The organism is Celeribacter baekdonensis B30 (assembly GCF_000299875.1).
In the GTDB taxonomy this organism is placed as follows: domain Bacteria; phylum Pseudomonadota; class Alphaproteobacteria; order Rhodobacterales; family Rhodobacteraceae; genus Celeribacter; species Celeribacter baekdonensis_A.
This window is the reverse complement of the sequence record NZ_AMRK01000013.1, coordinates 1-56,616: the sequence shown is the minus strand read 5'-3', so window position 1 is coordinate 56,616 and position 56,616 is coordinate 1. Positions and strand designations below refer to the sequence as shown.

The 56,616-nt window shown below is 60.4% G+C and carries 50 protein-coding genes and 8 pseudogenes (1 of these 58 only partly in view); 24 read left to right on the top strand and 34 right to left on the bottom strand.

All coding sequences use genetic code 11. The features are described 5' to 3' along the window. The 6 genes in view from B30_RS17925 to lnt are tightly spaced (at most 28 nt apart) and all read left to right on the top strand, a layout consistent with a single transcriptional unit that may run on beyond the window. Positions 1-217, top strand: partial view of an SCO family protein gene (locus tag B30_RS17925; RefSeq protein WP_009573595.1) — the 3' end only. It extends 410 nt beyond the left edge of the window; 217 of the gene's 627 nt are visible here — the last part of the coding sequence; its start codon lies beyond the left edge, outside the window; its stop codon occupies positions 215-217. Continuing rightward, positions 214-1,587 (top strand): M23 family metallopeptidase, encoded by a 1,374-nt coding sequence (locus tag B30_RS17920; RefSeq protein ID WP_009573594.1) that lies wholly within the window; start codon positions 214-216, stop codon positions 1,585-1,587. The genes B30_RS17925 and B30_RS17920 overlap by 4 nt, the downstream gene beginning before the upstream one ends. Before the next feature lie 3 nt (positions 1,588-1,590). Next, positions 1,591-2,046: a DUF411 domain-containing protein gene (locus B30_RS17915; RefSeq protein WP_009573593.1), complete on the top strand. Its 456-nt coding sequence runs from the start codon at positions 1,591-1,593 to the stop codon at positions 2,044-2,046. Positions 2,047-2,058: 12 nt separating this feature from the next. Continuing rightward, positions 2,059-2,841: a ZIP family metal transporter gene (locus B30_RS17910; RefSeq protein ID WP_009573592.1), complete on the top strand. Its 783-nt coding sequence runs from the start codon at positions 2,059-2,061 to the stop codon at positions 2,839-2,841. Between the two features lie 28 nt (positions 2,842-2,869). Beyond that, positions 2,870-3,328 (top strand): signal peptidase II, encoded by a 459-nt coding sequence (gene lspA / locus B30_RS17905; protein ID WP_009573591.1) that lies wholly within the window; start codon positions 2,870-2,872, stop codon positions 3,326-3,328. After that, positions 3,295-4,872 carry an apolipoprotein N-acyltransferase gene (gene lnt / locus B30_RS17900; RefSeq protein WP_009573590.1) on the top strand — a complete coding sequence of 526 codons (1,578 nt, stop codon included), beginning with the start codon at positions 3,295-3,297 and terminating at the stop codon, positions 4,870-4,872. The genes lspA and lnt overlap by 34 nt, the downstream gene beginning before the upstream one ends. A gap of 9 nt (positions 4,873-4,881) precedes the next feature. Here the strand turns inward: lnt and B30_RS17895 are convergent. Both B30_RS17895 and B30_RS17890 read right to left on the bottom strand, forming a co-directional pair. Continuing rightward, a pseudogene (locus B30_RS17895) lies at positions 4,882-5,394 on the bottom strand (L,D-transpeptidase family protein). A gap of 63 nt (positions 5,395-5,457) precedes the next feature. Then, the gene (locus B30_RS17890; RefSeq protein WP_009573588.1) at positions 5,458-7,812 is read right to left on the bottom strand and encodes a heavy metal translocating P-type ATPase; all 2,355 of its coding nucleotides are present in this window, start codon (positions 7,810-7,812) and stop codon (positions 5,458-5,460) included. 182 nt (positions 7,813-7,994) lie between these two features. Here B30_RS17890 and B30_RS17885 point away from each other — a divergent pair, with 182 nt between their 5' ends. Further along, positions 7,995-8,279, top strand: a complete 285-nt coding sequence (locus B30_RS17885) for a hypothetical protein (protein ID WP_009573587.1) — start codon at positions 7,995-7,997, stop codon at positions 8,277-8,279. A 47-nt stretch (positions 8,280-8,326) separates the two neighbouring features. Here the strand turns inward: B30_RS17885 and B30_RS17880 are convergent, their stop codons facing one another. From B30_RS17880 to mntR, 7 genes are all read right to left on the bottom strand, one after another. Continuing rightward, positions 8,327-8,989: a L,D-transpeptidase gene (locus B30_RS17880; protein WP_009573586.1), complete on the bottom strand. Its 663-nt coding sequence runs from the start codon at positions 8,987-8,989 to the stop codon at positions 8,327-8,329. Between the two features lie 291 nt (positions 8,990-9,280). Beyond that, complete coding sequence (locus B30_RS17875; protein ID WP_332835024.1) at positions 9,281-9,832, bottom strand: cytochrome c; 552 nt, start codon at positions 9,830-9,832, stop codon at positions 9,281-9,283. Then, the gene (locus B30_RS17870) at positions 9,795-10,289 is read right to left on the bottom strand and encodes a DUF411 domain-containing protein (protein WP_009573584.1); all 495 of its coding nucleotides are present in this window, start codon (positions 10,287-10,289) and stop codon (positions 9,795-9,797) included. The genes B30_RS17875 and B30_RS17870 overlap by 38 nt, the downstream gene beginning before the upstream one ends. Then, entirely contained in the window at positions 10,289-11,218 is a 930-nt protein-coding gene (locus B30_RS17865; protein ID WP_009573583.1) for a WD40/YVTN/BNR-like repeat-containing protein, read from the bottom strand. The genes B30_RS17870 and B30_RS17865 overlap by 1 nt, the downstream gene beginning before the upstream one ends. A 17-nt stretch (positions 11,219-11,235) precedes the next feature. Further along, a complete protein-coding gene (locus tag B30_RS17860; protein WP_040402904.1) occupies positions 11,236-12,681 on the bottom strand; it encodes a multicopper oxidase family protein in 1,446 nt (481 codons plus the stop codon). A 136-nt stretch (positions 12,682-12,817) separates the two neighbouring features. Further along, the gene (locus B30_RS17855; RefSeq protein ID WP_009573581.1) at positions 12,818-13,162 is read right to left on the bottom strand and encodes a hypothetical protein; all 345 of its coding nucleotides are present in this window, start codon (positions 13,160-13,162) and stop codon (positions 12,818-12,820) included. A 124-nt stretch (positions 13,163-13,286) separates the two neighbouring features. Continuing rightward, positions 13,287-13,739: a manganese-binding transcriptional regulator MntR gene (gene mntR, locus B30_RS17850; protein WP_009573580.1), complete on the bottom strand. Its 453-nt coding sequence runs from the start codon at positions 13,737-13,739 to the stop codon at positions 13,287-13,289. Between the two features lie 116 nt (positions 13,740-13,855). On the opposite strand from mntR, the gene B30_RS17845 reads away from it, so the two are divergent. Continuing rightward, entirely contained in the window at positions 13,856-15,064 is a 1,209-nt protein-coding gene (locus B30_RS17845; protein ID WP_009573579.1) for a multicopper oxidase domain-containing protein, read from the top strand. Next, positions 15,061-16,242 (top strand): metal transporter, encoded by a 1,182-nt coding sequence (locus tag B30_RS17840; RefSeq protein WP_009573578.1) that lies wholly within the window; start codon positions 15,061-15,063, stop codon positions 16,240-16,242. Before B30_RS17845 ends, B30_RS17840 begins: the two co-directional genes overlap by 4 nt. A 327-nt stretch (positions 16,243-16,569) precedes the next feature. Here B30_RS17840 and B30_RS17835 read toward each other — a convergent pair whose 3' ends face one another. The 4 genes from B30_RS17835 to B30_RS17820 all read right to left on the bottom strand — a co-directional run bounded on the left by B30_RS17835 (position 16,570) and on the right by B30_RS17820 (position 21,141). Then, on the bottom strand, positions 16,570-17,649 hold the full coding sequence (locus tag B30_RS17835) for a hypothetical protein (RefSeq protein ID WP_040402902.1): 1,080 nt from the start codon (positions 17,647-17,649) through the stop codon (positions 16,570-16,572). Positions 17,650-17,835: 186 nt separating this feature from the next. Beyond that, entirely contained in the window at positions 17,836-18,624 is a 789-nt protein-coding gene (locus B30_RS17830) for a TniQ family protein (protein ID WP_009573576.1), read from the bottom strand. Continuing rightward, positions 18,624-19,547 carry a TniB family NTP-binding protein gene (locus tag B30_RS17825; RefSeq protein WP_232616943.1) on the bottom strand — a complete coding sequence of 308 codons (924 nt, stop codon included), beginning with the start codon at positions 19,545-19,547 and terminating at the stop codon, positions 18,624-18,626. Before B30_RS17825 ends, B30_RS17830 begins: the two co-directional genes overlap by 1 nt. Next, entirely contained in the window at positions 19,507-21,141 is a 1,635-nt protein-coding gene (locus B30_RS17820) for a Mu transposase C-terminal domain-containing protein (protein WP_009573574.1), read from the bottom strand. The genes B30_RS17825 and B30_RS17820 overlap by 41 nt, the downstream gene beginning before the upstream one ends. A gap of 110 nt (positions 21,142-21,251) precedes the next feature. On the opposite strand from B30_RS17820, the pseudogene B30_RS17815 reads away from it, so the two are divergent. The 3 genes and pseudogenes from B30_RS17815 to B30_RS22570 form a co-directional block, all read left to right on the top strand. Then, a pseudogene (locus B30_RS17815) lies at positions 21,252-21,917 on the top strand (acyl-CoA dehydrogenase family protein); the annotation flags it as partial. Then, complete coding sequence (locus tag B30_RS17810) at positions 21,914-23,104, top strand: CaiB/BaiF CoA transferase family protein (protein ID WP_009573572.1); 1,191 nt, start codon at positions 21,914-21,916, stop codon at positions 23,102-23,104. The pseudogene B30_RS17815 and the gene B30_RS17810, both read left to right, overlap by 4 nt. Positions 23,105-23,166: 62 nt before the next feature. After that, positions 23,167-23,388: pseudogene (locus B30_RS22570) on the top strand (IS3 family transposase); the annotation flags it as partial. Here B30_RS22570 and B30_RS17805 read toward each other — a convergent pair. The 12 genes and pseudogenes from B30_RS17805 to B30_RS17750 all read right to left on the bottom strand — a co-directional run bounded on the left by B30_RS17805 (position 23,313) and on the right by B30_RS17750 (position 35,238). Next, a pseudogene (locus B30_RS17805) lies at positions 23,313-24,674 on the bottom strand (ISKra4 family transposase). The pseudogenes B30_RS22570 and B30_RS17805 sit on opposite strands and share 76 nt — an antisense overlap. 330 nt (positions 24,675-25,004) lie before the next feature. Next, positions 25,005-25,994 (bottom strand): aldo/keto reductase, encoded by a 990-nt coding sequence (locus B30_RS17800; protein WP_009573570.1) that lies wholly within the window; start codon positions 25,992-25,994, stop codon positions 25,005-25,007. Between the two features lie 72 nt (positions 25,995-26,066). Next, positions 26,067-27,458, bottom strand: coding sequence for an NAD-dependent succinate-semialdehyde dehydrogenase (locus B30_RS17795; protein WP_009573569.1), 1,392 nt, complete (start codon positions 27,456-27,458; stop codon positions 26,067-26,069). A gap of 95 nt (positions 27,459-27,553) precedes the next feature. Further along, positions 27,554-28,648: an alkene reductase gene (locus tag B30_RS17790; protein WP_009573568.1), complete on the bottom strand. Its 1,095-nt coding sequence runs from the start codon at positions 28,646-28,648 to the stop codon at positions 27,554-27,556. Between the two features lie 189 nt (positions 28,649-28,837). Then, complete coding sequence (locus B30_RS17785; RefSeq protein WP_009573567.1) at positions 28,838-29,824, bottom strand: aldo/keto reductase; 987 nt, start codon at positions 29,822-29,824, stop codon at positions 28,838-28,840. Beyond that, a complete protein-coding gene (locus tag B30_RS17780) occupies positions 29,821-30,753 on the bottom strand; it encodes a glutathione S-transferase family protein (RefSeq protein WP_009573566.1) in 933 nt (310 codons plus the stop codon). The genes B30_RS17785 and B30_RS17780 overlap by 4 nt, the downstream gene beginning before the upstream one ends. Positions 30,754-30,763: 10 nt before the next feature. Continuing rightward, on the bottom strand, positions 30,764-31,441 hold the full coding sequence (locus B30_RS17775) for a type 1 glutamine amidotransferase domain-containing protein (RefSeq protein ID WP_009573565.1): 678 nt from the start codon (positions 31,439-31,441) through the stop codon (positions 30,764-30,766). 9 nt (positions 31,442-31,450) lie between these two features. Continuing rightward, on the bottom strand, positions 31,451-32,488 hold the full coding sequence (locus B30_RS17770; protein WP_009573564.1) for an NADP-dependent oxidoreductase: 1,038 nt from the start codon (positions 32,486-32,488) through the stop codon (positions 31,451-31,453). 12 nt (positions 32,489-32,500) lie between these two features. Continuing rightward, positions 32,501-33,658, bottom strand: coding sequence for an iron-containing alcohol dehydrogenase (locus B30_RS17765; RefSeq protein ID WP_009573563.1), 1,158 nt, complete (start codon positions 33,656-33,658; stop codon positions 32,501-32,503). Between the two features lie 4 nt (positions 33,659-33,662). Further along, on the bottom strand, positions 33,663-34,079 hold the full coding sequence (locus B30_RS17760) for an organic hydroperoxide resistance protein (protein WP_009573562.1): 417 nt from the start codon (positions 34,077-34,079) through the stop codon (positions 33,663-33,665). Between the two features lie 55 nt (positions 34,080-34,134). Further along, on the bottom strand, positions 34,135-34,722 hold the full coding sequence (locus B30_RS17755; RefSeq protein ID WP_009573561.1) for a TetR/AcrR family transcriptional regulator: 588 nt from the start codon (positions 34,720-34,722) through the stop codon (positions 34,135-34,137). 186 nt (positions 34,723-34,908) lie between these two features. Further along, positions 34,909-35,238: an ArsR/SmtB family transcription factor gene (locus B30_RS17750; protein WP_009573560.1), complete on the bottom strand. Its 330-nt coding sequence runs from the start codon at positions 35,236-35,238 to the stop codon at positions 34,909-34,911. 87 nt (positions 35,239-35,325) lie between these two features. On the opposite strand from B30_RS17750, the gene B30_RS17745 reads away from it, so the two are divergent. Continuing rightward, positions 35,326-36,522: an MFS transporter gene (locus B30_RS17745; protein WP_009573559.1), complete on the top strand. Its 1,197-nt coding sequence runs from the start codon at positions 35,326-35,328 to the stop codon at positions 36,520-36,522. Positions 36,523-36,567: 45 nt separating this feature from the next. On the opposite strand, the gene B30_RS17740 is transcribed toward B30_RS17745, so the two are convergent. The 3 genes and pseudogenes from B30_RS17740 to B30_RS17730 form a co-directional block, all read right to left on the bottom strand. Beyond that, positions 36,568-36,855 carry a hypothetical protein gene (locus tag B30_RS17740; RefSeq protein WP_009573558.1) on the bottom strand — a complete coding sequence of 96 codons (288 nt, stop codon included), beginning with the start codon at positions 36,853-36,855 and terminating at the stop codon, positions 36,568-36,570. A 346-nt stretch (positions 36,856-37,201) separates the two neighbouring features. Then, positions 37,202-37,606 (bottom strand): annotated as a pseudogene (locus B30_RS17735) (transposase); the annotation flags it as partial. A gap of 107 nt (positions 37,607-37,713) precedes the next feature. Then, positions 37,714-38,280: a recombinase family protein gene (locus tag B30_RS17730; protein WP_009573556.1), complete on the bottom strand. Its 567-nt coding sequence runs from the start codon at positions 38,278-38,280 to the stop codon at positions 37,714-37,716. A gap of 140 nt (positions 38,281-38,420) precedes the next feature. On the opposite strand from B30_RS17730, the gene B30_RS17725 reads away from it, so the two are divergent. The 4 genes from B30_RS17725 (at position 38,421) to B30_RS22565 (ending at position 43,217) form a co-directional block, all read left to right on the top strand. Beyond that, a complete protein-coding gene (locus B30_RS17725) occupies positions 38,421-41,372 on the top strand; it encodes a Tn3 family transposase (RefSeq protein ID WP_009573555.1) in 2,952 nt (983 codons plus the stop codon). A 154-nt stretch (positions 41,373-41,526) separates the two neighbouring features. After that, complete coding sequence (locus B30_RS17720) at positions 41,527-41,919, top strand: hypothetical protein (RefSeq protein ID WP_157789838.1); 393 nt, start codon at positions 41,527-41,529, stop codon at positions 41,917-41,919. Continuing rightward, positions 41,879-42,694, top strand: a complete 816-nt coding sequence (locus B30_RS17715; protein ID WP_009573553.1) for a sugar phosphate isomerase/epimerase family protein — start codon at positions 41,879-41,881, stop codon at positions 42,692-42,694. Before B30_RS17720 ends, B30_RS17715 begins: the two co-directional genes overlap by 41 nt. Positions 42,695-42,761: 67 nt before the next feature. Further along, entirely contained in the window at positions 42,762-43,217 is a 456-nt protein-coding gene (locus B30_RS22565; protein WP_009573552.1) for an IS5/IS1182 family transposase, read from the top strand. 557 nt (positions 43,218-43,774) lie between these two features. Here the strand turns inward: B30_RS22565 and phnE are convergent. Genes phnE through phnC form a run of 3 tightly spaced genes read right to left on the bottom strand, consistent with a single transcriptional unit; the run spans position 43,775 to position 46,290 of the window. Further along, a complete protein-coding gene (gene phnE / locus B30_RS17705) occupies positions 43,775-44,599 on the bottom strand; it encodes a phosphonate ABC transporter, permease protein PhnE (RefSeq protein WP_009573551.1) in 825 nt (274 codons plus the stop codon). A 24-nt stretch (positions 44,600-44,623) separates the two neighbouring features. Beyond that, entirely contained in the window at positions 44,624-45,499 is an 876-nt protein-coding gene (gene phnD / locus B30_RS17700; protein WP_009573550.1) for a phosphate/phosphite/phosphonate ABC transporter substrate-binding protein, read from the bottom strand. Between the two features lie 23 nt (positions 45,500-45,522). Next, positions 45,523-46,290 (bottom strand): phosphonate ABC transporter ATP-binding protein, encoded by a 768-nt coding sequence (gene phnC, locus B30_RS17695; RefSeq protein ID WP_198430635.1) that lies wholly within the window; start codon positions 46,288-46,290, stop codon positions 45,523-45,525. A gap of 134 nt (positions 46,291-46,424) precedes the next feature. Here phnC and B30_RS17690 point away from each other — a divergent pair, with 134 nt between their 5' ends. Further along, the gene (locus tag B30_RS17690) at positions 46,425-47,420 is read left to right on the top strand and encodes an NAD(P)-dependent oxidoreductase (protein WP_009573548.1); all 996 of its coding nucleotides are present in this window, start codon (positions 46,425-46,427) and stop codon (positions 47,418-47,420) included. Continuing rightward, positions 47,417-48,283, top strand: a complete 867-nt coding sequence (locus tag B30_RS17685; protein ID WP_009573532.1) for a LysR family transcriptional regulator — start codon at positions 47,417-47,419, stop codon at positions 48,281-48,283. The genes B30_RS17690 and B30_RS17685 overlap by 4 nt, the downstream gene beginning before the upstream one ends. 98 nt (positions 48,284-48,381) lie before the next feature. Here the strand turns inward: B30_RS17685 and B30_RS21850 are convergent. Next, positions 48,382-48,561 (bottom strand): annotated as a pseudogene (locus tag B30_RS21850) (DDE-type integrase/transposase/recombinase); the annotation flags it as partial. A gap of 249 nt (positions 48,562-48,810) precedes the next feature. Here B30_RS21850 and B30_RS17680 point away from each other — a divergent pair. Genes B30_RS17680 through B30_RS22820 form a run of 4 tightly spaced genes read left to right on the top strand, consistent with a single transcriptional unit; the run spans position 48,811 to position 51,560 of the window. Further along, positions 48,811-49,044, top strand: a complete 234-nt coding sequence (locus B30_RS17680) for a hypothetical protein (RefSeq protein ID WP_009573530.1) — start codon at positions 48,811-48,813, stop codon at positions 49,042-49,044. Then, a complete protein-coding gene (locus B30_RS17675; RefSeq protein WP_009573529.1) occupies positions 49,041-50,411 on the top strand; it encodes a Mu transposase C-terminal domain-containing protein in 1,371 nt (456 codons plus the stop codon). The genes B30_RS17680 and B30_RS17675 overlap by 4 nt, the downstream gene beginning before the upstream one ends. A gap of 16 nt (positions 50,412-50,427) precedes the next feature. Then, the gene (locus B30_RS17670; RefSeq protein ID WP_009573528.1) at positions 50,428-51,294 is read left to right on the top strand and encodes a TniB family NTP-binding protein; all 867 of its coding nucleotides are present in this window, start codon (positions 50,428-50,430) and stop codon (positions 51,292-51,294) included. Beyond that, positions 51,291-51,560 carry a TniQ family protein gene (locus B30_RS22820; RefSeq protein WP_040402893.1) on the top strand — a complete coding sequence of 90 codons (270 nt, stop codon included), beginning with the start codon at positions 51,291-51,293 and terminating at the stop codon, positions 51,558-51,560. The genes B30_RS17670 and B30_RS22820 overlap by 4 nt, the downstream gene beginning before the upstream one ends. Positions 51,561-51,584: 24 nt before the next feature. Here B30_RS22820 and B30_RS17660 read toward each other — a convergent pair. Then, positions 51,585-54,377, bottom strand: a pseudogene (locus B30_RS17660) (Tn3 family transposase); the annotation flags it as partial. On the opposite strand from B30_RS17660, the pseudogene B30_RS22560 reads away from it, so the two are divergent. Further along, positions 54,365-54,619, top strand: a pseudogene (locus B30_RS22560) (hypothetical protein); the annotation flags it as partial. The pseudogenes B30_RS17660 and B30_RS22560 overlap by 13 nt on opposite strands. Positions 54,620-54,992: 373 nt before the next feature. Here B30_RS22560 and B30_RS17655 read toward each other — a convergent pair. After that, positions 54,993-56,616: HAD-IC family P-type ATPase (locus tag B30_RS17655; protein WP_009573526.1), on the bottom strand; the 1,624-nt coding region annotated here is incomplete at its 5' end.

The following is a 56,616-nucleotide window of genomic DNA, read 5'->3' as shown; positions in this document are numbered from 1 at the left end:
GGAAGAGCAGATAGCGCGCGTCGCGGACGGCTTCCGCGCCACCTACGAGCGAGTACCGGCGGAGAGCGGCGATTACACGATGAACCACACCGCGAGCGTCTTCCTGTTCGCAGCCTCTGGGCGATTCGTCACCATGATCGACTATCACGAGCCCAAAGAATTCGCGGTGCCGAAGATCCGCCGCGCGCTGGAAGAAGAAATGGAGGGGGCGACATGAGGCTCAGAACTTTGGCGGCTTGTGTCGCAATTGCGGGGACGGTTTCGGGAGCGGCTATCGCCATCTCTGATTCCATGTCGAAAGAACCCGTGCCGCCGGAACTTGCCCAGGCAGGTAGCTGGATGCCCCAAGGTCCTGAAGCCCCCCAGAACGTTGACATCCCCGTGACGCTGCCCGCGGCGGCATGGGCAGACGATGCACCCGACCTCAGCCCGCTGCCCCTTCTGCAGGCCGCGTTTGCCGACAGGCCGGTGCAAGCGATCGAGCCACCCCTGTCGACGTGGTCGCGCGACATTGCTCCGGGCGAAACGCTCGATTTCTTGCTGTCAGAGGCCGGTCTTGCGGCACCTGACAGAGCCGAAGTTGCCCTCGCGCTTGGCGCGGAATACGATCTGCGACGGCTGCGGCCGGGGCACTCGGTCACTGTTGCTTCGACCATGGACGGCAGCCCCCGCACCGTCTCAGTCGCCGTCGAGGACGGGGTTCGGATCGAGGTGGTTTTCGGCGAGCAGTTGTCCACACAGGTCGTGGCTCCGGATCCGGAGATCGTAACCCTTGCCGGCGAAGCCGTGATCGACAGCTCGATCTTCGCGGCACTCGACGAAGCCGGCATACCCGCCCGTTTTTCCGTGGACCTTGCGCAGATGCTGGGTGGGACCGTGGATTTCCGCCGCGAGATGGCCGGCGGCGAAACACTAAGGCTTCTCTGGCGTGAGGCGCGGGTCGGCGAGGACAGGATCGGACAGCCCGAACTCGCCTTCGCCGCACTGGACATCGGCGGTTCGCTCTACGAGATCGTATGGCCTGACGACGGCAGCGGTCAGGCGACGATCTACGTCGATGGCGAGGTGCTGCGCGTCTTCGCACAGCCGGTCGAGGGTGCGCGCCTCAGCTCGGTGTTCGGGCGCCGCACGCATCCGGTCTTTGGCAACGTCCGGATGCACACCGGCGTCGATTTTGCAGCGGCACGTGGGACACCGGTTCAATCGACGGCACCGGGGCGGGTTAGTTTCATTGGCTGGCGCGGTGGCTATGGCCGTGTGGTCGAAATCTCGCACGGCTCCGACACCATGACGCGCTACGCGCATCTGAGCGCCGTGCCGGAAGACCTGGCACAAGGCCAACGCGTTGCGGCGGGAGATGTGATCGGCCGCGTCGGCGCGACTGGCACGGCGACAGGTCCGAACCTGCACTACGAAGTCCTCGTGGATGGGCGCCCGACTGACCCCCTCACTGACGACCGGCTCGCCGAAGCAGCCGAGAGCGAAGCGGATGATACCGCCGCGCTCTCGCGTCTGGCCGAGGCGCGCGCGCTTCTGAATGAAAACCTCGGCAGCGAGATTGCCGAAACGACAACCGAAAGGCTCTGACCCATGAAACGCATGACCCAAGCTCTGGCAATCACCCTCGCCCTGTTACCAGCGGCCCAGGTTCTCGCAGAGGCAACGGCGATCGAGGTCCGCAAGACGAACGGTTGCGGCTGTTGCCTGTCTTGGATGAACCATCTCGAAGAGAACGGGTTTGTGCCGACCGGCCAGGACATGTTCGGCGGGCTTCTCGTGCGCTTCAAGCTAGACAACGGCGTGCCGCAGCGCATGGTCTCCTGCCACACCGCGCTCATTGACGGCTACGTGATCGAGGGCCATGTACCGGCCGCTGACATCCGCCGCCTTCTCGAGGAGCGCCCGGACGCCGTCGGCCTCGCTGTTCCGGGGATGCCCTATGGCTCGCCCGGCATGGGGCCAGAAGACGACCGCGAGGCCTATGATGTCTTCCTCATCCGCAAGGACGGGTCGACGGAAGTCTTTTCGAGCTACGCCGAAGGATAATCTGGCCCGCCCATGGAAAATCTGTCTCCGATAATGCTTGGCTTTCTCGGAAGTCTCGCCGCCGGTTCGCTCACGGCAGTCGGAGCAGTTCCCGTGCTGTTTGGGCGCATCCCGTCCCGGGCCACGCGCGATCTGTCGCTCGGCTTCGCCGCCGGTGTCATGCTGTCAGCCTCGTTCTTTTCGCTGATCATCCCGGCATTGAATGCGGCAGAGCCAATGTTCGAGAACGGCGCGATGCCTGCGGCCATCGTGTGCGTCTCGATCCTTCTGGGAATGGGGGCTGTCGCCCTGATGAACGAAAAGCTGCCGCACGAGCACTTCAAGACAGGACGCGAAGGGCCCGAAGCGGCGTCTTTGCGGCGGGTCTGGCTGTTCATCATCGCAATCACGATCCACAACTTCCCCGAAGGCCTTGCGGTTGGGGTCGGCTTCGGATCCGGAGGTATGGAGGGCGGTCTGCCTCTTGCTGTCGGAATCGGGCTTCAGAATGCGCCCGAAGGATTGGCCGTCGCTGTATCTCTGCTGGGCGAGGGATATCCGAAGCTGCGCGCCTGGGGCATCGCGGCGCTGACGGGCATGGTCGAGCCGATTGGCGGCCTGCTCGGGGCCGGGATCATCACACTGTCGGAACCGCTGCTTCCATGGGGTCTGGCCTTTGCCGCGGGCGCAATGCTCTACGTTATCAGCCACGAAATCATCCCCGAAACCCATCGCAGCGGCCATCAGAACAGGGCGACGCTCGGTCTCGCAGTCGGGCTCGTTCTAATGCTGTTCCTTGATGTCTGGTTGGGATGAGGCAATGTCACTAAACAAGGTATCTCCGATGATCGGCGTCTTCGCAGCACTTGCTGCGTTCGCGATCGATCAGATCACCAAAGCCATTGTCGTTGCGAATGCCGTCACTTTAAGCGCCGGGATTCCTGTGTTTCCGGGATTCAACCTCGTCTTTTATCGTAATGACGGCGTGACTTTCGGGATGTTGGGCGGCGCGCCGTGGTGGAGCCTCATCGCTCTCGCTCTTGCCATCTGTGTTTGGCTAGGGGTTATGCTGTTTCGCGCCGAAAATGCGGTCGAAACACTTGCCTATGGCGCGATCATTGGCGGAGCCCTGGGCAATGTCATCGATCGTGTGCGGTATCGGGCTGTAACAGACTTTCTCGATTTCTACATTGGCACAACACATTGGCCTGCCTTCAACTTGGCCGATGTATTTGTCGTCAGTGGCGTGGGGCTCTTGCTCGCCGCGCCATGGATCAGCGCGCGGCGTTCGATCAAGTCGTGAAGCCGGAAATTCTGAACCGCATCGCTCTGCGCCACCGTTTTCTTTCGCGGGTGACGCTTGGTTTCGTCGCCGGGGCGCTGACCGTTCTGACTTTCCCGCCTTTCTCGATTCTCCTACTCGTTCCCGTTGCCTATTCCGCGTTGTTTGTCGGTCTTCGCGGTCTCTCCTTCGGGCGTGCTTTTCTCGTCGGCTGGGCGTTCGGACTCGGCCAGTTCGGTTTCGGGATTTCATGGATCGCGGAGAGTTTCTACGTCGAGGCCGAGCGGTTTGGGGCGATGGCGATCCCGGCCGTCGCGGGATTGTCCGCAGGTCTCGCGATTTTCCCAGCCATTGCCGCTGTGCTCTTCGCCGAAATCGCGCGGCGCGGAGCCCTGGGCAATCTCCTGGCCTGCCTCCTGTTCGCGACCTTCTGGACCGTGGCCGAGTGGTTGCGAGGTCACGTTCTGACAGGTTTTCCGTGGATCCTCGCCAGCTACGCTCTGGTCGATTACGCCGCGTTGCGCCAGCCCGCCGCCTGGGTCGGAAGCTATGGACTAAGCTTTCTCACCGTGTTCGTCGCGGCACTTCCCGTCGCGGCTGTCATGGCGTCCGGGCGGCAACGACTGACCATCTCGCTCATGGCGCTGGCCGGCATCGCGACGATGTGGGCCGTCGGCACACTTCGCCTCCAGTCGGATACAGAACAGCCACCCGGTGTGGAGCTGCGCATCGTCCAGGGCAACGTTCCCCAAGAGGAGAAATGGGCGCCCGAGAACCGCGAGGCAACCTTCGCGCGTTATCTTGAGCTTTCAACCCGGCGCGGCGATTTCGACGTTCTTCTCTGGCCGGAAACCGCCTTTCCGGGTTTCCTCGATGAGGATACGGAGGCACGGGCCCGCATTGCCGCAGCGCTACCAGACGGCAGAGTGCTGCTTACCGGTGTGCCGGACCGTGTACCGAGCGAGGATGGCACCCGATATTTCAACACGGTCCAGGCATTTGACGAGACCGGCGAGATCCTGACCGGATACGCGAAACACCATCTCGTGCCCTTCGGCGAATATGTGCCATTCCGCGGCTGGTTGCCCATCGAGCGGCTCACGGCGGGTCTGGGCGATTTTACGCCCGGACCGGGCCCGAGAACGCTTGCGCTTCCGGGTGTGCCGCTGGTCGCCGTGGCGATCTGCTATGAGATCATCTTCCCAGGGCATGTGGTCGACGACCTGTTCCGGCCGGACTGGATTTTCAACGCGACAAACGATGCCTGGTTTGGCACCAGCATCGGACCCGAGCAGCATCTGGCTTCCGCACGTATGCGCGCCGTAGAGGAAGGCCTTCCAGTCATCCGAGCCGCGAATACGGGCATCTCTGCGGTCATCGACGCGAGCGGAGAGATCGTTGCGCGGCTCGATACCGGCGAAACGGGCATCATCGACGCTAGCCTGCCCTCCGCGCGACCGCCGACACTCTACGCGAGCTTCGGGGACTGGATGCTGTTGGCGCTCATCTTGGCTTCGTGGAGCTGGGCAATGGCGCCAATGCGACGGCTCACTACCGCCGCATGAGAAAGACCGTCATGCAAAGATGTGGATAGGTGTCCCGTCCTTCACCATTGCATAGATGTCCTCGATCTCCCGATCCGTGACCGCGATGCAGCCAGCTGTCCAGTCGCGGACATTTGTCGGGTCGATGCCGGGGCGTGGGCCACCATGGATGAAGATGTCGCCGCCGGGGGAAAGGCCCTGCGCTTCGGCAAAGGCGATGTCGGCCTCGTTCGGATAAGAGATGCCAATCGAAAGATGGTAGGTGCTGTTGGGGTTTCGCCTGTCGATTGTGTAAACTCCTTCCGGAGTCCGGCCATCCCCTTCGAATTGTTTGTGACCCTCAGGAGCGAAACCCAGCCCGACCGGATAGGTTTGCAAGACGCGATCGGCTCCGTCGAGAACAAGCAAGCGCTGTCCCTTTTAAAGCCGAACACGGGTGACTTCGGGTCCGTCATAGCTGCGGAACTTGCTGGCACACCCGGACAGAAACGCTACCAACCCGCCCAACAGGACGGCGCGGCGGGGAAATCGGATGGTCTTCACTGCTCGATGCCTCTTTGGTGAGGTCTGATATGGACATCACGTTACCTTGCAAATGCTGCGTGATCAATGTCCGTGGGCAAGCGCGGCCTTTGCCATCTGTGGGCCAACCTGCTCACCGCCGGACGGCGGCGCCTTGGCCTCTTGGCTGTTCAGCAGGCGCAGGGCATTGGCCACCACCAGCAATGACACTCCTACGTCGGCTGCAATCGCGCCCCACATCGATGCCAGTCCGAACGCGGTAGCGACAACGAAAACGCCCTTGGTCGCCAAGGAAATACCGATGTTCTGATGAATGATCGACATTGTCCGGCGCGAATGACCGATCAGCCAAGGCACCTTGCCGAGATCGTCGGTCATCAGGGCTATATCCGCCGTCTCGATTGCCGCGTCCGAACCAACGGCACCCATTGCGATGGCGTAATGCGCGCGCGCCATGGCCGGGGCGTCGTTGACCCCGTCGCCGATCATGGCCACCATGTCATGCGTTTCGACCAGTTCTTCGATGGCAGTCACCTTGTCTTCGGGCAGAAGCTCGGCACGGACCTCGTCGATGCCGACCTCGGCTGCAACAGCGTGCGCTGTCCGCTCGTTATCACCGGTCAGCATGACGATGGTCTTCACACCCTGCGCGTGGAGCTGCGCCACGATGCCTTTGGCATCCGGGCGGATACGGTCGCGCAATTCCAAGATGCCGGTGACACCGGTGTCGTCGCCCACGGCAACAAGGGTGCTGCCAGCCCCTTCGATGCGGTCGCGCAAATCCTTCGGAATGGCGTCGCCGAAACCCTTCTCCGCGGCAAACCGGTCCGACCCCAGCCAGATCGACCGGCCGTCTGTGCGTCCTTCAAGTCCCCTGCCCGGAACGGTTCGGGTATCTTCCGCGGCGGATACCTTGATGCCGTCGGCTTCTGCCCGCGCAAGAATGGCGCGCGCCAAGGGATGCGAGGAACGTGCCTCCAGCCCAGCGGCGAGGGTCATCAGATCTTGCGCCGAAGCCCCGCCCAGCGGATGCACCGCCGCCACTTCGGGCTCGCCCATTGTGATTGTGCCGGTCTTGTCCATGGCCAGCGCGGTGGTCCGACCCGGTGCCTCGACATAGGCACCACCCTTGATGAGTACGCCCGCCCGCGCCGAAGCGGTGAGCGCCGCGACGATGGAGACAGGAGTCGAGATGACCAGAGCGCATGGGCAGGCGATCACCAGCAGCACGAGTGCATTGTAGAACCAATAATCCCAGGCTCCACCGAAAATGAGCGGCGGCAGCAGGGCAATTGCGATGGCGAGCGCCATGACGATAGGCGTGTAGATGCAGGCGAACTTCGCCACCCACTGCTCCACCGGCGCGCGGCGGGCATGGGCGTCACCGACCATGCGGATGATCTTGGCCAACACGGTATCCGAGGCGGCCTTCGTGGCGCGCACCGTCAGTGTGCCTTCGCCGTTGATCGTACCGGCATAGACTTCGTCGCCCCGTTCCTTTGGGACCAGCGCACTCTCTCCGGTGATTGGCGCCTGATCGACGGCCCCTGCCCCATCGACAACCTCACCATCCAATGGGATGCGGTCTCCGCCGCGCACGACGAAACGTGCGTTGATAGCAACCGCAGAAGCCGGAACGTCCGCTTCTGAGCCGTCATCATTAAGAACTCTTGCCGTCGGCGGCGCCAGGTCGAGCAGAGCTGAAACCGCATTCCTCGCACGCCCGACGCTCCAGCTTTCGAGGTAGAGCGAGAGCGAGAAGAAGAACGCGACTGTCGCCGCCTCGAAAAATTCGCCAAGCCCGATGGCACCGGCCACGGCGACCACCATGAGCAGGTTCATGTCGGGCGACAGCCGCTGAGCGGACGACCATGCCTTGGGTGCCACGAGCCAGACACCGAACAGGATCGCAACCGCGAACAGCCCTGCCTCGACCAGTGGCATCGGCGCTTCGCCGTGACCCGCGAAGAGGCCGAGCGCCCCGCCCATGCCGGTCTCGATGATGTGCCACAGAAATCCCGCGGCCCAGAAGCCTCCACTGAGCGCCGTAAACAGCCGCTGTCTTGCAAGATGGGCCGCCTGGTCGACCGACGCGTTCTCGGCATCCCAGGGCTTGGCGGTCATGCCGGTGCTTGCCACCAGTTCTGCAATTTCGCCGTCCGATACACTGCTGGCGCTGTCGAGAATAGTCATCCGTCCATTGATCACGTCGAACGCGAGATGCTCGGCTCCACCGATCTTCGGACCGACCACCTTGTTCAGGATTGCTACCTCCTCGGCACAATCGAGGCCGGATACCTGAAAACTGCGCCCGCCCGATGGCGCGGGCGTCGTCGGAACGATGTCGCCGCACGTTCCGGCGCCCCCGCAGCAGCTGCCGCCGCTTGTCTGGGCATCTTCGGCGTGATCGTGGTCGTGACGATGGGTGTCGGACGGCATGAATGGACCTCTGGATTCGGGTGCTTTACCATGACATAACCCCTACAGTAGCTAGAGCTTCAAGAGCAAAATACGGTGGTATTTCAGTTTGCTTTATTGCTAGAGGATGCGGCGACCGGCTCCATCACGCCTTGAGGCATGAAAAGCCGATGCAAAGAAAAACAGACACGAAAGGAAGCTTGATGCGGGTTTTGATGCTGAAGCAAAAAATAATTGTTGCAGTGGCGCTGTCTCTTACGGCCGGGTGCGCAATCCAGCCGACTGGACCGGGCGACTCGGCAGACCGGCGGGGCAACGTTCCCGAAGCCGTGATTGCAATGGCTGCCCCGAATCAGGATGTTTCAACCGCGCGCTTGGTGCCCGAGGACGGGTGCTACTGGTACGAACACAGCGGCCCCGTTGAAACGACCTTGCTGCCGCTGCGCACGGCGAACGGCAACCCTATCTGCGTCGCGCGGGAAGTGTGACGACGACCCGCACGTCACATCAATGCGCTGAGAGTTAATTACCTCATTCAACTTCTCGCGGTAACGCTAGCCTCAGCCGAATAAAGATGTGCTATCGATCCGATCTCGACGTTCGGATAAAGCTCGTTGATGTGTGCCATAACCATCCGCACGCAACCCGAACTCGCACGACCGCCGATGCTTCTCGGATAGGGTGTGCCTTGTATCCGAAGATAGGTGTCGCGATCACCGACATAGAGATAGAGCGCCCGTGACCCGAGAGCGTTTTCCGGCCCTGGTTCCATCCCATCGGCCCATTGTGCGTTCACGGGATCGCGTTCGATCATGTTTTGTGTTGGCGTCCAGTGCGGCCACCTGACCTTGCGCTTGATGTTATAAACACCCGGCTCGTAGAGGTTGCCCCGCGCGATCGCCACGCCGTAGCGCATCGCGGTTCCACCCTCCTCAATGTGGTAGAGATACCGCGCGACCGCATCGACATGGATGTCTCCCGGCACGAGGCCGTCCTTCGCGTCCACACGCTGAGGCAAGAAACGTGGGTGTAGTCCCCAAGGGTTTGACGTGGCCGGATCGAAGCCGGGCGGGCTGACTTGCGCGTCCCATTCAGCCTTCTGAGCCTCGGTGGGCCAGCTATCGGCAAACACAGGGTTGGCCACAGTCGCCGAAAAGAGCGCTGTTGTCGTTTGAATAAAGTGTCGTCTTGTCAGCATGTCGTACCCTTTCGGTTCCCACCGGCAATCAATGGCAAGAACGATATAGATTCTCGTCGACTAGATAGGACTTCTAGTGGCTAGAGGTTCAAGGGTAAATTTTCGTGAACGCATGCACGCGACCCTGGTAGCACATGCTTGCCTTGCGGGCGGGTTAACGGCCAACCAGGTCAGGTCCGAATTAGCGTGGTAAAGCGGGAGTCAGGGGGCGGAGTAGGACAGATTTGCCGAATTGATCCCCCGGTGGATCGGTTTTGGTCGAAAGATACTATCCTGACACCCTGTCGATCTTCACCCGCCCGTGTCATTGGCCGAAACTTCGGCTTGGAACTCACGTTGTCGCTCAGGCCAGGTGCTCTTGATGTAGACGAGGATAGCCGCGATCTCTGCGTCTGTCAGATCCTCTCCGAAGGCCGGCATGTCGCTCTCGTATCCCGGCACGACGGCCCCGACCCCGCCTTTAGTGATCTGAAAAAGCATGCGGTCTGAATGGTGCCAAGTGTGGCCTGAGTCATCATGCGGCGGGGCCGGCATTCTTCCTGTGTCAAGACGACGACGCCAATCGGGCTGACCCTCGAGGCTGGCACCATGGCAACTGGCGCAGTTGTCCGCATAAAGCTGTTGCCCTGCCATGACCTGGGATGCGAGCACGGGCTCTCCCAAAAACGTCAGTCCCTCGACACGCGGGTCAACCGGTTCCGATTGGGCCAGCACCACAACGCCGGTGGTCGCGAGCGCGGACACTAGGGCAGCGAGGTGCACTGACCGCCTGACCGCACACTTCGCCGATCGATCTTTCGGCCCTTTATTCATCGGCATAAATTGAAATTCCGTCTGGGCCAAAGGCGTAGGTCCTTAGCGTGCCTGACTTGACCGCAGCCATGCCCGGCGCGTTCGCGGGCATTCCCGGCAAGGTGATACCCGTTATCGCCGGACGGGTTTCCAGCAGCCGATCGATGATGTCGACGGGGACGAGACCGCTGACATAGTAGCCGTCGATCTCGGCCAGGTGGCAGCCGATGCCCTGGGCGGGCACACCGACTTCGACCGAGCGTTTGTCGAAGTCGCGGTCATCCACACGCGTAACGGTAAAGCCGTGTTCTTCGAGATAATCCCCATAGGCATCACAGCAGCCGCAGCCCGGATCGCGCCAGATGGTGATCTGCCTTTCGTTGCCCGCCAAATCGGACGCCATATCGCCTGTCGCTTGCGCCCAGGCCGATGTGGACAGGCCCACCATTCCGACAATGCCGCTGCCAATCAGGCCAAGCGCGTTTCTTCTCTGCATCATTTTCTCCATCATTGTTCTCCTGTTTCGATCCAAGTTGCGCCGCCGTCACGGCTGATTTTCAAGATGCCGCCCAACAGGGCAGCGATGTAGGTCTCGTCTCTTGGATGAACCGCAACAGCGGTCGCAGCTTTGCTGGCCCGCTTTTGCCAGATGACTCCGCCGTCCTGCGATGCCCAGAGGCCCGAGGGCAGCGCGGCGTACATCACTTCCGGCGCCGAGGGGGCACTGGCCAGCGACAGGATCGGTTCACCTCCAGGCAATGGCGCTTCGGACGGTGGGGCTTCACCCGCAACCAATGCGTCCATCGCGTTGCCTGGCTGCACGTCCTGCCAGCGACAAAAGCAATCGGGCACCCGCGTTAGGCCAACTTCGGTGCCCGCATAGATCCAGATCCCGCCCATGCCGGTTTCAAGCTCGACCGAAGCCAGAGCAAGAGGATCGCGCTCTGCGTCGTCGAGCCAGGGGCGGTCCATGGCGAGCGACCAGGTTGCACCGGCGTCTTCGCTCTTCCACAACCCGTCGCCGCGAAGCGAGGCATAGATCATGTCCGGGTTCCGCGAGGCGATAGCAACGGCAGTGATTTCTCCGTCAGGCAGCCTAGCTTCAAAGATACGCCACGAAGCGCCCCCGTCTTCGGAAATGCTGACACCGCCCTCGGCCAGCCCCGCAACCACAAGTCCGGGCCGGTCGCGATGGGTCGCCAGCGACAGCACTTTTCCGGGTGTCTCTGCCGCGGTCCAAGTCCGGCCGCCATTATCACTGACGAACAGCCCTCCTCTCGCCAGCAGGATGGTATCACCATCAAAGGCAAGTGCCGCTGGATCACCATCGCTCGCCGCGAGTGCGAACCCCGGCAACATCGAAGCGACGCCGATACTGAGTGCCGCGGTGAGTACCTTGCGCCGGTCTGGCCGAAATTCAATCTCAATCGACTTCAATCTGCATGCTCCCCTGCTCATGCGACGCGGATCACGCCCATCATCCCGGCCGCCTGGTGCTCGAGGATGTGGCAATGGAACATCCAGTCTCCGGGATTGTCGGCGACCAGGGCGATTTCGACCTGCTCGCGCGGCGCGATCAGCACGGTGTCCTGCCATTCACGGAATTCGGTCCGAACGCCATCGCGGCTGATGACGCGGAAGGAGTGGCCGTGCAGGTGGATCGGATGGTCGAACGCCGTGGCGTTCGTCATGTGGAGGACATGGCTCGCGTCGCGCTCCAATGTCAGGAAGGGATCGAGCATGTGCCCTTCGGCCGCAACGCCATTGACGAACCACATGCCGCCGCCCACAACGCCACCCATCATTCCGCCCATCATGCTGCCTGACTGGCTCAGGCCCATCTGGCGCTCGACCATTGCTCCCATCATGCCCCCGGTGAACAGGATTTCGTGACGACGGGCCGCGTTCAGATCAGGTTCGACAAGCGGATTGGCTGGAAGGGCAATTTCCCATTCCGGCGGCGCGGCACGCAAGGGCGTGTCGTCAAAGACGACATCCAGCAGGTTGAATTCATTATCGCGATAGGCGCGGTCGACGATTTGAAGCGTGGTTCCCGGGTCGGCAGGGCAATCGAGCATTATGTCGGCACGCATCGCCGGGCCCAGAACCACGACACCGTCAGGCGCGGCGTGCGGGGTGATCGGCTGGCCGTCGAGCGCAATGATGCGCGCGGAAAGGTCGCCGAAGTCGAGCGCGAAGATGCGGGCGTTGGCGGCATTGATCAGCCGCAACCGGATACGTTCGCCTTGCCGCACCACGAAGACATCGGGAACACGCCCATTTATCGTGACAGTATTGCCCAGACGGCCCGCATGACTCATGTCCATGGATGCGCCGAAGTCATCCGCAATCGCCGCGTCCTGTGTCAGCCGCCAGTCGTCAAGCAGCCAGGTGACATCGCGGTCGACCCGCGGCGGGTTGGTTTCGTCGATGATGAGCGGTCCGGCCAGCCCACGTCCGACCTGCTCGAAACTGCGCTGGTGCGGGTGATACCAGAAAGTCCCGGCATCGATCGCGTCGAACTCGTAGGTGAAGGTTTCTCCGGGTGCGATCGGCTTCTGCGTTAGGTGTGGAACCCCGTCCATCGCGTTCGGCAGACGAAGTCCGTGCCAATGGACGGTGGTTTCCTCGTCCAGACCGTTTGTGACGACGATGCGCAGCCGATCGCCTTGCCGAACCCGTAGCTCCGGGCCGGGAACCTGACCGTTGAAGCCCCAAACGGGGGTTGCGGGATAAGGTTCTGGGACCAGCCTTGCCTGTCCCGGCGCGGGGCGCAGCGAAAAGCTGCGGATTTGCGGCTCGGCGCGCAAGGGCCTTCCGAATGCCGTAGCGCCGATGCCCGCTAAGGAGGCTGCAAGAAAAGATCGGCGACTGAAAAGGGAATTTATTTGGTAGGACATGGATGAACACTCTCTGATTTCACTGTACGCCGCCAAAGCAATTGCGTGGCGACGTTCATGGATCCGCGCAAACGCCCATTTGAGGGCGTCCGGCACGGGGAAACACACGAAGCGCAATCAGGCGCCGTGTGTCAGATCAGAGGTAGACCCGAGGAGGTTGCTTGGCCGGGGGGCCGGATATTCCGTGCGGAACGTCCACGAGCTGGATTTCATGGGCTGCGGTGGCAGCGATCGGGCTGGTACCAGCCGGGATCGAAAGAAGAGCGGCCATTCCCGAGGCATTGCACGCAAAATCACAGACGGAACCCATCTTACCGTCTTCCAAGCTGCCGCAGGCGTCGCAATCGTCCATAGCCATCATGCCGCCATCCGTGGAGACCATTGACGAGGCCATGGCAATTGAGCCAGCAGACTGCGCGACCGCGCCGATGGCAAAAGCCACCAGCGAGAGGATACAGATAAGGCGTGCCCAACGTCTCATGATCTTGATCTACTACCCGCGCGATCCGAATGCCAGCGGCACAATATCACGTTTCTTGGACCATCCAAAAATTGGCTCGTTCAAATCCTCGGCCAACCGACTTGTTGCAGCGGCAACCACCTGCCTATGACCGCTGGGCAAACGCCGCGAACAGGGCAAGCGTGCGCTCGCTCACATGATGCTCGATCCCTTCCGCGTCGCGTTCAGCCGTCTCGGGGTCGAGCCCGAGGCTCAGGAGAAACCGCAAGACGATCTCGTGGCGGTGTCTGCATTCCTTGGCAAGCGCCCGGCCTTCCTCGGTCAGAAAGACCGAACGGTATTTCGCGCGAGTGATCAGGCCGTCCCGCGCCAGACGGCCGAGGGTTTTGGCGACCGTCGGCGCGGTAACGCCCATCCGGGCCGCGATATCGACCGGTCGGGCTTCGCCGTTCTCGTGGATCAACTCAGCGATCAATTCGACATAGTCTTCCGCCACCTCGCTGCGCCGCGCCTCGCGCACACCGATGAAGGCCTCGGCGCGGGATTCGACCGCACGTGCCTCTGCCTCGGTTGATTCAAGGTTCTCATCATCCGTCATGCCGTCACCCTCGCACGATCAGGATTGACTCGTAAAGCCTGAGCGATGATTATTAGCCTATGCTAACTTTTTGCGCCGGGACTTTGGCCTGCGTGTCATCTGAAGGGACAACGTCCATGCCTGTCGATACCAGCAAGCGAGGGCGCGAGGTGTCGTCCGCCGTGGAGACATCGCTGCCCACAGCGCCACCTGGCGTCGTCACGGAGCCAGTTTCGGCGTCGCGACGCGCGTTGTTGGTCGGCGGTCTGGTGGCTGCCGGCGGAGCGGCCGTGGCCGCGAGCCGCGCGCAATCCCAGGCAACGCCCGACCCGATGGCGGGGCATGCGATGCCCGGCGGGGCGGTCGATCCGTATTCGGCCCATGACAGTGGCATGGCGCATGGCAACATGACGATGGTCGGCCAGGTCGACCACGCCCGGAACGGGTTCGACCCGACGGCCATGCTGACCGACTGGGAGACAGGCCAGACCGAAGTTCTGCCGGATGGGCGCACGTTACGAACGTTCGAGGTGGACGCCATCGACGTGGAGATCGAGATCGCTCCCGGCGTTTTCTTTCCCGCCTGGACGTTCAACGGACGCGTTCCCGGCCCCGCTCTGCGCGCCAAAGAAGGCGAACGGCTACGGATCATCTTTCGCAACCTCGGTTCACACCCGCATTCCATGCATTTTCACGGCATTCACTCTGCGCGAATGGACGGCGTTCAAGGCGCCGGGCTGATCGATCCGGGCGAGGAGTTCGTCTATGAGTTCGATGCCAAGCCCTTCGGCTGTCATCTCTATCACTGCCATGCCCTGCCGTTGAAACGGCACATGCATAAGGGCATGTACGGACTTTTCGTGGTCGACCCCGATCCGGCCCGCCACCCTGAATTTGCGGCCGTGGCGGCGTCGCGTGTGCTGGGCAGCCCGGAAAACGCCGAATGGCAGGAACTGGCAATGGTGATGAACGGATTCGACACCAATTTCGACGGCGAGAACGAGGTTTATGCCGTCAACACGGTCGGCCAAGCTTACATGAACGCGCCGATCCGGATCGACAAGTCGCGCCCGGTCCGTATCTACCTCATGAATGCGACCGAGTTCGATCCGATCAACTCGTTCCATCTGCACGGCAATTTCTTCGACTACTACGACACCGGTTCGCAACTCACGCCGACCCTGCGCACGGTCGATGTGATCATGCAGTGTCAGGCGCAGCGCGGCATCCTCGAGTTCAGTTTCGCTGACCACGAGGATGGATTGTACATGTTCCATGCCCATCAGGCCGAGTTCACCGAACTAGGCTGGATGGGCTTTTTCGACGTGCGGGAGGCCGGAGCATGACCGATCAGACCGAACAAAGCCGCCCGCCAATGACCCGCCTGCTTCTCGTTCTCGTGCCGCTGGCCGTCATGCTGGGGGCTTTCGTGTGGATTGCCTCGCTCGATCCGCTGCGCGGCTTCAACAATGGCGCGCCCCCGGTCGAGGCGTTGACCGTCGAACGGACGATCCTCGATGGGTCGGGGATTTCGCTCAGTGTGCGCGCCGGCGGATCGGAAGCAATGGTGGTCGCGCAGGTCGCAGTGGACGACGCCTACTGGACCTTCACGCAGGAGCCCGCGGGGCCGATTGCCCGCGGCGAAGCGGTCTGGTTACGAATTCCCTATCCGTGGGTTCTCGGCGAGGCCCATCACGTCAACCTGCTGACCAACACGGGCGCGACCTTCGGGCATGAGATCGGGGTCGCCGTCTCGACGCCAAGTCCCACCTGGGGTCAACTTCGACTTCAGGCGGTGATCGGGGCGATCGTCGGCTTGTTGCCGGTGGCGCTTGGCCTGATGTTCTATCCGGCCATGAAGGGCGTCGGGCGAAGCGGGATGAACTTTCTGCTGGCACTGACGGTTGGGTTGCTGGCCTTCTTGCTGATCGACACCCTATCCGAAGCAATGGAGCTGTCGGCAGAAGCGGCCGCAATATTCCAGGGCTCCGCCATGGTCTGGCTCGCGGCGCTGGCAAGCTTCCTTTTGCTGATGGCGATCGGGCGCTGGCGCGGCAACCCGGAGGGCATTGCGCTGGCGTTCTACATCGCCCTCGGGATAGGGCTGCACAACTTCGGTGAAGGGTTGGCGATCGGCGGTGCATTCGCCGCAGGATCGGCCGGGCTTGGCACTTTCCTCGTCCTAGGCTTTGCCTTGCACAATGTCACCGAGGGCATCGGCATCGCCGCCCCGATGCTTCGTGCCCGGCCAACGCTTTGGACGTTCGCCGCCCTGACCCTGCTCGCCGGTGGCCCGGCCATCCTCGGAATGTGGGCGGGCAGCCTTGCCTATGCGCCGCAATGGTCGGCATTGGCACTCGCCGTCGGAGCGGGTGCGATCCTGCAAGTCATGGTCGAGGTCAGCGCCTACCTTGTACGTCAAAACGCCGACAGGCAGGCGGCGCTGATGTCACCAGCCGTACTGGTCGGGTTTCTGGGCGGCATCGCCTTCATGTACGCGACGGCGGCATTGATCAAGATCTGAGCGGTGATCGGCTGTTTCGGCTTCATGGGGCGGTCGCCCAACTCTATAAACTGACCCCGTCTGTCCACGGGGAGATCGCAATTTTCGTGCCCCAGTTTGTGCGCCCAAGAGACTTATTCTTTCGTGATTTCGAAATGAAGAATTTGAGGCTAGAGCGACTAGAGGATCCCACAGATAGGTGAAAACACTGCAAATCCATCTGACTACTATTGCTGAGCCGCGCGTCGAAATAGACTGTCTCATATTTTCATTCTGTCACGATCCAGCGCCTCCGTTGAACTATCAACAGATGTTACGCACCAAAACGAGTGCTTCTGTAGAGGTGTTTCATGGCATCGCCCGCCACATGCGGAAACGCCCTTGTCCGGTCACCTCGCAGATCAGGTCGCGCGTTTCCATCCAAGCAAGGTTGCGCTGGACGGCGCCGCGGCTGGCACCGGTCAGGGTCTCGGCCATTGGGGCGGAGACGAGGGGCCATTCGGTCAGCACAGCGCGCAATGCAGGTGGTGTCCTGCCAGAGAGCGGGGCCATCATGGCTTCCGCCCGCACTGACCATGCCTGGATATCGTCGAGGTGCCGCATCGCGGTCAGGCATGCTGTTTCCATTCCCTCGAGCCAACGCTCCAAGCGCTCAGCAGGTGGGCCACTGGCGCGCAGCCCCCCTGCTCCGCGCATAGCCAGAGGCGCAAAGATGGCCCCGCGATTCGAATTCGGGCCTTCGCTCGCGGCAATGCGTGCGGCGGTAACCGCTGCTTCCGTCCGGTCGCCCTGTTGCCTGAGGCCCGCAAGGTTCCAGAGGTGAAACCCCATGCAGGCGCGTGTGATCGAGTGCAGGTCGGCGGCTTGCGCCATCAGGTCAAGCCAACCGACCGCGCGATCCGCAAAGGGCTCGGCTTCATTGGCCATGTTTTCAGGGTCACGGCGATCGAGGAAAGCGGATAGGTCCACCTCTGGGCCGGGACCGCCTGTCAGACGCCGCACCGCCCATCCGACACGCGCGAGTGCTGCGGTGTCGTCCTGCACACCCGACAGGCGCATGGATATCCAGAGTGCCAGCCGATCCGGGCCAATTCGGTCGCCCACAAACCAGCTGAGGTCTGCCGCCTCCATCAGCGCGAGCCTATGCCGCCAGCCCTCCGGGCCACGGTGCAGACGGTCATCCAGCGCGCCAATCCGGCCCGCCACACGGGCGAGACGGGCGGCATTGCCTGCCTCTGCCTTCCGCCAGTCGTCGAGGACTGCGGTTTCACGCAGCTCTGCCCTCGGTCCGGGCGGCAGATAATCCGGCTCCACTTCCATCGGACCGGGCAGGAACCACAGATCGTCCTCAGACGTCACTTCAAGCCCCTCCGCATCCACTAGAGGATCATCAAAACTATCATACTGCGTAGTTACTTGAGGCTTCATATGTGCAAAATACGGCAGTTTTGCAGTTTACCCAAGTGTTTTGTAAGGGTGCGCCTGTACACCTTATATAGCACGCGCGCGCGGTGGTCTGCGAGATCTCTCTGATCGCGCTCAGCGTATGAAAACCAAGGGTGTCGCGTTGCCCTTTAATCTGAGACGGGACGTGTTTGGCGACAATTTTTGCCCTTAATTGTGAGATGCGGCTGTCATGGGGCCGGCGCTTTTCGCGCGCCTTTGCGCGATGTGATCAACCGCGGCAAGCAATCGAGGCTCCTTCTCGAAGGCGCGCAAGAGAGCAACCCTTGCATAGTCGTCGATGCTTTTGCTGACGATGGCTGCCTTAGCCAAGGGCTGAGATCGAGCGGCGGCGATTGCGGCGAGGCAGAACAGCCTAACTTCCGATCTGGGGTTCTGGACAGCGAACGACGGATCCCCGCGGAAGGTTTTGAGTGACATGGCAAAGGTGACTGCGCGCATTGCGCGCCGAAGTTGCTTGGGGCCGCGCGATCGCGCGGCGCACTCAAGCATCCCTGCCCCGCGGCGCGCTCGGAATATCAGTTTTCCGGATATTTGTTCGTCACCTGTTTTGCCAAGGGTCTGCACAAGTCTCGTCCCGCAAACTTGACAGTCGAATGCCCAGGCCCGCCTCCAATGTCTGAGCGAAAGGCCCTCTCGGGAGCATTGCAGACAATGCTGGAATGGCATCTGGGCCGTCAGCGAGGCTTCTCGTGGCGTCATCGCCGGAAAGGCCAAAGATCGCACGACATCTGGGGCGACCCGTGCGGCATTGGCAATCTTCTCTGCCGCAGCCGCGTCGATGCTGAAGTCCAAGGCGGTGCCATGTGTGGTATCGATTTCGATATGAGCAAGCAGTTCCGCGTTATTGCAGTAGTTTGCCGCAGCCAGCCGGGACAGCCAACCTGACAACAACTCGTCTGGCAGCGGCGAGACAGTCTTCGGCAGCGGGCGCGGCATCACACCGCAGACTTCTCGAGCCGCCGATGGGCCTTCGCATGTCGCGTCCAAACCGGCGTCCATTTGGCGATTGCGTCATCGGTGATGCATTCGTCACCTGTAACAATGGCGTCGATGGAAAGATCCTTGATCAGGGCGAAGATGCGCGAGGTCACCCCGCCGGTCAGCGCAAGTATCTGCTTGAGCGACTTGACCTTCAGATTGGATTTCTTCTCGAGCGGCATTGCCGCGATGAGTGTCTGGATCATGTCCGAGAACTCGGCATCGTCGCGCCAGTTCGGCAGGTGATGTTCGTCAAGCCGCCTGGCAAGCTGGATATCACCACGGATGGCATCAACGGCCTCGCTGACCCCGAGGCAGACCAGCGACACCTCGAGTTCATTGCTAAGATACCGCAGAACATTGAGAAAGCGGCGCTGTTCGCGGTGGGTCCCGGCCAAGAGGTTGTGAACCTCGTCGATCATGATCATCCGAAGGCCAAGGTCGCGCAGGAGCGCGATGACGCGGACCTCGAGGGAAGCCACATTTTGCGCGCGGGCGCTCAGTGCCGTCGCCGGGGCGCCGGCGACGGCCAGGATGTGCAGGTAGAACCGCCGTTCGTCAGGTGCGGGCGGCGCTTGCAACAGCAGCAGCGGTGTGCGGGTGATGCCTGACGCCGGATCGTATTCTGGTGCATACTTGCGCGACAGGTTTCGGGCGATCATCGTCTTTCCGATCCCGGAGGTCCCATGCACAAGAAGGCCAAGCATACGGGTTTGCCGTGGCGCTTCGATCATGCCCTGCAAGCGGTCCAACACCTGTTCGGCCCGTGGAAAGCCGATCCAGATATCCGATTGAATGAGGGCGATCCGACCGTCTTCTTCAGTTGTCCCTGCCCTCAATTCACCATCTCTCCACCTTGAACAATGGGCGCGATGTATCACCCGTGTCGATCGGGCGCAGCCCTTCGGTTGTCGAGACAGCCGAGTTGGCGTCCTCCAATGTCCCTTTTCTTTCACGGGATCGGCGTTCGGCCTTCGTCAGGCCTCGGCTCTCAGCCTCGATCTGGCGTTGCTGTCGGATCAGCTCAGCCAGGACCAGTTCATTGGACCCGGTCTTGCCAAGTGCACGAGCCTTCCTCATGGCTTCGCGATATTCCCAGAGGGACGCGGGCGGAGTTTCCAGGTTTCTGTACCGCGCCCCAACATACCGGCCATCGTCCAGTTCGACCCAGATCATTGAGATATCGCGAGGATCGTAGCGAACGACCACCTTTCCATCGCCGCGCCCGATGTGGCCTGTCAGTGCATCGGACCAGTACCTTATCTGGAACAGATGGATGCCGTCACGCCTGATCTTGCGCAGTTCGCTTGGCAGGAAGCTCACCTGAAAGGCTTCTATCTCGAAGGGGATGTCGCCCGTCATCTCCGCTGAGAGCGCCTCCCATTTGGCGACGGGCGTACAGCCAAGACTTGAATGAATGCTGTTGTTGTAGCGGCAGATTTCGAGGGCAAACCAATGATCGAATTCGCTCAGGGTCATCGTGGCCTGGCCTTCGGCGTCATAGTCGCCCTTGGCCGCGATTGAGGCTTGCGTTGTTCCCGGCAACAGGTGAACGGCCCCCATCATCGTCCCGATCAACCGCTCGATGTGACCCCCGAAGTGAGGACTGCCCGGCGGCCGATAGATCAGATCGATCCCCCATTCCGCACATGCCGACCGAAAGACCCGCGACCGGAAATCGCGGCCATTGTCGACATGGATGCTCTGCGGTTTGCCTTGTGCGGGCCAAGGAATATTACACGCCAATTCCGCCAGAAGTTCCGCCTTGGGGGCTACCGCCTGTGTCAGGCAAAGTGCCACTGACAGTCGCGAAGGCGCCTCGAGAGAGGTGTAATATCCCGTTACCAACCGGGTCGCGACGTCGATTGCCAGCGTGACCCACGGTCGGCCAATTGTTTGGCGCTCAAAACTGTCGACAAGAATGATGTCCGCGGACGTGTGATCAATTTGCACGACCTCAAGTGGCTGGCTGGCCTTGTTCTCGCCTGTGACCGGTGCAAATTTCTGGCGGGCCGCCTTTGCGCCCTCTCGTGCCTTCGCAACTTCGCGGGTATCCATCGCATCCAGACGACGCTGAACCGTCCGCCGTGTCGGCGGTTGCAAGCCCTGCTGCCAGCACGCGCTGCGGATCTCAGTCACGACGCGCGAGAGGCTCGAACGCTCCCGGCGCAAGAAATATCGGCGAAGATGCTCTTCGATCACCGATTCAACTTTGCCGGATATCAAAGTTGTACCGGCCGGACGGCCCCGTTTCCGCGGAGCCAGCGCGCTGGTGCGCCCACCCTCTTCCGCCAGCCGCTTTATCCAACGCCAGACCGTCGCCCTGCTGACACCAAGCTCCCAAACGGCGTCATTGATGCCGCTTTCCAGACTGCCAGCCCCATTAAGATATGCCTGAACAAGCGCACGTAGCACGGCGGCCCTGCGCGACTCTTCAGCACCAACTGCAACTGAGGCTTCGCCATCATCATCCATCGATATTTGCCGCACATGTCTGTGAACCCTGTCTCAGGTTTAAGAGCAAGAATATCGGAATTAAAGGCAAAATCTCATATTTAAGGGCAAAGGACTGCCGTTGATTTCATTGGATTTCTCATCTCACAATTAAGGGCTACGCGACAGCGGCGCATGATGATGCGATACGCGGCTTTGTTCTGGAAAAGGGCATGAAGGGGCTCTCCGCACCAAAGATCGACGGCAAGCTGTCGCTGCGCGCCTCGACCACCGGGCAGATCGTGATGGCGGATGTCGAGGTTGGCGAAGACGCCTTGCTGCCCGGCGTATCGGGCATCAAAGGTCCGTTTGGCTGTCTCAACCGGGCGCGGTACGGTATCGCCTGGGGGGTGATGGGGGCCGCCGAGACCTGCTTTGACAAGGCCCGGACCTATACCCTGGACCGGCGGCAGTTCGGGCGGCCACTGGCGGCGACGCAACTGGTGCAGAAAAAGCTGGCCGACATGCAGACCGAAATCGTGCTCGGGCTGCAAACCGTGCTGCGCGCGGGGCGGCTTATGGACGACGGTCGGCTGCCCTCAGAGGTGATATCCCTGATCAAGCGAAACAACTGCGGCAAAGCGCTGGACATCGCGCGGGTCGCCCGCGACATGCACGGCGGCAACGGCATCTCGGAAGACTATGATGTCATGCGGATTGCCGCGAACCTTGAAACCGTGAACACCTACGAAGGCACGCACGACATTCATGCCCTGATCCTCGGGAGGGCGATCACCGGCATCGCAGCCTTCGCGTGAGCGACGCAACGCCGCTGGCCGGTCTGAGGGTGCTCGATCTTACACGGGTTCTGGCCGGGCCATGGGCGACCCAGCTTCTGGCAGATCTGGGCGCCGAGGTGATCAAGCTCGAACGCCCGGGGACCGGGGACGACACCCGCAGCTGGGGTCCGCCCTTTGCCGCGCTGCCGGACGGCAGCCGGGGTGAAAGCGCCTATTTCCTCTCCGCCAATCGCGGCAAGAAATCGGTAGAAGCGGATCTGAGCACCAGCCGTGGCCGCGACCTTGCCCGGGATCTGGCCAGGCAAAGCGACATACTGATCGAGAATTTCCGCGTCGGCGGGACCAACCGGATGGGGCTGGATTATGACACGCTGTCGGCCGAAAACTCCGGGCTGATCTATTGTTCCATCACCGGGTTCGGTCAGACCGGCCCGCATCGCCACCGTCCGGGATACGACCTGCTGGTGCAGGCCATGGGCGGGCTGATGAGCGTCACCGGCGAAAGCGAAGGGCGCCCGATGAAGGCCGGTGTCGCTCTCGCGGATATCATGACGGGACTGTATGCAACCTCTGCCATCCTCGCCGCCGTGCACGAGCGGGCGCGCAGCGGGCGCGGCGACTACATCGATCTCAGCCTTCTGGATGTGCAGATCGCCACGCTGGCGAACCAGGCGCAGAACTACCTTGTCAGCGGCACAGCCCCGGGCAGATCCGGAAATGTACACCCCAACATCGCGCCCTATCAGGATTTCCAGACGGCCGACGGGGCGATGGTGGTGGCCGTGGGCAATGACAGCCAGTTTCAGAGACTTTGTGACGGGCTCGGGGCGCCGGACCTTGCCACAGATCCGCGCTTTGCCACCAACGCGCTGCGGGTGGGCAATCAGAAGGCGCTGGAGGATGCGCTTGCACCGGTGCTGAGAAACGGAACCACCAGAACCTGGTTGGCCATTCTCGACACACATGGCGTTCCGGCCGCGGCGATCAACGACATTGCAGCGGTGTTTTCGGACCCGCAGATAGAGGCGCGCGGACTGCTGACCGGCGGCGACGATAACCTGCCCCTGGTCGCCTGCCCAATCCGTTTTCGGCGCATGGCGCTTTCTGCCGCGATCCGACCGCCCAATCTCGGAGAACATAATGGCCTCTATCGGACGTCCGGGGTGGGTTCGGATATTCAACAGGAAAAGTTGCACCCGACTTGAAATCCAGAGGCCTGACAGTGCTAATAGATTGGTTCAGGTCGGCACATTGACGTCAATGCGCGGCCTTCTTCTCGTCGCTGAAGATCGAACGGGCAGCCCGCAAGGTCTACCGCACCCGTGACGCGGCACGCGCCGACGTGTTCGACTACATCGACCGCTTCTATAATCCAAGGCGACGGCATTCGAGGGAGTGGACAGAACATGGTGGTCATGCGGCGCGTTTTCTGTTTGCGACGGTCAGCCGACCATCGAGAACTGCGGCCCTTGTGACGGCTACTCGGTGAGCCCCTTTGGGCGACCACCGCATCCTTCTGCGCTTTCCCATTCAGGCATTGGCAATGTCATCGACTGACCCTTCGGCACGAGATGACGAGATGGGCTGCCCGTTACGGTACCGTCGGCCATAGTCGACAAGGGATTCCATGTTGTTCGCGAGATAGGTGTACAGTGTCTCGCAGCGGGCCTGCACACGAGCGGCAGCGGTGCGGACAGCCAGGGGCTCTTCCGCAAGGCGGGTGCAATCATACATGAGCCCTTTCAGATAAGTTTCCGCGACCCGTGCTCTGCCATGCCACAGCCACCAGCGGAGGCTTTTCGCGGGGCGCTGGAACAGCACCGGAATTCCAGTGAATCCCGGTATCTGGACCAGACCCTGAACGGCGGCCTCGACATGTCGAATGCGCATCGAGATGTGCCACCAGTCGAGGATATGCTTCACCTGGCCGTCGCCACCCATGGCATTCCGCATGAGGTTCGGGAGGGCAAGCTCGCCATCAGAGATTACCGTCAACAGACGGCCCGGCTTCCATCCAAAGTCTGACAGCTCTTCTCGCATCCGGCTGCCTGGCGATGCAGTCGCATTGGCGACCAAGCCAAATCGTCGGCACATATTGCGACTTTCAATCTTACCGACCACAAGATCCAGGTGTCGCTGCTGATACTCCGGTCGACAGCGGATATGCGCACCGTCCAGAAAAACCGTCAAACCACCTTTGGGCGGTGCTTCAACGGGATCGCCTGATGCCCTTCGATTTTTCTCGAGCGCAGTGGCTACTCTTCCCAACCGGTCACGCACCGTGGTGTGATGGGGCGGATGGCAGGGGAGGAAGCTTTTCATCAGCCGCGCGGCTTCGCGAAAGGAATGCCGGGACCCGAGTTCCGCATAGAGCCGCTGCAGCTCCGGGGTAGCCCGGTCAGGAAAGAAATAGGCCAGCGGAGAAATAGGTCCGCCGGGCATCGCCGCTGACCTGGCATCACAAGAACAGCGGCGCAAGCGCGCGGCTTTGACCCGAACCCGCCCAAAGAGCGTGTCGAGATCGCGCGTGCGATAGTCATGAATGGCACGAACCGAGGCGCAATCCGGGCATACGCGGCTTTCTCGGATGATTTCCTCAACCTGATCGCAAAGAATTGCCCGCTGAATCTGTTCGACAACCCTCTTCCCATCCTCAAGGCGCAACCCGATCCCGTCTGGACAGGTCACCCGGTAGGGTCGAGAAATGCCGTCAAGCTGATGAGTGCGCTTCTCCCCGTTGTCGAAGGTAGTTTCGATTGAAATCCGTACGTCCATGGCAGCCCCCCACGCAAAGAACTCACCTTAGCACGGGCCGCAACGACGAAGATGACCCCCATGTTTTGTCCACTCCCTCCAGCAGTAACGCTTGTTGAATGGCGGCGGTGGTTGCAAAGGGCTCTAGGCCTTATACCGAATGCCCCGGTATCACTTCACGCCCTCCCTGCTCCCACAGGAAGGGCAAAGTGGTCGAGTCTTGCTCTGCCCGCCTAAGGGCTATGTCGCCGCTGCCGTGGACTAATTTTGCACCGCCGCTTTCAATAAGATCCAGCATTGGAACTTGAAGCCGAAGAGTTGATCCCCGATAGGGCGTAGACACCGGTTACGTTACTTGTCGACGTGCTGCATGCCTTCAACGGTATAGCGCTCACCGTTGATTGTACCTTTCGGTGCAATTTGATCAAGGGCAGAGATATCGTCTGCTGTCAACGACAACGCCGCCGCCGCAATGTTTTCGTCGACATAGCGTTCGGTGCGTGTGCCGGGAATTGGGATGACATGATCGCCCTGCGCCAGAACCCAGGCCAAAGCTAACTGCGCCGGGGTGCACCCCTTAGACTCTGCCAATGCAGTCAGGGTATCAACCATAGCCAAGTTCTTCTGCAAATTCGCGCGCTCGAATCGCGGCTGAGATGTCCGCCTGAAATCGTCGGCTGCCATGTCATCGACTGACCTGATCTTCCCTGTCAAAAAGCCCCGACCAAGCGGGCTGTAGGGAACAAAGGCGACGCCAAGCTCTTTGCAGGTCTCCAAGATGCCGTCTTCCGGGTCACGCGTCCACAGGGAGTATTCCGACTGCACTGCGGCAATCGGGTGGACGGCATGGGCGCGGCGCAGAGTCTCGGCTGAGACCTCACTAAGCCCCAAGCCGCGAACCTTGCCCTGCGTGACGAGATCAGCCATCGCACCCACGGTCTCCTCGACCGGCACGGCCGGGTTCAGGCGGTGGGCATAATAAAGGTCAATCACATCGATGCCTAAGCGTTTGAGAGACGCTTCATTGGCTTTGGCAATGTAGGCTGGGGTATTATCAATGCGGCGGTCCGCAAGCGGACCATCGCGCACAATGCCGAATTTGGTTGCGAGTGTGATTTGGTCTCGGTGGCGAGCGAGAAAGCTGTTGAGCAGTTCCTCGTTGTGGCCAAGACCATAAGTATCAGCAGTGTCGAAAAATGTTATACCTTTTTCGAGCGCATGCTCCAACGTCGCGAGCGATTGAGCTTTGTCGGAGGGCCCATAGAACTCGGACATTCCCATGCAGCCCAATCCAATAGCAGAAACGGCGCCCAGCCTGGCACCAAGATTGCGGAATCTCATAGCGGTGACCTTTCTTTATACTTTCAAGCTAATGCGCCAGCCCAACCACTGGTCGGATTGGCGCATTGTTCCCTAGAACGGGGCGTCGATATCAACCACTGAGATCAGCTTGTGGTTGACGAACTCCTTGATGCCGAGCCCGACCAGTTCGCGGCCGTAGCCCGAACGCCCGATGCCACCGAAAGGAAGGTCCGCCTTCGCCATGGTCGGGTGATTGACAAAGACCATGCCCGTAGAAATCTGTTTCGCAATCTCCGCGCCATGCTTCGGATCGGCCGTGAACACCGACCCGCCCAACCCGAATGGTGAATCGTTGGCAATGCGTACGGCGTCCGCCTCGTCCTTCGCGCGAAAAAGCATCGAAACCGGACCGAAAAACTCCCAATACCGAGCGGGGTTGTCTTCTGAAATATCGGTTAGGATGGTCGGCTGAACGAAAGCACCCGAATTGGGAACGCGCGGCCCGACTTCGGTTGCTGTGGCTCCGCAGGATACCGCCTGACGTATTTTGTCTTTGATCTCTTCTGCGGCGGCCTCGGAAGACAGGGGGGCCAAGGTTGTGGTTGGGTCCAGCGGATCACCAGCATTCAGCTTGGCGACACCCGCAGTGTAGCCTTCAAGAAACTGATCATAGACATCATCGACAATGATCATGCGCTTTGAAGACACACAGACCTGACCACCATTCCAGTGTCGGCCAAAGACTGCCCATTTTATGGTTTTCTCCATTTCCGCATCGGCCAACACCACAAAAGCATCCGCACCGCCAAGCTCAAGCGTCGATTTTTTCAAAGCCTTGCCAGCCTGCGAGGCGATGACCGAGCCAGCCCCTTCCGATCCGGTCAGCGCAACGCCATGAACGCGGGGATCGCCAATGATGGTTTCGATCTGAGACCGTGTTGCATAGAGGTTCTTGAACGCACCCTGAGGCAAACCAGCATCCAGCATCAGCTTTTCGAATGCGGCGGCGGCCTGCGGAACATTGGAGGCGTGTTTGAGCAACATGGTATTGCCTGCGGACAGCTGTGGTGCAGCGATACGGACCACCTGATAGAATGGGAAGTTCCAGGGCTCGATCGCGAGCAAGACCCCAAGCGGCTCCGCAGAAAGGACGGCGTCACCTTCATTGGGGTCGGCCACTGGCAGCTTTTCGGGAGCCAATAGCGCCTCGGCATTGTTTGCGTAATAGTCAAAGATGTCCGCTGACAGAGCAACTTCTGCTTTGGCTTCGGGCACAAGTTTGCCCATCTCAACAGTCAACAGATTGGCGAAAATATCGACATCACGCCGCAATATTTCAGCGGCATTGCGCATCACACGCGCGCGTTCTTCAAAGCTGGTTTCCTTCCACGATAGAAATGCAGCATGAGCAGTTTCAATCGCTTGATGAACTTCCGCGTCGGTTGCATCTGGAAAGGTTTCCAGAAGAGTACCAGTGTATGGATTTCGTGTTTCATAGGCCATGGTAGAACCCTTTTTGTTAGATCTGCTCACGGGAGGCAGAGGTTTCAGGACCGGCCATTGTCCAGTCCTGGATTGGTAAGTGTACGTTCCTGCGATCACTCATGTGGGAGAACAGGGTAATCGATGTATCCCTCGGCCCCGCCGCCATATGCGGTCGCGCCGTCAAGTGCGTTGAGGGGTGCGTTCTGCTGTAGCCGGGCCACCAGGTCCGGGTTGGCAATATAGGGACGACCAAAGGCGACTAGATCGGCGGCGTCACTGCGGCGCGCCGCAATTGCAAGGTCTCTGTCATAGCCATTGTTGGCGATGTAGATCCCGTTGAAACGCTGCCGCAAGATATTCAGATCAAATCCACCCTCGACGGCTCGTGCTCCGCCCGTCACACCTTCCACAACGTGGAGATAAGCCAGATCAATATCATTCAACTGATCGACAAGTGCGGTGAACACGGGTGCAGGATTGCTGTCCGTAAGGCCATTGGCAGTGCTGATTGGGGATATCCGAAGACCTGTGCGGCCATCATCGCAGATGGCCGCGACAGCTTTCGTGACCTCAAGTGTCAGCCGAATGCGGTTCTCGACCGACCCACCATAGGCATCGGTACGCTGGTTGGCCCCGTCACGCATGAACTGATCGAGTAAGTATCCGTTCGCGGCGTGAATCTCGACGCCATCAAACCCTGCGGCAAGAGCGTTGTGCGTCGCTTGCGCGTAATCTGCGACAATCCCCGGCAACTCCTCCAGGGCCAGCGCCCGCGGTGTGAGTGCTGGTTTCTTTCCATCCGGAGTGAACGCATCCACTTCAGGGCGAACAGCGGAGGGAGCGACAGGCAATATCCCACCGGCCTGCACATCCGGGTGGGACACCCTGCCGACATGCCACAGCTGAGCAAAGATGCGGCCACCCTTGTCATGGACACCGGCCGTGACGGGGCACCAGCTTTCGATTTGCTCGTCGGTCCAGATCCCGGGAGTAAAGGCGTACCCTGTGGCCTGCGGCGAAATGTTCACGCCTTCACTGATGATCAGGCCTGCCGATGCGCGTTGGGCGTAATATTCCTGCATCATTGGGGTGGCGATGTTTTCGGGGGACCGCGCGCGGGTTAGGGGGGCCATTACGATGCGGTTTGACAGCGTATAAGGTCCGACAACGACGGGGGAAAAGAGGTCAGTTTCAGGGATGGTTGACATAATGACTCCTCGTCTCCTGACTGGCAGGAGAGTGAATTTGGGACAAAGGGGTGGGCCGGTTGCTTTGGGCGTGTCGGATGTGGCCAACGCCTGATCCGGTCGTTTTGGGGGCGAATTTGTGGCGGCGGCGCAGGGCTTAGGTCAAAGAGGCTGCGCCGCCGGTCGAGTTTGCAATGCAGGCTTTCCGATCTACAGATCGGTCATCTGCATCCCTTGTTCCGTGTAACGATCGCCAGCGGCAGCGCCGCGTGGGAACAAGGTGTCGAGGCGGGTGAGAATGTCCTCGGTTAGTGTGACATCGGCGGCCCCAATATTGTCTTCAAGATAGGCGCGCCGTTTGGTGCCCGGGATCGGAATAATATGATCGCCTTGGGCCAAGACCCATGCGAGCGCCAGTTGCGCAGGCGAGCATCCGGCGCTGTCGGCGATGGCACGGTATTGCTCCAGCAAGTTCAGATTCTGATCCAGATTTCCATCGGCAAAGCGCGGCTGGGTGTGCCGGAAATCATCATCAGCCAGGTCGCTTAGTGTGGTGACCTTGCCGGTCAGAAAGCCGCGCCCAAGCGGGCTGTAGGGTACAAAAGCCGTGCCCAATTCGGCGCATGTGGCCAGCATCTCTCCCTCTGGGTCGCGCGACCACAGCGAATACTCTGTCTGAACCGCCGCAACCGGATGCACCGCATTTGCCCGCCGCAAAGATTGTGCAGAGATTTCGCTTAACCCGATGCCTCTAATCTTACCTTCTTTGATAAGATCAGCCATCGCTCCAACCGTGTCCTCAATCGGGGTCACCCCATCAAGGCGATGCGCGTAATAAAGGTCGATCTGATCAATTCCCAGACGTGCCAATGAGGCCTCGACTGCCTGTTTCACATAGGCCGGGCTGGTGTCGATAAACCGCGAGGTCGGGTCTTGGGATCGGATGATGGCGAACTTGGTCGCCAGCGTGAGGTTGTCCCGGTTTTGCCGAACGAAATCCGACAACAAGGTTTCATTCGCGCCGTTGCCATAGATATCGGCGGTGTCGTAGAACGTGACGCCCAATTCAAGCGCACGGTCCAGCGTTTCATAGGATTGATCGCGGTCGGTTGGGCCGTAGAATTCGGACATGCCCATGCAGCCAAGTCCAATGGCTGATGTCGCGCCAAGTCCGGCGCCCAGATTACGCGTTTTCATGTGTTTTCTCCTTGAATTGAGGTGGTACGAAGCGGATAGCCGTGACGCGGGAAATGCACGGCAACCGTTCCCACCTGTGGCGTGTCCCGATGCAGAATGATGCGGGTGTCGTCGATATGGACCAGCGTACCGTCGATGACTTCCGTGCCAAATTCATCGACCAGAACCTGTACCGACGCGCCTATCGCGGGATGGGCAAGACCCGTTGCGGGAAGCGGGGCAGGGGTCGTCGAAACCGCGATTATGATCGCTTCAGCAGGCGCCAATTCGGTTCGTGTGCCGTGACCGAACTCCGCAATGCGCGCCATCCATGCCGACAATGCCGGGAACAGCGATAGACCGCTGCCGCTGGCGGTTGTGTCAGCTTTGGCAAAAAACCAAACCACATGATAGAGTGCCAGATCAGTCAGCGCGGGCGTGTCCCCGGCAAAGAAATCGGCACCGCCCAGCAGGTTCTCAAGCCAACCAAGCCCTGTTGTGATTTGGCCACGATGATATCCGACATCCGCTTTCAGGCCGTCCAGATCAATCTTGTGATCCCAAAACGCCTCGCGGTCGTGGATCAGGGCTGGGGGAACGGCATCGGCCCGCAGGCCCATGCTGTAACGAACCACTTGCCAGAACAAAATGCGGTCCGCCCAATTGTCGAGCAGCGGGGTCGCTGTGCCCGCAGTGTTCGGGGCAAGGGCGCGCGCCGGAAACCGCTGGTCAAGCTCGGCGGCGATCAGGGCGGAATCACAGTAGATATCCGCCCCGATCTGAAGCACTGGGGCCCGCCTGTAGCCACCCGTCAGGGTTAGCAGATCAGCCTTTGGCGCAATCGGAGGCACGATGACCGATGACCATGATAGCCCCTTGAAGCCCATCAAAGTTCTGATTTTTTCGGAATAGGGAGAGGCTTCATAGTGGTGCAGGATCAGGTCGGTCATCGCTTTTCTCCTACTTCAGCAGCCCGAGGATCTCTTGCGCGGCGGCGGCGGATGAGGCGGGGTTCTGGCCGGTGACCAGTTTTCCGTCACGCAGCACGAAGCTGACCCAATCCGCCCCTTTTTCATACTGGCCACCATTGGCCTTCAGCATGTCTTCCACCAAGAACGGCACAACATCGGTAAGGCCGACGGCCTCTTCTTCGGTGTTGGTAAAACCCGTCACCCGGCGGCCAGACACCAGCGGTTTGCCGTCCGCGCCTTGGGTGTGGCGGAACACGGCGGGGGCGTGGCAAACTGCGCCGACAGGCAAGTCGGCGGCGGCGAAGGCCTCGATCAGGCGTTTGCTGTCCGCATTTTCGGCCAGATCCCACAAGGGGCCGTGGCCGCCCGGATAGAAGATGGCGTCGAACCCGTCTTCGGTTACATCCGAAAGCTTCAGCGTCGTCGCAAGATGCTTTTGCGTCTCTGGATCGTCTTTGAACCGACGGGTGTCGTCGGTCTGTGCGTCAGCGTTGTCGCTGGACGGATCAATCGGCGGCTGTCCCCCTTTGGGCGAGGCCAGTATAATGTCTGCTCCGGCGTCCTTGAAGACGTAATAGGGGGCCGCAAACTCCTCCAGCCAGAAGCCGGTTTTCTTGCCTGTGTCCCCGAGTGTGTCGTGGGATGTCAGTACCATCAGAATTTTCATGTTATTTTCCTATTTTTTCTCGCCGACGCGGATCACGCGCTTGCCAAAGTTTTCGCCATTCAGCAGGCCAATGAAGGCTTCGGGTGCATTTTCCAAACCGTCGATGATCTCTTCGCGGTATTTGATTTGGCCGCTTTCGATCCACGCCCCCATGTCTTTGGCAAAATCCGGGTAGAGGTGGCCGAAGTCGTCAAAGATGATGAAGCCCTGCACCTTGATCTTTTTGCGCAGGATTTGACCCATAAGCCAATTCATCCGGTCCGGTCCTTCGGGCAAGTCAGTCGCATTATACTGAGAGATCAATCCGCAGACCGGCACCCGTGCGTTTGAATTCAACAGCGGGATGACCCCGTCGAGGACCTTGCCGCCGACATTTTCGAAATAGACATCGATGCCATCGGGACTGGCCTTGGCAAGCTGTTCGGCAAAGTCATCTGCCTTGTGATCGATACAGGCGTCAAAACCCAACTCATTGACCGCATAGGCGCATTTCTCTGGTCCGCCCGCGATGCCGACCACGCGGCAGCCAAGGATCTTGCCGATCTGGCCCACAGTGGCCCCGACAGGGCCGGTCGCGGCCGCCACGGCGATGGTCTCGCCAGGTTTTGGCGCGCCAATTTGCGTCAGACCCGCCCAAGCGGTAAAGCCGGGCATACCCATGATACCGAGCGCCCAAGACGGATGCGCGGGTGATTTGCCAAGGTTTGTCAACCCCGCGCCATCCGACAGGGCATAATCCTGCCAGCCATTGAAGCTGAGCACCCAGTCGCCCGGCGCAAAGCCATCAACCTGTGAGGTGACGACCTGAGCCACTGTGCCGCCCTCCATCACGCCATCAATTTCCACCGGCGCGGCGTAAGATGGCGCATCGCTCATGCGCCCCCGCATATAAGGGTCCAGCGACAGATATTCGGTGCGCAGAAGCATTTGCCCAGCACCAGGGGAGGGGACGTCCCCTTCGACCAAGCGAAGCGTGTCCTTGGTCGGTTCGCCTTTGGGGCGTTCCGCCAGCACAAGCTGGCGGTTTACTGTTTCGGTCTGTGTCATGGTCATCATCTCCTAGAAGGCTGTTTCAAGAATGCGGCGGGCATCCTCGGGGGTGATGGCATTTTGTTCGCCAAGGGCGGTCATGCCGTGATCCTTCAAGGCGGCGACGATGCGATCAATTTCAGGTGCAGCAATTGCGTAATCGCCGAGTCGGGTTTTGATGCCCACCTGTTCAAAGAACCCGCGTGTTGCCTCGATCACGGCATCAATCCGCGCATCATCAGATCCCTCGCGGATGTCCCAAACATTGGCAGCATATTGCAGCAGTTTCTCGCGTTTGGGGCCACGTTGGTCGTTCATCAGTGACGGCAACACGACAGCCAGTGTGCGGGCGTGGTCGGTGTCATTGAGCGCGGTAATCTCATGTCCGATCATATGGCTTGCCCAGTCCTGCGGGACACCTGCGCCGATCAGGCCATTCAGGGCCAGCGTTGCCGTCCACATCAGGTTGGCGCGAACGTCATAGTCCTCCGGCGTCTCAAGGGCTTTGGGCCCAAGCTCGATCAGGGTGCGTAGCAGGGTTTCGGCAAAACCGTCCTGAACGCGCGCGGCGGATGGATAGGTCAGATATTGTTCGATGATGTGAACAAACGCGTCGGCCACGCCGTTCGCGATTTGACGGGGCGGCAGCGTGTAAGTGACCTCGGGGTCCAGCACCGAGAAAACCGGGTAGCAATGTGGGCTACCAAACGGAAGCTTAGCGCCCTTCTCGGGATTGGTGATCACAGCGCCAGAGTTCATCTCCGAACCGGTGGCGGGCAAGGTCAACACGGTCCCAAAGGGCAGCGCTTGCGTGATGACCGACCCGCGAGATGTCAGGATGTCCCAGGCGTCGCCATCATATTTGGCCGCCGCCGCGATAAATTTGGTGGCGTCAATAACGGAACCACCGCCGACAGCCAACAGGAAGGTGATCCCTTCTTGGCCAATCACCTCGACAGCTTTCAGCGCAGTGGCGAAGCGCGGATTGGGCTCAATGCCGCCAAATTCGACCAAGGTCCGGCCCGCAAGTGCCGCACGCACCTGACCAAGGACGCCTGTTTTCTCCGCGCTGCCTCCACCATAGAGGATCAGCACCTTTGCGTCAGCCGGAACCTGATCCTTTAGGTCCGCGATACGGCCCTTGCCAAACAGGATATGTGTCGGATTGCGAAAGTCAAAATTATTCATGGGTTCAGTTTCCTTCAGTTTCAATGTGCAGGCGCACGTCAACGTTTCCGCGTGTGGCGTTGGAGTATGGGCAGACCTGGTGCGTCGCTTCGACAAGTCTTTCAGCATCCTCGCGGGTCATGCCCGGCAGATGTGCGGTAATGTCGAGATCAAGTCCGTATCCGCCCTCGGCGCGTTGGCCGATGCCCACCTCAACCGACGTTAATGCCGCTTTGGCATCAAGCTTGAGTTGTTTTGCGGTCATTTCCATCGCGCTATCAAAACAGGCCGCATAGCCAAGCGCGAACAACTGCTCGGGGTTCACCCCCGCCTCGCCACTGTCCGGGCGAACCATCTGGACTGAAAAGCTGCCATCGTTGAGGGCGGCGGTTCCCGAGCGGCCCCCTGTTGCCGTTGCGGTGGTTTTGTAGAAGATTTTCATGAGCTTCCTTTCGCGAATAGACTGGTCGTCTATAGATGTGTCAAAATTTTTGGGGTTATGTTCCTGGAACGAGCACCTTTGTGGCATTCATAGCGGAATTGAGCGGGGCTTCACTGTGCGAGAGGCTCGCGACGAGGCTGGCTCCAAGCCACATGTGGTAGATCATTTCTGCCGTGGAGCGGGGGTCTTCAAGCGCGGCGATCGTGCCATCGTCCGTTCCCTGTTCAAGGGTCTCCGTCAGGCGCGCGACGATTTCGGACACACTTTTCTGCAAGATATTGCTCATATTCTCCGAGAGGTCAGCAACCTCTGCGGACAGTTTGACGACCAAGCACCGGTCTTCGAGGTTGGGGCTGATCTGTTTTTTCCGCCACTCTTCGAAATAGGTCAGAAACCGAGACCGTGCATCCATGTCCGGATGCGCAAGCGACGCGTTCAGGCGTGTGCCATACTCCGTCATAAAATCGTTCAACAGCGCACAGCCATAAGCTTCCTTGGAGGCGAAATAGTGATAGAACGACCCTTTCGGAACACCGGCCTCTTTCAACAGCGCACTCAGACCGACACCTGTGTAGCCCTGCTTGGCTGTCAGGCGTCGTCCTGTGGTCAGTATCTGTGAGCGTGTGTCGTTTTTCTGTTCCATGACCCTCGATATAGCCTCATTAGACCGGTCGTCTAGGGGTGGTGTGGCTTTTTCTAATCACAGGGCCGTGAGCGGCGCTGAGAAACGGTACGGGAAAGGCGCTAGCCAGCATGCACACCAGTTAGCAGCTTTAACATCCAGCACAGAAAAACAAGCAATGCATACGCAAATCGATGCGGCACGCCCTTAGTTTGCGTTCAGCACTGCTTCCAGCAAACCAGGAAAGCGACGGTCAAGCGCATCTCTTCGCAGTGAAAGCAGGCGACCTCGCCCCTTGGGGATATTCCGGATCACACCTGCTTCGCGCAACACTTTGAACAGGTGCGACTTGGTGGATTTCGCCACTTCCGGGTCCATTAAATTGCAGTTTGCCATTTCGACCGGGCCGTCGCGGAGCTGACGCACGATGTCCAACCGGCCCGGATCGCTGAGTGCGAACAAGACCTGCGTCAGTTGCAGCTCCTGTTCCTGCGGGTGCGCAAGATCGGGGCTGGCAGTGTCGGGTAAGATACTCATGGTTCGAATATACTTGAACCTTCCGCAGAAAGAAACTAGAGAAAGGTTCGATAAACTTCGAACCCTCCTGAAGGACTGCATTCCAAAATGACCACGATTGTGATGTCACCCAAGGCTAGAGAGCGCGCTGGTTTCGCAATCGTGCTTACCGGAAGCGCTCTGATGATGGCGAGCGCGAGCGCGCCGTCCCCTTTTTATCCGCTCTTGCAGCAGCAACTTGGTTTTTCGTCTTTGGTCGTGTCGGAGATATTCGCAATCTACGCAATTGCCCTTCTTGCGACACTGTTAGTGGCCGGATCAATCTCGGATCATGTCGGGCGACGCCCTGTTCTGTCGATGGGGTTCGTGCTTCTCGCTGTTTCCGCCGCCGGATTCGAATTGTCAGGTTCTGTGTCTGCGTTGTTATTGGCTCGAGTAGTACAGGGCGTAGCATGCGGCCTTCTGTTGTCTACGCTGTCGGCTGCGATTACGGATCTTGAACCCCCTGAATTCAAGGGCATCGCGGCGATCTGTAATTCAGTCATCCCCCTCGTCGGGCTGGCCCTGGGGGCCTTGATATCCGGCTTCGCGATGGAGTACCTTACCGAGCCAAAATTTGATATATTCACCGGGATTGCCGTGGCCAGCCTGGTGCTGGCGCTGGCCACATGGGGCTTGCCCGAAACATCGCCACGGCATGAAGGCTTGTTGCAGGCGCTGAAGCCTCGCGTTGGCCTCCCGATCGAAGTCAGGGGCACCTTCTGGCGTGGCGCTCCGGCGCTATTCGCGGGCTGGGCCACAGGGGGGCTGTATCTGTCGCTTGGCGCGCTCATCATCTCACAGGTTTTTGGTATTCAAAATGTGATCGTCCAAGGGTTCGTGGTCGCACTGCTGGCTGGGGTTGGTGCGCTGGCTTGTTTTATTGCGCGCAACTACTCTGCTCGTGAGGTCATTTTGTTCGGCACCGCAGCGCTCGCAATGGGAACCCTCGCCACCTTGTTTGGAATTCAATACGAAAACTTAGTGCTCTACCTTAGTGCGCTCGCCGTTGTGGGGGCGGGTTTTGGCACCTGCTTTTATGGCTTCATCCGCTCGATTATTCCGCTGGTGCCCGAGGATGTCAGAGGAGAAACTTTCGCAGCGCTATTCTGTATCAGCTACCTGGCATTCGGTTTGCCGGTCGTGATAGCCGGGCTTTTGGTGCCATTGTTAGGGCTCAAAGTCGTTGTAATCAGTTACGGCAGTTTGATCGCTTCGCTGGCCGCGCTCGCAGGGCTGATGCGCAAATTCGGTCGAACCGACTAAGGACCGAACCTAGATTCAACACATTACCAAGTAAAATCAGGCGATTCAGGCTTTCAACCCGCTAAATGTCCCGGATGCAAAGAGACCGAATTTCACCGTTCCAGACATGGTGTCCCCGTCAAGTGTTCCTTGGAATTTCAGCTTCATCGGCATTGGACGCTCAACCTTTGTGGACCAAGCAATGGCTGCCGGACTAAGTTCCAAATCTTGCATTGGACCTTTTCCATTCTTACCAGCCATCTCTCCAACCGGAACACCGCCCTCATCACCTAAAGTCAGCGTCGCGTCAAATTCACCCGTTGGTGCTTTGATAGTGATATTCCAGTTTTCCATAAAATGGGTTCCTTGCTGGTGTTGCAGAGAATTGCATACTCTTCGTGGTCAGTCATACGACGAAAAGTATAGGCTTCTGTGGTTGCCGCCGTTTGTGCAAGAGGTTTTTTCCTTATGAACGTGTAATCGAGTGCGGTCTTCTGTCAGGCCATGATATGCGGCGCTTTCAAGATCCGCGGGCCGGTATGGCGATGCGCGGACCAGAAGCAAATCAACAGACCGAGCTCGGTGGCTCCTGCACAAATGCTGCTTTCTCTGACCCGGATCTGATCGATCCTTTGCCCTTACTGTTCAGTGACCTCCTCACACCCCCAACTTACCGGGACGTCGTGACGCGCAACCTTCGCTACGCCATCGCCGCCGCCGGATGCCGGTAATCCTCTTGTTTCGTCATCATGGCCCAGAGGCCACGTGCCATCTTGTTGGCCAGCGCAATCGCGGCGACCATGCGTGGCTTGCGGGTCAGCAGGCGCTTCAGCCAGCCATTGTTCGGGGTGTCGAACCGCTCGACAGCCTGAAGGACTGCCATGGCTCCAGAGACCAGGAGGGTGCGGATGTCGCGCTGCCCCATCTTCGAGGTCTTCCCAAGCCGGGCCTTGCCGCCGGTCGAGTGCTGCTTGGGCACGAGCCTAAGCCACGCGGCAAAATCGCGATCGCGTTTGAACGTGGCCAGGTCAGGTGCAAACGTCTCGATCGCAAGCGCCGTGAAAGGACCCACGCCCGGCATGGTTTGTGCGCGGCGGATCGAGTCCGCTTTTTTGGCGGCACATCTCATCTTCGCGTCGAGCTCTGCAACAGGCCCCATCGGAAGGTTTCTTCGTAGAACCACGCTAAGGAAGAACGAAGCCTGAACATGACTTATGGTGTGGCATTTCTGATCGCCTTGTAAGCTGTTGATCTGCCTATGCCGAGGTGTTTTGCGGCTTGAGCGACGGATTTTCCAGCGCTGACGAGATCTTGGAGGGCTGAGATCGTCTCTGGCGGTAATGCAGGCCGTCCTGGGGTGCGGCCATGCTTTCGAGCGTTGATCAGGCCGTCTTTGGTGCGCTCTGAGATCAAGCGTCGCTCGAAATGCGCAATGGCCCCAAAGACGTGGAACACGAGTTCTCCAGCGGCTGATGTTGTATCGATCCGTTCCTCGAGGCTGATCAGGTTGATCTCTCTGGCTTTGAGGTCGTCGACGGTTTCCAGAAGTTCCTTGAGCGAGCGCCCCAATCGATCGAGGCGGATGACGGCGAGGGTATCGTTGGGCCTTGCCTGATCAAGCAAGGCTGCCAGACCGGGCCGGACGAAAGTTTTGCCGGAGATCACGTCTTCGAACACGCGAATTGCACCGTGTTGCAGCAGTCGGTCTTTTTGGCCGGTGAGATCTTGGTCGGCGGTTGAGACCCTTGCGTATCCGAGGATGTCGCCAGTGCGTGTCATTGTGTCTCCAAAACGGCCGTTTTAGGGCTTGATTTCCAGTGGTTGCCGGGAGCGTGGATTTTCGCATCATATCTGTCTTTTTATCAGTCTCTATAATATTCGACGTCTTCAAACTTGCAACACCGTTTTGAGGACACCTGATGGCCCGTCGACTACTTTCATCCCGCGCGCGTGCGGACCTCTTCGGGGTGCCTACAGATTACGAAGCCTTGGTCCGTCGCTATCTGCTAAGCGGGGATGACGTTGATCTGATCCGAACCCGTCGCCGCGCCGAAAACCATCTTGGTCTTGCAGTACATATTTCTTTGCTGCGTTATCCCGGCCTTGGGTGGGGCCAAGACACGATGCCGCCCGCCGAACTGATCGCGTGGCTTGCAGAACAACTTCAGATCAGCGGGTGTACTCTCGACGACTACGCCGCCAGGCGAAATACGCGTCATGAGCACCATGCCCTTGCGATGCGCCATTTGGGATTGGCCCCTTTCGGACCTGAACATGTGCAGCAGGCGGAGGATATCGCCACGACGGCGGCTTTTGCGACGGATCATGGCATGAAGATTGTTGAGACGCTGGTTGCGGAGCTGCGCAAGCAACATCTGGTGCTACCGAGCGTGGATACGCTTGAGCGCCTTGCCCTGAAGGGGCGGGCTCGCGCCCGGCGTGAGGCTGCCGCTGCGTTGTTCGATGTTCTGTCACTGGAGCAACGTGACCAGTTGCAGGCTCTCTTGGTGAACGATCCGTCTCTTGGGCAAACGCGTCTCACGTGGTTGCGTGGCTATCCGCATTCGACCAGTCCAGCCAGCATGACCGCGCTTCTGGATCGCTTGAACTATCTGCGATCGTTGGATTTGCCGCCAAACCTTGGGCACGGCCTCCACCCTGACCGGTTGCTCAAGTTCGCGCGCGAGGGCGCGGTGGCCCCTGTGAGCTTGCTGAACGATTTTGGCGAACGGCGACGGATCGCAACGCTCGCGGCGCAGATGGCGGATTTATCCATCACGATCACCGACGCGACCATCGCCATGTTCGAGCGTCTGACCGGCCAGCTCTTCTCACGCTCCCGCAATCGCCAGGAGGAGGTCTGGCGCATGGGCAAGACCCGGGTTGGCAAACTGATGCAGCTCTTCGGCGCGTCCATTGATGCCATGGCCCGCGCACAAGATCTGGACCAAGATCCCTTTGCTGCGTTGGATGCGGATGTCGGGTGGGAGACTCTTCTGGGCAAGCGTGACGAAATCGCCGACTTCGGGGAGTTGGCAACCAGTGACCCACTCGCTCTGGCGGCTGAGCGCTATGCCTATATGCGCAAGTTTGCTCCTACCTTCCTTGAGGCTTTCGAGTTCAACGCCACCGATGCAGGGGATGACCTCAAGGACGCAATCGCCTTGCTGCGCGACCAGAACCGCACCGGTAAACGCAAGTTGCCCGATGATCCGCCCATGCCCTTCGCAGCCAAGCATTGGCCGTCGCTGATCGTCCAGGACGGTAAGCCACAACGGCGTGTGTACGAGACCGCCGTTGTGTCTACCTTGCGCGAGCGCCTTCGCGCCGGAGATGTCTGGGTCGACGGCAGCCGTGAATATCGCCGGTTCGACAGCTACCTGAAGCCACGGGACAAAGCCGAAACCATCATGCGGGATGCGGGCTTCGAAACCGATCCGGACGCATGGCTATCTGACCGGCGGGCAACGATGGCGAAACGCTTTGACCAGGTTGAGCGCGCCCTGAAGCGCAATGCACTTTCTGGTGTCCGCATTGAACGTGGGCGGTTGAAGATTACGCCACATGACGCGATCACACCGCCCGCCGCCGTACGCCTGGAACGGGCGATTGATGCCGTGATGCCCCGCATCCGCATCACAGAGTTGCTCTGGGAGGTGAACGCGCGGACCGGGTTCCTTGATGCCTTCACCGATCTGCGGTCTGGCAAGCAGCACGATGAGCCAGCCGCCGTTCTGGCCACGATCCTGGCCGGGGCCACCAATCTCGGACTGGAGCGGATGGCCCATGCCTCATCGCGTGTCAGCCACGCGCAGCTGACCTGGGCGCAAACATGGTACCTTCGGCCGGAAACATTCGCGGATGCCTTGGGTCGTATCGTCGACGCCCATCATAGTTTGCCCTTTGCGCAGCACTGGGGCGCGGCGGAGCACAGCTCATCGGACGGCCAGTTCTTTGCCGCCAATCGCGGCAGCGGGCTCATCAACGCGAAGTACGGGCCTGATCCGGGCCTGAAAATCTACTCCTTCCTGTCAGGCCAATACGGCTCGTTCCATTCCAGCGTCATCGGGGCGACGGCAGGCGAAGCTCCTTTCGTGCTTGATGGTCTCTTGACCAACCCGGCCAGCTTCGACCCGCTCGTGCATTACACAGATACAGGCGGCGTGTCGGACCACGTCTTCGCCCTGTTCCATCTCTTGGGGATGACCTTTGCCCCGCGCCTGCGCGACTTTCCCGACCGGCGGCTGGGATGCTTCGGAAGCGCGAAGGCGTGGCCCACCCTCTCATCCCTCATTGGGAGGCCAATCAACGAAGAGGTGATCCGGCAGCATTGGGGTGATATCATGCGGCTCGCGGCCAGCATCCGCGACAAGTCTCTCAAACCGTCTGAAATCCTGCGCAAGCTTGGGGCGTATCGCCAGCAAAACCGGCTGTATCTCGCCCTGGGTGAAATCGGCAGGATCGAGCGCACACTCTTCATGCTCGAATGGATCGAGAACGCCGACCTACGCATGGAATGCCACGCTGGCCTCAACAAGGGTGAAGCCCGACACTCGCTAGCGCGGGCCGTCTTCGCCCACTCACAAGGGCGCATTCATGATCGCTCCGACGCGGCCCAACAAAAACGGGCCATGGCGCTCAACCTCGTCATCGCCGCCATCACGTTTTGGAACACGATCTACATGGACAAGGCAGCAAACCATCTTGCACAGACCAGTCCGCTCTACGACGCCAAGCTGCTTGCGCGCACGTCGCCTCTCGGATGGGACCACGTCATCCTCTCCGGTGACTTCGACTGGCATTCCGGGGCCGCAGAGCGCAAAATTGCGCGGCCACTGAACATCAGGCCATCTAGAGATTGGGGAACGTGAGTATGTTCACGCAATGTTCCACATTAGCGTGGTTCTACGAAGAGACCTTCCGATAGGGCCCCATACGGCAGCCTTCGCCGGTGCCGTCATCGGCCCGTTCAAAACCGTGGGCCGGTTTTTTGAGATGTTGGTCAGTCGCAGCATGTACCCATTGGTGACCTATGCGCTTAGCCTCGGCCTGATGTTTTCTGGCTTTGTCGTCCTGTTGATCTTCGGATTTACGTTAACTGGACTACTGCTTGCGGCCGCACTTTACGGAATGGGCGACGGGATCAAAACCATCGCGCGCGGTACCCTGCCTTTGGCGCTATTCGGTACCAAAGGTTACGGTGCACGACTGGGGTGGATCTCCTTCGTGCAAATGGGGATCAACGCCTCCGCCCCTTTTGCTTTTGCATGGACCACACAAACCTACGGCGGCTGGTGGTCTTTTGCTGTCATGGCCCTGTGTCTTTGCTGTGCCATCGCTACCTATATGTTTATTCCCGACCCAAGGACCCACAGACATGACCCCGCTCAAAATAGGCGCCTGCCTGAAAACATCTGAGATTGCAGACCACCGCGATTGGCTGTTTGATGCCGCCCGCGATATCGAACTACAGGATTTCATGTCCCATGTCGCGCTAACCACCGGATTCGACGATCGCATTGCCGCCGCCAAGACGGCGCTTGATGGGCATACTGGACGCCTTGGCATTCATGGGCCCTTTGAAGGTCTGGATATCGACAACAAAGACTCGGAACTGCGCCCGATCATTACTGCGCGGTTCCTCAAAGCTCTCGAGGCCGCGGATCGGATCGGCGCGCGCCAGATGGTCCTGCATTCCCCTTACACGGCTTGGTATCAGAACAACTTCTTCAGCTTTCCGGGCTACGCCGAAAGCAAGATTGGCCGCATCCATCAAATTCTAGACCCCGTCGTGCGCGCAGCCGAAAACATGGGCATCACTCTTGTGATCGAAAACATTCAGGACGTTCGCCCAGAAACACGTCGCGCGATGGTGGATGGCTTTGGCTCACAAGCAATCGCACTTTCCATCGACACCGGGCACGCTCAGTTAGCCCGTCGCATGTCTGGCGCCCCACCCGTCGCTGACTTTATCACTGATGCCGGTGCGCAGCTTGCCCATGTCCACCTGCAAGACGTCGATGGCCATGCCGACCGCCACTGGGCCCCGGGGGAAGGGGAAATCGAATGGACAGCTGTCTTCCGTGCCTTGGCTGCTTGCGAAAGCGACCCGCACCTCGTGCTGGAACTGCGTGATAATGCGGACATTCCGAAGGGATTTCGCGCGCTGAGTGATCTTGGTGTGGTGATTTGACAGCTTGTTGCATGGGTCGCGGATTTTGGCGAAGACGCCGGTTCTGATATCCTCAAGGTAGCGCCCTATGCCGCATATATTCAACGCTGGTCGACGCGATAAGTTTTCCAAGGCGAAATACACGGTGACGAACTGGTCGGATTTCAACGAGGCTCTGCGCCGTCGCGGAGACGTTACGATCTGGCTTGAGGCCGGGGCTGCCGGGCGATGGTCAGCGCCGAAGCGAAAGGGTCGCGGTGGTCAGCCAAAATATTCGGACTTCGCGATTGAGACGTGTCTGACGCGGGGGCTGATCTTTCACCAGCCGTTGCATCAGACCCAAGAGTTCGTCCGGTCGCTACTTGGACTGATGGGCGTGGAGTTGCCGGTTCCAGACTTCTCGACCTTATCGCGGCGGGCGATTGACCTCTCGGTCGTGGACGAAAGGCCACAATCCAGTGGCCCCACCACGCTGATCGTGGATAGCACAGGCCTGAAGATCCATCGCGGTTCGGGCTGGCAGGACGAAAAGCATGGCACGTGAAAGACCCGCAAATCCTGGCGTCAACTGCACATCGGGTATGACCCGGACAGCGGTGAGATCGTCGCCTCACTGTTGACCACAGACCAGATCGGCGACGAAACCGCCTTGCCCGACCTCATCGTGGGGATCGCAAGCTAGGTGACCCGCGTTCTGGCGGACGCCGCTTATGATGGCACCGTAGTTTCCGATTGCTTGACCCAAAAGTTCTGACCCGATGTCGAGATCACCATCCCGCCACTAATTACCGCTGTTCCCGGCCTACGCGATGGGCGCAACGCTCACATAGAGCATATCGCCGAGCATGGCCGAATGGCAGGGTAGTCAGCAACGGGATACAATCGCAGAGCCCTCGTCGAAGCCCAGATCGGGCGCCACAAAGACCCTCAACCGCATGACCCGCCTCGGTCATGCGGTCTTCAAACGTGCCGCATAGTCGTTCGGGGAAAGGGGCGCCTGCACCCATATTTTGACCCATGCAACAAGCTGGCATGAAAGAAAACTGAACCGTTGAGGTGATGGCTCATTGTTCGAGCAAATCACCTTGGCATCTGCTTAAATCACCGGAACTTCGCACGGAGCATATTGCTGAGTATATCCACAACGGTCACACAGGCGAGGATGACCAGCAAAACCGCTGACACCTGTGGGTAGTCCAGAAGGCGGAGCGAGCCGACGAGCTCAGTGCCGATACCGCCTGCACCAACCATACCCATGACGGTCGAGGCTCGAAAATTATATTCCCAGCGATACATGCTCACATCTGCGAATTGCGGAAAGACTTGAGGCAGGACGCCATGCAGGATGACTTGCATTGACGTGGCTCCTGACGCCTCGGTCGCTTCAATCGGTGCAGGATGCGCGTGCTCGATGGCCTCCGCAAAGAATTTTCCGACCATTCCAACCGAATGGAGGCCAAGGGCCAAAACACCAGGCAACATGCCAAACCCTACAGCTGCAACGAAAATTATACCCATGATCAATTCTGGGATCGAGCGAAGCGTATTCAGGACGACCCGCGAGACTTGGTAGATAACCTTGTTGGGCGATGTGTTCCGTGCGGCCAAGAAGCCCAGTGGCAAAGAGAGAGCGACCGCCAGCGCCGTGCCGGCGATAGACATAGCCAGCGTCTCGACAAGGGGTCCTACCCAGTCGCGCCAACGGCCGAAATCCGGCGGGAACATCTCAGTGCCGAGGATACCGATAGCCGGCAAGCCGCTGGTCAACCGGCTCCGATCTAGCATCCCGGTCATCCATAGCGATACAATGACGATCGCGGCGACTACGGCGATTTGAAGGAGCAGCTTTCGCCGCCCCTTGCTGTCCTCGGCCAGCACATCTTCAGCGTTGGTCAGCGCAGGCTGGGCAGTCAAGAGGCGGGTCATGGCGGTCTCCTAGTTCGGGCATTCTCAGTCGGCTTGCAGGTTCTTGCGGATGTCACGGATGATGTCGTAGTCGGCATCCGTGATTGCTGCGAACCCGTCGGCCTTGAACGGCGTCAGGACTGCATCGCCCGCGTCGGTCCCTGGCTCCAGCGTCAGGAAGGCGTCCTTGATTGAGTCTTCAAGCGCCTCGGTCATGTCGGTGCGCATAACCCAAGGATATTGTGGGATATCGGCGGAGTAACCGATGACAATCAGCTTCGATGCATCAACCGACCCCTTGGCCAGCAGGCTCTCGTAGATCGGACGGCTCAGACCGCCGACAGCGGCATTGCCCAGCTCGACGTTGCGCGCCACCGCGTCGTGCGCGCCCGTGAAGTTCTGGGTATAGTCATCGCCCTCCGTCACGCCTTCGAGCATCATCGTGTATTTCGGCGCGAAGTGGCTCGAGGTGGATGCCTGATCGCCAAAAGCCACATCGATGCCCGACCCTTCGATATCGTCGATCGAGTCGATACCGCTTTCGACATTGGCAATGAGGACAGACTGGTAGGTGGTGCTTCCATCCGTCACGCGCGCGGCGAACGGCTCGATGTCCAGATCGCCATCCGCCATCTTGGCCTTGGCGATGGTGTAGGAGGCCGGCCCAAAATACGCGACATCCACGCGGCCAAAGCGCATCGCCTCGATCATCGAAGAGTAATCGGTCGTGACGATCAGTTCGATATCCTTGCCGAGCTTCTCTTCAAGATACGCGGCCAGCGGCTTGTTATCCTGGATCACGGTCGAGGCGTTTTCATCAGGAAGCAGCGCGACGCGCAAAGTGTCCGGATCATAATCGCCTGCTGCGAATGCGGCTGTTGAGGCCAGCAGCATGGCGGTGAGAGTTGCGATATTCTTCATGGCAGTCTCCAAGAGTTGAAAGATCAGTTGGTCGTATCGGCCGGCGCGCCGTAGATGCGCGACAGCGCGGCGTTATCCAGTGCCGAGGGCGGTCCGTCAAAAACGATGTCACCATCACAGAGACCGATGATGCGATCGGCATAGGCCTTGGCAAAATCGAGTTGGTGAAGGCTGACAATGACGGGAATTCGGTCTTCGCGGCATACGTCGCGGAGGATTTTCATCACCCGGTCCGAAGATGCTGGATCGAGCGATGCGATAGGCTCGTCCGCGAGGATCAGCTTTGGCTCCTGCGTGAGCGCGCGCGCAATGCCGACGCGCTGCTGCTGGCCACCCGAAAGGCTGTCACAGCGTGTCAGCGCCTTGTCAAAGAGGCCCACGCGGCTGAGAGATTCCAGCGCAAGGTGTTTCTCGGCGCGCGAAAAGCCTGCCAAACTGCTCCAGACAGAATGGCGACCGAGACGCGCCATGAGGACATTGCGCAGAGCGCTCAGGCGGCCGATCAGTTGGTGCTGCTGAAAGATCATGGCGGTGTCGCGCCGATGAAACCGGATATCGCGGCGCGACTTCAACTGCTGGCCCGCCGATGTCACGATATGTCCTGCGCTTGGCTGGGTCAGCAGGTTGAGAGTGCGAAGAAGCGTAGACTTACCGGCGCCCGACGGACCAAGAAGGACGGTCACTTCCCCGTCCATGAATTGGCAGGTGGTCTTATTGAGTGCGCGTGTGCCGTTCGGGTACACGACTTCGACATCGTCGACGCTCAGAATATCACGTCCCATAATACTCATTGACCCATCCATCGCACCGATTCTCCTTCTGTTAGTATCTTTGATACGCAATATATATGACAGTTTTATTACATATTGCGATATATGTTCCTTGCTGTTAGTGATTGGAAAATCGCAGCTAAGGATGTTGGATAATGGTCAAAATTGTAGTGCCCAACTGGATCGAAGATGAGACGCTGGCACGCCTTTCAGCGCACGGGGATGTCGTGACCAGCGAGGGGCGCGATCCACTCGCCGACGACGAATTGCGTGCGGCTTGCGCGGATGCATCGGCGTTGATGGCCTTCATGACCGAGTGCGTCGACCGCCCATTTCTGGACGCCTGCCCCAAATTGAAGATTATTGCCGGCGCATTGAAAGGCTTCGATAATCTTGATCAGCGGGCCTGCACAGATGCCAGGGTGCTGTTGACCTATGTTCCGAACCTTTTGACCGAGCCGACGGCCGAGTTGGCCATTGGCCTCAGCATTGCGCTCGCACGGAACATGCGTGCGGGAGACGCGCATCTACGGTCAGGAACGTTCGCCGGGTGGCGGCCCAATTTTTATGGTGGCAGCCTGCAAGGCGCGACCGTGGGCATCATCGGCGGCGGTGCAGTGGGCCGCGAGACAATGCGGCTCCTTTCGGGTTTTCGAGGCCGGCGCATCTACTTCGACGAAAATCGCCTCGACCCCACGACGGAAAAAGCTCTCGATGCGCAGTACGCTCCGCTCGATGATCTCACCCGCCTGTCTGACTTCATCATCCTTGCGCTGCCATTGACGGACCAGACCAAGCACATCGTGAATGTATCTTTTCTAGCAGCGATGAAACAAGGGACTTATCTGGTCAATCCCGCGCGCGGATCGTTGGTGGATGAGGCCGCCGTCGTGGAGGCGCTGAACACAGGCCGCCTTGCCGGCTATGCCGCGGACACGTTCGAGATGGAGGATTGGCATCGCCCGGATCGGCCAAGGCAAGTTCATCCAGCGCTCCTCGCCTGTGACCAAACGGTTCTGACACCGCATATCGGATCGGCAGTCAGCGAGGTGCGCCGCCAGATTGCAGCCGAGGCCGCCGATGAGATCATCGCCTTTCTTTCTGGCAAGCGGCCGCGCCACGCCGTCAATCCCGAGGTGCTCGAGACGTGAACCCGACTGTTCTCAAAAGCTTCGTCGCGCTGGCCGAACTCGGCAGCTTCCAGACTGCCGCCGTCCGGATCGGCATCGCGCAGCCTACCCTGTCGCAACATATCAAGAAATTGGAGGAGGACTTAGGCGCGCCCTTGATCCAGCGCAGCCATAGCGGCAGCCGCCTGACCGACGCCGGGCTGCGACTCCTGCCACATGCACAGCAGATTCTTACATCCACTCAAAGGGCACAGGCCGCCGTTTTATCCGAGTCGCTCAAGATCGGGTGCAGCGGCAACATCGCATCATACTTCATGCCGGATGCGCTGGCATCCTTTCTCAAACAGACATCATCGCAGATGCGATGGGAGGTCATCTCAGCCCCAAACCCTCGCGTTGCGCAGATGTTGCTGGCCGAAGAGATCGACATCGCCGCGATGGAGTGGCCAATTTCCCACCCCGCCGTAACGGTGGCTCCTTGGCTCAGCGATGAAATGATCGTCATCCTGCCAAGCGATCATCCACTTGCCACGCGCGAAGAGATCAGCTTTGCCGAACTCAAGACGCTCAAGATGCTGGGCGGCGAGCGCGGCAGCGGGACCGGCACCCTTCTGACAGAAGCACTAGGGCCCCAAGCAGAAGATGTCGACACCATCGGCAATGTGGGCTCGACCGAGGCAGTTAAGCGCAGCGTGGCCGCCGGTCTGGGCGCGTCCATCGTGCTGGAGACGGCGGTGCGAGGCGAAATTGCTTCGGGCTCGCTGGCACGAGCAAGGCTCGAAGGAATGCCTTTGAGAAAGCAGTTTTTCATCGCGCAAATCACATCAAGCGCCGAGACCGGCCCAGCGGCCCGGCTTTTCAAGTTTCTACTTGAGTCCGACTGACGACCCTACCCGGATAGATTGGATCGACGCGCTAGTCACAGAGGGGGTTCCGTCGCAAAGTTCAGTGTGGCCAAGAAAGACGCTTCCTCGGTTGCGCGTCACGCGGCAAGACTGGCATAGATCTCGAAGGGGCAACCACTTCCCAACTCTCCTTTCCTGATCATGTGTGCCGTTTCTATACCGTCCAAAGTTGCAGTTGCTGATCTGAATGACTTGAAGCCCAACATCGGCCTGATCCGCCGTTTTACGCCTCGGTGATCCTGCTCAACGATGTTGTTATCCGGCATGAATGATCTCGGCACCCCAATCGGAGGTTTATAATACCTCGATGTGGGTTAGAATTGACCCACCGGGATTGGGGTGTTGGGAGCACGAATGGCGGGCAGGCCGAAGTATCTCATGAGCTGAGAGCTCGAGTTGTTATCTGGCCGCCCCTTCGACTTGCCCGGTTGCGCTGCGAGCGCGGATCCGTAGTTGTCGTGTGGCCCGCTGGCTCCCTTGTTTTTGAACATTGAAAGGAGCCAATCATGAAGATCATTGCCCTCGATGTGCATCGTACCTTCGCACAAGTGGCGATCCTGGAGAACGGCAAGATCAGGGATGCCGGTCGCCTGGAGCTTGAGCGCGAGCATATCCTGAAATTTGCAAAGCGGCTAAATGTGGAGGACGAGATCGTTCTGGAAGCGACGGTCAACACAAAAGCCATCGTGCGACTGCTAAACCGAGGATCAACCCCGCAGTCGAGAACATCATCGCGGTGACCCTGCAGGAGATGTGGTTGCGCCCTGAGCAGCCGGACCTTGCACCGATCGTCGAAGAGATCCGCGCCCGCTGCGCAGAGGAAGGGCACACTCCACCCGCCTATGTCACTGTCGCCCGGCGCATTCCCATCCTGTTTGCCCCGGAAGAAATTGCCCGCCGCCGCCTGTCAAATGGTAAACACCTGCACCGGCTGAAGCCGCGACCGGGCTACATCCGGGCTAACCACGCGCTCGACGTTGTCCAGATCGATCACACGCCGGCAGACATCCAATTTGTCGAGGTGATTGATGACTACGGTGTTTTCGTTGGTCGTCCCTATCTGACCATCGCTGCAGATGTGGCCACGAGCGCGATCATCGGCTTCTGCCTGACCCTCGAGCGGCCGTCGCGACTGTCTGTGGCACTTTGTCTGGCGCACGCGATGTGCTGCAAGATTGACTGGCTGGCAGAACGCAGTATCGATCATGCTTGGCCGATGCACGGTCGCCCAAAGCAGATCGTCGTCGATTCCGCCAAGGAATTCCAAAGCAGCACCTTCAGCAGAGGATGCGCGGACTATGGTATTTCCATTCGCATGCGGAACAAGGGCACCGTGCATCGGGGCGGAGTCGTCGAACGCCTGCTGGGGAAAGTGAACACCGCGCTACGCGCCTTGCCGGGCAAGACGGGGCGTTCCATCGCGGATCGGGGCGACTATGCCTCGGAAGCGCGGGCACGGCTCAGCTTCGCGGATCTCGAACGCTGCATCGCGCTCGCGATCATCGACCACAACCTGAGCCAGAATGCGCGCAAGCTGACCGTTCCGGCGAAAGAGTGGGAAGATCGGTTCCAGCCGAAAGACCGGCCGATCGATGCACCTGTCGATGTGCTGCTGAATTTCCTGCCACGCAAGACGCGGAAGATTTCACCTCAGGGCTTCAGTCTCTTCGCCATCGACTATTTCGAGCCCTGGCTTGGCCCGCTGGTTGCGCGTCGTGACCGGCTGGCCCCGCTCGATCTGTGCTATGATCCTCGCGACATCAGCCATGTCTACGTCAAGGATCCGGATACGCAGGCCTGGCGGCCGGTCAGGCGACGGGACGGACTGGCCGAGCCGATCACGCTTTGGCAGCACCAGGCGGATCGACAGCAGCGGCGTGAAATCCAGCGGCGCCCTGTGCAGGAGGCATCAGCGATCCGACGCGAAATCGCCGCAACTGTTGCCGCCGCCAAAACCCCCAAAAGCCGTTTGAAGGAGATGACCCGCGCCCGGCATGCCACCGAGGCAAAGAAGCCTTATGCCGACTTCGCTACGCCTTCCGCCTCGGCCCAGGCAAAGCTCGACCCGGATCGTCCGCGGCGGGTCTTCCCAATCGAGGATTGGTAAGGTGCCGGACCACCTCATGTCCGCCACCGTCCCACTCTTGCAGGCCGATGACGCAGTGCGGATCGCCCATGTGCGCGCGCCGCGCTGGATCAGCCATCCGGCGGCCGGCGCGGCGCATGACGCGATGCGACTGCTGCTTGAGCGACCGCCATCCCTGCGCCCACGCGGTTTGCTGCTTGCCGGTCCCTACCATAACGGCAAGACCATGATCGCCGAACGCTTCGCCGTCGAACATCTGCGTGTTGCCGAGCAGCAAAAGGTGTGGGTGATTCAGACCCGGGAAGGTGCAGGGCTGTCGCATTTCTATGCCAGCATCCTGTCCGGATTGCGCGCGCCACAAGCCGCTGGCTGGCGCAGCCTGGCCCGCGCCGGCGATCAGGTCGATCATCTTCTGGAGCGCCTGAAGCCGCGCCTTTTGATCTTCGACGAGTTCCACAGCGCGTTGCGCGGGCGGCGCGAGGATGTGAAGGCCATCTTCTCGTTCTTGCGGCGGATCGCACGAGTGCATGACATCTCACCCGTCCTTGTCGGCGAAATCGCGATCTACGATGCGGTGCATGACACGGACGAAATGGGCTCACGCTTCGATACGATCCCCATTCCACGCTGGGCGTATGACGAGGATTTCGCGACACTTCTGGACAGCCTTGAGGTAAGTCTGCCGCTAGCCAATGCCTCCGATCTGTCGCGCGAACCCTTGGCAAAGATCATCCACGATCTGTCAGAGGGGCTGATCGGCGAGGTTATCGAGATAGTCACCAGGGCGGCAGTTGCGGCAATCTCGCGCGGTGAGGACCGGATCACGGGCGCAACCCTGTCGGACCTTGGCTATGTGCCTCTCTCGAGGCGCCGCAATTCCGCTTTGCGTCACGAGATGACATGAGGTTTGGGCCGACCGGGATCTCCGTGACGCCTGCAGAGCGGTATGAAGGCGCGGCGGGAAACCGTTGGCCCATGAGCATTATGCCCGCACCAGGTGAACTTCTGTCGAGCTGGCTGCACCGCCTCGCTTACGCAAACGGCATACCTCCGCACTATTTTGGTGCGCTTCTCGGAGCGCCAGGTCAGAACTGGTCGGCACGGCTTGATCGGGCGTTGCCCGATCGCATCCTGCGGCTTTTGGGGGAGCATACCCACATAGGGGTCTGATGCCGGAGGGGGCAGAATCCTACGCTAAGCTTTTTTCGGCCACCTGTACTCCCCCGTGAGCAGGAGATGGGCCCATCCGAGGGGCGAGATGTGCGCCAGGAGGTTGGGCGAGCAGTCCAGGCCTTCGCGTCGGCGGCTGGCGACGGCCTGGCCGAGATGCTTGGTATTCCAGTAGATGACGATTGCGGCGAGGAGGTTCAGCCCGGCCATGCGGAAGTGCTGGCCTTCGGAGGTGCGATCGCGGATTTCGCCCTGGCGGCCGATGCGAAGGGCGTTCTTCAGGGCATGATGGGCCTCACCTTTGTTGAGCCCGATCTGTGCGCGGCGCTGCATGTCGGCATCGAGCAGCCAATCGATGATGAAGAGCGTCCGTTCGACCCGTCCGATTTCTCGCAAGGTGACCGCCAGCTCGTGCTGTCTGGGATAGGAGGCAAACTTCCGCAGGAGTTGGCTCGGCGGCATGGCCCCTGACGCCATGGTTGCCACGCTGCGCAGGATATCCGGCCAGTTCGCGGCGATGAGACGGTCTCTGATCTTGCCGCCGATCAGCCCCTTCAGCTCTTTCGGGCAAGCGGCCGGATCGAAGAGGTAGAGGCGCTTGGATGGCAGGTCGCGGATGCGGGGGATGAACTGGAATCCGAGCAGGGCGGTGACAGCGAAGACGTGGTCCGTGAAGCCGCCGGTATCGGCATACTGCTCGCGGATCTTCTGGCCGGCGCGGGTCATCAGCAGGCCGTCAAGGATGTAGGGCGCTTCGTTCACGGTAGCCGGAATGGTCTGTGTGGCGAAGGGTCCGAACTGGTCGGAGACGTGGGTGTAGGCTTTCAGCCCGGGTTCATGGCCGTACTTGGCGTTGATCAGGTTCATCGCCTCGCCCTGACGTGTCGTCGAGAAGAACTGGCCGTCGCTCGACGCGGTCTGCCCGGCGCCCCAGAAGCGTGCCATCGGCAACGCCGACTGTCCTTCGATCACCATGGCCAGGGCGCGCGCCATCGCCTCGCTCTCGACATGCCAGCGTGACAGGCGGGAAAGCTGGAAAAAGTCGTGCGTGTTCGTGGCCCCGGCCATCTTGCTGAGGCCGAGATTCAATCCCTCGGCAAGCAGCACATTCAACAGGCCGATCCTGTCCTTGCAGGGCGCGCCGGTGCGCAAGTGCGTGAAGGCCTCGGTAAACCCGATCTCATCGTCCACCTCCAGCAGAAGATCCGTGACCCTGACTTCCGGCAGGCGGCCATAGAGATCGAGCACCAGGGCGTCGGCTTCCTCGGGAACCGCCGCGGTCAGCCGGTCGATTTTCAAGGTGCCGTCCTCGATGGAGCCGCCGGGGATCGCCCCGGCCTTTGCCGCGCGCGCCAGTCGGCATATGGCATCGGACATGCGCAGCTTACGATCCGCCAGCCAGGCCTCAGGTTCGAAGGGCATGGCCAGCCTTGGCGTGTCGCGTGCGACCTCGACCGGGACCAGCGCTTCCTTCAGATCGCCAAATCTGCGCGAATGCCCGAGCCAGATATCGCCAGAACGGAAGGCTTCGCGCAGATGGAACAGGACCGCGACCTCCCAGAGTCTGCTTGCCTCGTCAGCATCCGCGTTCAGATGCCGCAACCATTTCGAGCCTCGACGAAGGAATGTCAGTGGCAGGACCGTCGCCGTCTCCGTGCCCGCGATGATCGCGCTCGCCGCCAGCAGCGGTTCCGCCACGGGCGCGGCGCAAATGTCGAGCGCCCGCAACATGCGCGGCGCGTAGCGCCGGAACCGATGATAACCGTGACCGACATGCGCCAGCGGATCGGCGGCCAGGGTGTCTGTGAGCTGGGTCGCCGTGGCGACAAGCCCCTTGAGCGATAGCCAATCTCCGGCATTGCCGACGGCCTCTTCGAGGGAGGCCCGGTCCTCATGCGCTTCCAGGAGGGCGGAACCGAGGGTGGCGAAGGATTGCAGGGTGTCCTTCAGCGCCGATTTGGCATCGTCCATCCGGGCGTCACATCGCGATTTCGCCTCGCGCCAGGTCTTGCCGACGATCCGATCGTGGGTCTCGACCACGGCGTCGGCAATGGCGCTGCGCCATTCCAGAGCACAGACCGCAAGAATGGCGAGACGGCGGTCACCCGAGATATCCCGCAGATCGCCCGCGAAGTATCGCTCGCCCTGCCGGCGAAGGCGGGCAACCCGGTGCGGCGGTACATTCGCCAGAGTGCCCCGGTCCAATTCCAAAGCCTGCAAGTATTCCAGGCGGTCCAGCAGGCGGTTCATATCAGCCGAGTTCCGCCCGATCTCGAACTGACGCAGCCAGACGAACCGCGTAACCGAGCCGCCCGCATCTTCGGTCAGAAGGGCATCGAGCTGCGTTCGCATGTCATCGTCCAGCCGACTGGCGATCCGGGCGTCGACCCGCCGTTCAGCCGCGACGAGCGCATCCGCGCAAAGCCGCTCGATGACCGTGATTCCGGGCAGGACGGTCTGGGCCGCCCGGCATTGCTCGACGAAGCGCCGTGCCAGATCCTCGTTCGACCGGGCGGTTTCGGCCGCACCTTCAAGCCAGATTTTCAGATCGCGCGCCCCACGGCCCGCGAACATCTTGTAACCATAGATTTCGCGCAAGGTGGCCAGGTGCTCATGCCGGGTCTCCTCGCGCGCGGCATATCCGGCCAGGTCATCAGGCCTTATCCCAAGCTGCGCTGCCAGAAAGCGCGTGACTGCCAGTGGAATGACCTCGCCCGGCACCAGCAGCCGCCCGGGATACCGCAGCGCGCAGAGTTGCAGGGCAAAGCCGAAGCGATTGTGCGGACGGCGGCGGGCATGGATGATCTCCAGATCGTCCCGCGGTCAAGCCGCCCGCGAGACCAATAACGGACCCCAAAGAGCGCGAATTGCTGAGACAGATGCAAGCCGCACCAACTTCGAACCGCCAGTTCCACGCGTCCGACTTGTGTCGCTTGATCGGACACGCTGCCTACGAAGCGCGGGTGCTCGATGTGATCCGCAAGTTTGGGTGCCAGAGGTTTTCAGCAACTTTGGCGGTGCACGGAAGAGCGGTGTTGGCAGGGGAGATTTCGCGGTGAACTTTGCGTCACATGCGTGGAAATTTCAGCCGCCACGACATCATCTTCCCAGCCTACAGTGCCTGCGAGCATTGACGAAGCAGACCTTCGCCTCGCGGCACATGAACCAACGCAATGCGGACTATGCTGTCGTTGGACACATCGACGCGAAAGTCGGCTTTGGGCAGCTTGACGAGAACGGTGGGTTTCGCCGGAGACACAAACCCTGGGCACGCTCCGCCCGCCATCGGAGATTTGGGAAAGGGCAGCCTAGCCGGACCGACAGACCACTGAGCTTCACAAATGGACTCCTTTGTGTCCCCGGGACATTGGAACGCGGACGGGACACGCGACTTGCACAAGGGCCGGCATCCCACACCAAGACGCCCCGGTTTCACCGCTGGTTCCCGCGTTCCGCCAGCGGCCCCCGAAACGCCAACCGCATCTGCTTTTCGGTCTCGATCAGGGCGAAGAACACAGCGCCGACGCCGACGATCAGCAGGCCGTCGGCAAGGGTCACGGCCTGCGTGCCGAACACCCTCTGCAACGGTGGCACGTAGGTGATGGCGAATTGCGCGGCGGTAACGGCGACCACGCAGGCCCAGACGATCCGCGTGCCGCGCACCGCAGCCCAGGTGAGCGAAGTGCCGTGGATGTTGCGGATGAAGAACAGATGGAAGATCTCCAGCACCACCAGCATGTTCATCGCCAGGGTCTGCGCCAGCGCCTGGTCGTAACCCTTGTCGATCGCGTAGAAATACATCCCGAAGACCGCGGTCAGGAACAGGGTCGAGACCAGCACGATGTGCCAGACCAGCTCGCCGGTCAGAAGCGGCTCGTCACGCGGACGCGGCGGGCGGCGCATGGTGCCGGATTCCGAGGGCTCGAAGGCCAGCGCGATCCCGAGCGTCACCGCGGTGATGAGGTTGACCCAGAGGATCTGCACGGCGGTGATCGGAAGCGCCATGCCCGCGAACAGGGCGACAATGATGGTCATCGCCTCGCCGGCATTGGTGGGCAGGGTCCAACTGATCACCTTCTTGATGTTGTCGTAGACGGTGCGGCCCTCGCGCACGGCGGCGGCAATCGAGGCGAAATTGTCGTCGGCCAGCACGAACTCGGCCGCCTCCTTCGCCGCCTCCGAGCCCTTCAGCCCCATGGCGATGCCGGCATCGGCCCGTTTCAGCGCCGGGGCGTCGTTCACCCCGTCGCCGGTCATCGCGATGGTCAGCCCATGGGACTGAAGCGCGGTGACGAGGCGCAGCTTGTGGGCGGGCGAGGTGCGGGCGAAGATGTCGGTCTCGACCACGGCATCGGTAAGCGCGGCATCGTCCATCGCTTCGACATCCGCGCCGGTCAGGACCCGTTCGTGGTTTTCGAGCCCGATCATCCCGGCGATGGCGCGGGCCGTCGCGGCATGGTCGCCGGTGATCATCTTCACCCGGATGCCGGCGGCGCGGCATTCGGCCACCGCCGCAATCGCCTCGGCGCGCGGCGGGTCGATCAGGCCGATCAAGCCAATGAGCGTGAGCGTGCCGTCGAGGTCGGTGGTGCTCAGCGCGGCATGTCCGCCCGGCACCATCCGCACCGCCACCGCAATCACCCGCTGGCCTTCGGCCGCAAGGGTGTCGACCATCTCGTGCCAATAGCCGGGATCGAGCGGCTCGGTGCCGCCACCGGCAGCGCGCTGGTCGCGGCAGAGCGCAAGCACCGCCTCGGGCGCACCCTTGACGTGGATCCGCGCGGCCCCCTCTTCGCTGTGGTGCAATACGGCCATGTAGCGATGCGCGGCGTCGAAGGGGATCGCGTCGTCGCGGCACCAGCTCTGGAATGGCTCAGCTCCGTCGCCGGTGATCTTACCCGCGAGCGCCAGCAGCGCCCCCTCCATCGGGTCGCCCTCGACATGCCAGTCTTCGCCGCGGACACGCAGGACGGAATCGTTGCACAGCGCTGCCGTGCGGGCGAATTCCATCAGCACCGCGTGGTCTTCCGGATGGGCGTCGGCCTCGCGCCAACGC

What these genes read in the sequence shown, in the direction of transcription:
- B30_RS17920 (WP_009573594.1), top strand. Translation starts at nt 214, where the DNA reads ATGAGGCTCAGAACTTTGGCGGCTTGTGTCGCAATTGCGGGGACGGTT.
- B30_RS17915 (WP_009573593.1), top strand. Translation starts at nt 1,591, where the DNA reads ATGAAACGCATGACCCAAGCTCTGGCAATCACCCTCGCCCTGTTACCA.
- B30_RS17910 (WP_009573592.1), top strand. Translation starts at nt 2,059, where the DNA reads ATGGAAAATCTGTCTCCGATAATGCTTGGCTTTCTCGGAAGTCTCGCC.
- lspA (WP_009573591.1), top strand. Translation starts at nt 2,870, where the DNA reads ATGATCGGCGTCTTCGCAGCACTTGCTGCGTTCGCGATCGATCAGATC.
- lnt (WP_009573590.1), top strand. Translation starts at nt 3,295, where the DNA reads ATGGATCAGCGCGCGGCGTTCGATCAAGTCGTGAAGCCGGAAATTCTG.
- B30_RS17890 (WP_009573588.1), bottom strand. Translation starts at nt 7,812, where the DNA reads ATGCCGTCCGACACCCATCGTCACGACCACGATCACGCCGAAGATGCC.
- B30_RS17885 (WP_009573587.1), top strand. Translation starts at nt 7,995, where the DNA reads ATGCGGGTTTTGATGCTGAAGCAAAAAATAATTGTTGCAGTGGCGCTG.
- B30_RS17880 (WP_009573586.1), bottom strand. Translation starts at nt 8,989, where the DNA reads ATGCTGACAAGACGACACTTTATTCAAACGACAACAGCGCTCTTTTCG.
- B30_RS17870 (WP_009573584.1), bottom strand. Translation starts at nt 10,289, where the DNA reads ATGGAGAAAATGATGCAGAGAAGAAACGCGCTTGGCCTGATTGGCAGC.
- B30_RS17860 (WP_040402904.1), bottom strand. Translation starts at nt 12,681, where the DNA reads ATGTCCTACCAAATAAATTCCCTTTTCAGTCGCCGATCTTTTCTTGCA.
- B30_RS17855 (WP_009573581.1), bottom strand. Translation starts at nt 13,162, where the DNA reads ATGAGACGTTGGGCACGCCTTATCTGTATCCTCTCGCTGGTGGCTTTT.
- mntR (WP_009573580.1), bottom strand. Translation starts at nt 13,739, where the DNA reads ATGACGGATGATGAGAACCTTGAATCAACCGAGGCAGAGGCACGTGCG.
- B30_RS17845 (WP_009573579.1), top strand. Translation starts at nt 13,856, where the DNA reads ATGCCTGTCGATACCAGCAAGCGAGGGCGCGAGGTGTCGTCCGCCGTG.
- B30_RS17840 (WP_009573578.1), top strand. Translation starts at nt 15,061, where the DNA reads ATGACCGATCAGACCGAACAAAGCCGCCCGCCAATGACCCGCCTGCTT.
- B30_RS17835 (WP_040402902.1), bottom strand. Translation starts at nt 17,649, where the DNA reads ATGAAGCCTCAAGTAACTACGCAGTATGATAGTTTTGATGATCCTCTA.
- B30_RS17830 (WP_009573576.1), bottom strand. Translation starts at nt 18,624, where the DNA reads ATGCCGCGCCCGCTGCCGAAGACTGTCTCGCCGCTGCCAGACGAGTTG.
- B30_RS17820 (WP_009573574.1), bottom strand. Translation starts at nt 21,141, where the DNA reads ATGGATGATGATGGCGAAGCCTCAGTTGCAGTTGGTGCTGAAGAGTCG.
- B30_RS17800 (WP_009573570.1), bottom strand. Translation starts at nt 25,994, where the DNA reads ATGAGATTCCGCAATCTTGGTGCCAGGCTGGGCGCCGTTTCTGCTATT.
- B30_RS17795 (WP_009573569.1), bottom strand. Translation starts at nt 27,458, where the DNA reads ATGGCCTATGAAACACGAAATCCATACACTGGTACTCTTCTGGAAACC.
- B30_RS17790 (WP_009573568.1), bottom strand. Translation starts at nt 28,648, where the DNA reads ATGTCAACCATCCCTGAAACTGACCTCTTTTCCCCCGTCGTTGTCGGA.
- B30_RS17785 (WP_009573567.1), bottom strand. Translation starts at nt 29,824, where the DNA reads ATGAAAACGCGTAATCTGGGCGCCGGACTTGGCGCGACATCAGCCATT.
- B30_RS17780 (WP_009573566.1), bottom strand. Translation starts at nt 30,753, where the DNA reads ATGACCGACCTGATCCTGCACCACTATGAAGCCTCTCCCTATTCCGAA.
- B30_RS17775 (WP_009573565.1), bottom strand. Translation starts at nt 31,441, where the DNA reads ATGAAAATTCTGATGGTACTGACATCCCACGACACACTCGGGGACACA.
- B30_RS17770 (WP_009573564.1), bottom strand. Translation starts at nt 32,488, where the DNA reads ATGACACAGACCGAAACAGTAAACCGCCAGCTTGTGCTGGCGGAACGC.
- B30_RS17765 (WP_009573563.1), bottom strand. Translation starts at nt 33,658, where the DNA reads ATGAATAATTTTGACTTTCGCAATCCGACACATATCCTGTTTGGCAAG.
- B30_RS17760 (WP_009573562.1), bottom strand. Translation starts at nt 34,079, where the DNA reads ATGAAAATCTTCTACAAAACCACCGCAACGGCAACAGGGGGCCGCTCG.
- B30_RS17755 (WP_009573561.1), bottom strand. Translation starts at nt 34,722, where the DNA reads ATGGAACAGAAAAACGACACACGCTCACAGATACTGACCACAGGACGA.
- B30_RS17750 (WP_009573560.1), bottom strand. Translation starts at nt 35,238, where the DNA reads ATGAGTATCTTACCCGACACTGCCAGCCCCGATCTTGCGCACCCGCAG.
- B30_RS17745 (WP_009573559.1), top strand. Translation starts at nt 35,326, where the DNA reads ATGACCACGATTGTGATGTCACCCAAGGCTAGAGAGCGCGCTGGTTTC.
- B30_RS17740 (WP_009573558.1), bottom strand. Translation starts at nt 36,855, where the DNA reads ATGGAAAACTGGAATATCACTATCAAAGCACCAACGGGTGAATTTGAC.
- B30_RS17730 (WP_009573556.1), bottom strand. Translation starts at nt 38,280, where the DNA reads ATGACACGCACTGGCGACATCCTCGGATACGCAAGGGTCTCAACCGCC.
- B30_RS17725 (WP_009573555.1), top strand. Translation starts at nt 38,421, where the DNA reads ATGGCCCGTCGACTACTTTCATCCCGCGCGCGTGCGGACCTCTTCGGG.
- B30_RS17715 (WP_009573553.1), top strand. Translation starts at nt 41,879, where the DNA reads ATGACCCCGCTCAAAATAGGCGCCTGCCTGAAAACATCTGAGATTGCA.
- B30_RS22565 (WP_009573552.1), top strand. Translation starts at nt 42,762, where the DNA reads ATGCCGCATATATTCAACGCTGGTCGACGCGATAAGTTTTCCAAGGCG.
- phnE (WP_009573551.1), bottom strand. Translation starts at nt 44,599, where the DNA reads ATGACCCGCCTCTTGACTGCCCAGCCTGCGCTGACCAACGCTGAAGAT.
- phnD (WP_009573550.1), bottom strand. Translation starts at nt 45,499, where the DNA reads ATGAAGAATATCGCAACTCTCACCGCCATGCTGCTGGCCTCAACAGCC.
- phnC (WP_198430635.1), bottom strand. Translation starts at nt 46,290, where the DNA reads ATGAGTATTATGGGACGTGATATTCTGAGCGTCGACGATGTCGAAGTC.
- B30_RS17690 (WP_009573548.1), top strand. Translation starts at nt 46,425, where the DNA reads ATGGTCAAAATTGTAGTGCCCAACTGGATCGAAGATGAGACGCTGGCA.
- B30_RS17680 (WP_009573530.1), top strand. Translation starts at nt 48,811, where the DNA reads ATGAAGATCATTGCCCTCGATGTGCATCGTACCTTCGCACAAGTGGCG.
- B30_RS17670 (WP_009573528.1), top strand. Translation starts at nt 50,428, where the DNA reads ATGTCCGCCACCGTCCCACTCTTGCAGGCCGATGACGCAGTGCGGATC.
- B30_RS22820 (WP_040402893.1), top strand. Translation starts at nt 51,291, where the DNA reads ATGAGGTTTGGGCCGACCGGGATCTCCGTGACGCCTGCAGAGCGGTAT.